Here is a 50,134-nt window from a genome sequence, read left to right as displayed (position 1 = left end):
ATTGAGGTCAGCCACGGTCTGATGATGAACGAGGCCGAGGCGCTGAACAAAGGCTTCCTGAAGCGCATGCGCACCGGTTTCCCCTACATTCAACTCAAGCTTGGCGCATCACTGGATGGTCGCACTGCGATGGCCAGTGGCGAGAGCCAGTGGATAACCTCCCCGGCGGCCCGCCGTGACGTACAGCGTCTGCGTGCGCAAAGCCATGCCATTCTGACCACCAGCGCGACGGTGCTGGCGGACGACCCGGCGCTTACCGTACGCTGGGACGAATTAGACAGCCAGTCTCAGACGATTTACCCGCGCGAAAATCTGCGCCAGCCGCTGCGAATTGTGCTCGATCGTACCGGACTGGTGACGCCGGAACACCGTATCACCCAGCAGGTGGGAGAAACCTGGCTGGTGCGTGCGCAGGAAGATGTCCGTCACTGGCCGGAAAACGTTCGTTCGTTGCAGATATCTGAGCATAATGGTCATCTCGACCTGGTATTATTGATGATGCAACTGGGCAAAGCGCAAATTAACAGTCTGTGGGTGGAAGCCGGAGCGACTTTTGCCGGGGCGTTACTGCAGGCGGGCCTGGTCGATGAGCTGATTGTCTATCTTGCGCCTACACTGTTAGGCAGTGATGCCCGCGGATTATGCGCACTACCGGGGCTTGAGAAACTGGCTGATGCCCCGCATTTGAAATTCAACGAGATACGGCAGGTCGGCCCTGATCTGTGTCTGCATTTAACGCCTGCGACATAAAGTAAGCAGTGCACAAAAGATTATGATAAAATCCGCCCCCCTGCGGGGCCATAATGAACCCGTAAAGGAAAAGTATGAACATTATCGAAGCACCCGTTGCTACTCCAGATGCCCGCGTTGCCATCACCATTGCGCGTTTCAATAACTTCATCAATGACAACCTGCTGGACGGTGCGATTGACGCCCTGAAACGTATTGGTCAGGTCAAAGATGAAAATATTACCGTGGCGTGGGTGCCTGGGGCGTATGAACTGCCGCTGGCCGCGAGCGTAATGGCGAAGACCGGTAAATTTGATGCGGTTATCGCGCTGGGTACGGTGATCCGTGGCGGTACCGCGCACTTCGAATATGTGGCCGGTGGTGCGAGCAATGGCCTGGCGCATGTCGCTCAGGATTGCGATATCCCGGTTGCTTTTGGTGTTCTGACCACTGAAAGCATTGAACAAGCCATCGAACGTGCTGGCACTAAAGCCGGTAACAAAGGTGCAGAAGCTGCACTGACCGCGCTTGAAATGATTAATGTATTGAAAGCCATCAAGGCCTGATTTTTTTGTAAGGGGAATTCCGTGAAACCTGCTGCTCGTCGCCGCGCCCGTGAGTGTGCTGTCCAGGCGCTTTACTCCTGGCAGTTGTCCAAAAACGACATCGCTGATGTTGAATACCAGTTCCTGGCGGAACAGGACGTGAAAGACGTCGATGTCCTGTACTTCCGTGAACTGCTGACCGGAGTGGCGACTAACAGCGCATATCTCGACGGCCTGATGAAGCCGTACCTGTCCCGTCTGCTTGACGAGCTGGGCCAGGTCGAGAAAGCGGTGCTGCGTATTGCGCTTTTCGAACTTTCTAAACGTGATGATGTGCCGTACAAAGTGGCCATCAACGAAGCCATCGAGCTGGCGAAAACCTTCGGTGCGGAAGACAGCCACAAGTTCGTCAATGGCGTGCTGGACAAAGCAGCTCCGGTAATTCGCCCCCACAAAAAGTAATCGACAGGCCGGGGAAGAAGAGTCAACTCTTCATCTCCGGCTTTTTTATTTCTTCTGCTGAGGCATAACGTATGGCATGCGGTGAATTTTCCCTGATTGCCCGTTATTTTGATCGCGTGAGAAGCTCTCGTCTCGACGTCGATACAGGCATCGGCGACGATTGTGCTCTCCTCAATATTCCGGACAAACAAACGCTGGCGATCAGCACAGATACGCTGGTTTCTGGCATCCACTTTCTACCCGATATCGATCCTGCTGACCTGGCGTATAAAGCGCTGGCGGTCAATCTGAGCGATCTGGCGGCGATGGGGGCTGACCCGGCGTGGCTGACGCTGGCGCTGACCCTGCCGACAGTGGATGAACCCTGGCTGCAGGCTTTCAGCGACAGCCTGTTTGACCAGCTCAATTATTACGATATGCAACTCATCGGCGGCGATACCACGCGTGGCCCGTTGTCAATGACACTTGGCATCCATGGTTTTGTGCCGGTGGGGCGCGCCCTGAAACGCTCAGGGGCGAAACCGGGCGACTGGATTTGTGTCACCGGAACGCCGGGTGACAGCGCGGCGGGACTGGCGATTTTGCAGGATCGCCTGAAAGTAAAATCGGCAGACGACGCTCGCTATCTGACGCAGCGGCATTTACGGCCAACGCCACGCATTCTGCACGGTCAGGCGCTACGCGATCTTGCCAGCTCGGCTATCGATCTGTCTGATGGCCTGATTTCCGACCTCGGTCATATCCTGAAGGCCAGTCGCTGCGGTGCGCGACTCGATCTCAATGCGATGCCGTACTCCGACGCGATGCAGCGTCATGTTGACCCCGAACAGGCGCTGCGCTGGGCATTGTCGGGCGGAGAAGATTACGAGCTTTGTTTCACGGTGCCGGAACTGAACCGTGGCGCGATGGATGTCGCTGTCGGGCATTTAGGTATTCCGGTCACCTGCATCGGCCAGATCAGCGCGGAGGTGGAAGGGCTGCATTTCCAGCGCGATGGCAAAAATATTACGCTGGACTGGAAAGGGTACGATCATTTTGACTCGCTCTAAAGATGTTGCCAAAAGCCGCCTGAACTTGCTCAATCCGTGGCATTTACTGGCGACGGGATTCGGCAGTGGCTTAAGCCCGGTTGTCCCGGGCACGATGGGGTCGCTGGCGGCTATCCCGTTCTGGTATCTGATGACCTTACTGCCGTGGCAGCTCTATTCACTGGTGGTGATGCTGGGGATCTGCATCGGCGTCTATCTCTGTCACCAGACGGCGAAAGATATGGGCGTTCATGATCACGGCAGCATTGTCTGGGATGAGTTCATCGGCATGTGGATCACGCTGATGGCATTGCCGACCAATGACTGGCAATGGGTTGCGGCGGGGTTTGTGATTTTCCGTATTCTTGATATGTGGAAACCGTGGCCGATCCGCTGGTTCGATCGCAACGTCCATGGTGGCATGGGGATCATGGTGGATGATATCGTCGCCGGGATTATCTCCGCCGGGATTTTGTATCTGATTGGCCACCACTGGCCGATTGGGTTATTTTAAATGAGTGCCGGGTGGCGGCTCCGCCTTACCCGGCCTACGGTTTCACCGGCCCGATAAGCGAAGCGCCATCGGGCAAAAAAACTATTTAAACCCCACCACCGGGTGCGGCTGGTATGGCGTTTCCAGTTCGGCGATCTGCTCCGGTTTCAGCGTGATATCAACCGCATTTAACAACTCATCAAGCTGTTCTTTCCGGGACGTACCAATAATGGGTGCCGCGATGCCTGGTTTGCTCAGCAACCACGCCAGCGCGACCTGTGCGCGGGTAGCGCCCAGATCCCCGGCAATCACGGCCAGTCGTTCCGCAATTTGTGCGTCGTTATCTTCCGTGGTGCTGTAGAGCGTTTTGCCGAACTCGTCAGAGACCAGTCGAGCCGTGGTTTCTCCCCATGGGCGGGTTAAGCGCCCGCGTGCCAGTGGACTCCAGGGGATCACCGCCACGCCTGCTTTGTAGCACAGCGGCAGCATCTCCCGCTCTTCTTCGCGGTAAATCAGGTTGTAGTGATCCTGCATGGTGACGAACGGCGCCCAGCCGTTTTGCGCCTGCAAGTCGAGCGCCTGAGCAAACTGCGACGGGTGCATGGAAGAGGCGCCGATGTAGCGCGCTTTACCCGCTTTGACCACGTCGTTCAGTGCTTCAAGGGTTTCTTCGATGGGGGTGTTGTAATCCCAGCGGTGGATTTGCAGCAGATCAACATACTCCATACCGAGACGCTTCAGGCTGTCGTCAATGGAACGCAGGATCTGGGCGCGGGAAAGACCTTCCGCTAAATCACCGACCTGGTGGAACACTTTGGTAGCGACCACCACCTCGTCGCGGCGGGCGAAATCACGCAGCGCGCGGCCGACAATCTCTTCACTGCTGCCGTCGGAGTAGCTGTTTGCGGTGTCAAAGAAGTTGATGCCGCCTTCCAGCGCCCGCCTGATGATCGGGCGGCTGCTCTCTTCCGGCAGCGTCCAGGCGTGTCTGCCACGATCGGGCTCACCGAACGTCATGCAGCCGAGGCAAAGACGGGAAACCTTAAGATCTGTTTTACCTAACGTATTGTATTTCATGGTTCCACTCCTGCTGGTGGCTCAAAATTGTACCGTTAAGCATAGCAGGAGCGGAAAGGGGAGGGATTATGCCAGCCAGGAGGTGATTTTCGTTTCAATCCCTGCGGCATCGAGGCCGATTTCCGTGCGCGCTTCTTCTTGCGTGCCTTGCGGAATAAAGAAATCCGGCAGACCCAGATTCAGCACCGGAACGGGCTTACGATGGGCCATCAGAACTTCGTTAACGCCACTACCTGCACCACCCATAATAGCGTTTTCTTCCAGCGTGACCAGCACTTCATGTTGCTCCGCCATCGCCAGAATCAGCTGTTCATCCAGTGGCTTAACGAAGCGCATGTCGACCAGCGTCGCGTTCAGTTTTTCAGCCACCGCCGCCGCCTCCGGCAACAGCGTGCCGAAACTGAGGATGGCGAGCTTTTCGCCTTCACGCTTGATAACGCCTTTACCCAGAGGCAGTTTCGCCAGTGGCTGGAGTTCAGCACCGGTGCCGTTACCACGCGGATAACGCACAGCACACGGACCGTCGCTGTAGTGATAACCGGTATAGAGCATCTGGCGACATTCGTTTTCGTCGCTCGGCGCCATGATCACCATGTCAGGAATGCAGCGCAGGAAAGAGAGATCAAACGCGCCCTGGTGCGTCTGGCCGTCTGCGCCGACAATACCCGCGCGATCAATAGCAAACATCACCGGCAACTTCTGGATAGCCACATCGTGGATCACCTGGTCGTAAGCGCGTTGCAGGAAGGTGGAGTAAATCGCCACTACCGGCTTGTAACCACCAATCGCCAGACCCGCCGCGAAGGTGACCGCGTGTTGCTCGGCAATCGCCACGTCAAAATACTGATCCGGGTATTTCTTCGAAAATTCGACCATCCCGGAGCCTTCACGCATGGCGGGCGTGATAGCCATTAATTTGTCGTCTTTGGCGGCGGTTTCGCACAACCAGTCGCCGAAAATTTTCGAATAACTCGGCAGGCCGCCGCTGCTTTTCGGTAATTTACCGCTGGTATGGTCAAATTTCGGCACTGCATGGAAGGTGATCGGGTCTTTTTCGGCAGGCTCATAGCCGCGCCCTTTTTTGGTCATGATGTGCAAAAACTGCGGGCCTTTCAGGTCGCGCATGTTTTTGAGGGTACTGACCAGTCCCAGCACGTCATGTCCGTCAACCGGGCCGATGTAATTAAAACCCAGTTCTTCAAACAGTGTGCCCGGCACCACCATTCCTTTAATGTGTTCTTCGGTGCGTTTGAGCAGCTCTTTAATCGGCGGTACGCCAGAGAAGACTTTTTTGCCGCCTTCGCGCAGGGTGGAATAGAGTTTGCCGGAGAGCAGTTGCGCCAGGTGGTTGTTCAGCGCGCCGACGTTTTCGGAAATCGACATCTCATTGTCGTTTAGGATCACCAGCATATCCGGTTTGATATCGCCGGCGTGGTTCATTGCCTCGAATGCCATACCCGCGGTGATGGCGCCATCGCCGATCACGCAGACCGTCCGGCGCTGTTTGCCTTCTTTCGCGGCCGCAATCGCGATGCCGCTGCCGGCAGAAATGGAGGTTGAAGAGTGACCGACGCTCAATACGTCGTACTCGCTCTCACCCCGCCACGGGAACGGGTGCAAACCGCCTTTCTGACGAATAGTGCCGATGCGATCGCGGCGACCGGTCAGGATTTTGTGCGGGTATGCCTGATGCCCGACATCCCACACCAGCTGATCAAACGGGGTGTTATAGACATAATGCAACGCCACGGTGAGTTCCACCGTGCCAAGCCCGGAGGCAAAATGCCCGCTGGAACGGCTTACACTGTCGAGCAGGTAACGACGCAGTTCGTCGCACAGTTTCGGCAGGCTCTCTTTCGGCAGCAGGCGCAGCTCTTGAGTCGAGTCCACCAGCGCCAGCGTCGGGTATTTGGCAATATCAAAGCTCATCAGAAACTCATCGTGGTTCTAGTGTTTATTTATCACGCTGGATTATATAGTCCGCTAGCGCTTCCAGTGCCGTGGTATCCAGTGATTGGGCGGCCAGCTGATTCAGCGACTGGCGGGCATCTTCAATCAAATCACGGGCTTTCGTACGGGCCGGCTCAAGGCCCAGCAGTGCGGGATAGGTGCTCTTACCGAGCTGCTGGTCAGCGCCCTGGCGCTTCCCAAGCGTGGCAGTATCCCCCACCACATCAAGAATGTCATCCTGAACCTGGAACGCCAGGCCGATGCTTTGCGCGTATCGATCCAGTATCGGCAGGGCGGTACGACCCGGTTCTCCAGCGCTCAGCGCCCCGAGGCGAACCGCCGCGCGGATCAATGCGCCGGTCTTATGACGGTGAATGCGTTCCAGAGCGGCGAGATCCACATGCTGACCTTCAGCGGCGAGATCGAGTGCCTGACCACCGCACATACCTGCCACACCACTGGCCTGCGCCAGTTCGGAAATCATCGCCAGACGATCGCGATCAGCAACGTCGGTCATTGGTGCATCGCTGAGTATAGAAAACGCCAGCGTCTGCAGCGCGTCACCCGCCAGAATGGCGTTCGCTTCGCCGAATTTAATATGACAGGTAGGTTGCCCGCGGCGTAAGTCATCGTCATCCATCGCCGGGAGATCGTCATGCATCAGCGAATAGGCGTGAATACATTCTACCGCGGCTGCCGGGGCATCAAGGGTTTCCAGGCTAACGCCGAACATATTGCCGGTCGCGTACACCAGGAATGGACGCAACCTCTTTCCTCCCAATAATGCACCGTAGTGCATGGCTTCAACCAGCGGAGTGTTCTGAAACGGCTGCGGATCGATGAAACGATGCAGGGCGTCATTCGCCCGAACCACGCACGCCTGAAGTTGTTGCGAAAAATCCATTACTCAGCATCCGGAGTGAAAGGGGACAGCGGGGCATCTTCGCTTTCCGCCAGCAGGATTTGTACACGCTGCTCAGCCTGTTGCAGTTTACTTTGCCCCTGACGCGCCAGCTGGACGCCGCGCTCAAATTCATTCAGCGCCTCTTCCAGCGGAAGCTCACCGCTTTCCAGGCGAGTGACGATTTTCTCAAGCTCATTCAGCGCAGTTTCAAAGCTGGCCGGGGCTTCATTTTTCTTTGGCATAGTGAATGTTTGACTCTGTTTTAGGGCGACCACGCTATGGTAACGAAGTCAGGTCGCTAAGCAAATAACGCATAATGGTAACGCGCAGGTTGGTGACGAAGGTGATATACTCCCGCGCCTGGATGCAGCTTCAGGTATGGGCTGCAATATTTTTTGTCATGCAAACCCAGAGTTTGCCAACGAACCATTACCGCCATGAAGTTTATCATTAAATTGTTCCCGGAAATCACTATCAAAAGCCAATCTGTGCGTTTGCGCTTTATTAAAATGTTAACCGGGAATATTCGTAACGTTCTGAAGCACTATGACGAGACACTTGCTGTCGTCCGCCACTGGGATCACATTGAAGTCCGTGCGAAAGACGAAAACCAGCGTCCCGCCATCCGTGACGCCCTGACCCGCATTCCAGGTATTCACCATATTCTTGAAGTCGAAGATGTGCCGTTCACCTCAATGCACGATATCTTCGAGAAAACGCTGGACGCCTGGCGTGGGAAGCTGGAAAACAAAACCTTTTGCGTGCGAGTAAAACGTCGCGGTAAGCATGAGTTTAGCTCTATTGAAGTGGAACGTTATGTCGGCGGCGGTCTGAATCAGCATGTTGAGTCCGCGCGCGTGAAGCTGACGAACCCGGACGTGACGGTCAATCTCGAAATCGAAGATGACCGTCTGCTGCTGGTGAAAGGGCGTTATGAAGGCATTGGTGGTTTCCCTATCGGCACTCAGGAAGATGTCCTGTCCCTGATTTCCGGCGGCTTCGACTCTGGCGTTTCCAGTTATATGCTGATGCGTCGCGGTTGCCGCGTGCATTATTGCTTCTTTAATCTCGGCGGCGCGGCACATGAAATTGGTGTTCGTCAGGTGGCGCACTATCTGTGGAACCGCTTCGGCAGCTCGCACCGTGTGCGTTTCGTGGCGATCAATTTTGAGCCGGTGGTTGGCGAGATCCTCGAAAAAATCGACGATGGCCAGATGGGCGTCGTGCTGAAACGTATGATGGTCCGCGCGGCGTCAAAAGTGGCTGAGCGTTATGGCGTGCAGGCGCTGGTGACCGGTGAAGCGCTGGGACAGGTCTCCAGCCAGACGCTGACCAACCTGCGACTTATCGATAACGTCTCCGACACGCTGATCCTGCGACCGCTGATTTCCTACGATAAAGAGCACATCATCAACCTGGCACGTGAAATCGGCACTGAAGACTTTGCCCGCACGATGCCGGAATACTGCGGGGTGATTTCAAAAAGCCCGACAGTGAAAGCAATAAAAGCGAAGATCGAAGCGGAAGAAGCCAATTTTGACTTCAGCATCCTTGATACTGTGGTTGCCGAAGCCAGCAACCTCGATATCCGCGAGATCGCACAGCAGACCAGCCAGGATGTGGTCGAAGTCGAAACGGTGAACGACTTTGGCGCGAACGACGTGATCCTTGATATTCGTTCTGTCGACGAGCAGGATGACAAGCCGCTGAAAGTGGAAGGCATTGATGTGGTATCGCTGCCGTTCTATAAGCTGAGCACCCAGTTCGGCAATCTCGATCAGAGCAAAACCTGGCTGTTGTGGTGTGAGCGTGGCGTGATGAGTCGCCTGCAGGCGCTGTACCTGCGTGAACAGGGTTTTACCAACGTGAAAGTATATCGTCCGTAGTTCGTTGTGCCGGGTGGCGGCTGCGCCTTACCCGGCCAACGGATGTTGCAGGCCCGGCAAGCATAGCGCCGCCGGGTAAAACCTACTCGTAATAGTTATAGATCCCCGCCGCCATCACCAGTTGTGACGCCACCTCGTGAGCCTTCTCGCGACCGACCAACAGATCAATCATCTTCAGCGCAAAATCAATCGCTGTCCCAGGCCCCTGGCTGGTGAGCAGATTCACCCGTGGATCCCAGACCACACGTTTGTCCTGCCACTGATCTTCAGGAATGGTCTCTTTAAGCCCGGGATAGCCCGTCATATTGCCGACGGGGAAGAGATCGTGCGGTACCAGCACGGTACCCGCAGCGGCGCAGATTGCCGCGACGATACGCCCGGAGAGATGAAACTGCCTGACGGTTTCCACCAGCAGCGGACTGTCGCGGAACGCTTCCGCCCCTTTCAGACCGCCTGGCAGGACAATCACGTCATAATCGCCGTCAGCGACCTGAACCAACGGCGCATCGGCCAGCAGCTTCACGCCACGTGAGCAGGTTACCGTCAGGTTGCCATCGCTGGCGACGCTGGCGGTGGTGACGGCAATCCCACCGCGCACCAGCAGATCGATGGTGGTAACCGCTTCGGTTTCTTCACTCCCAGGGGCGAGACATACCAGTGCTGACGCGCTCATATTCATTCTCCTTACGTTTAATCAGTTCGTAGAGTCTGGCGTTTTCCGGCACGCTGATGCCATGGGCGCGCGCGCGTTTGAGCAGATAGCCATTGATATAGTCTATTTCAGTATGGCGCAGGGCACGAACGTCCTGCAGCATTGAGGAGATATTTCCTGCTGTGCTCTCTACCACCTGCCAGACGTAAAACAGCAAGTCGTCCGGACTGGCGTGATGGCCTTCGCGCTGCATGACTGCCGCCACTTCGCGGCAAATGGCGGCCACTTCCTGCGGATAGTTCACCAGCGATCCGTTAGGGCAGTCGTAGATCACGGTCAAGGGATTAATCACGCAGTTAACCGCCAGTTTTTTCCAGCTGGAGGCACCCATGTCATTATGCCAGGCGACATCCGGTAACGCGGCCTGAAGCATATCAGCCAGAAAGCTGTAATCACGTGCTGCTGCGTTGGCCGGACCAATATGGGTAATGCCGTTGGCAACATGCACAATCACATTGCCGTCACGGCGTGCCGCGTGCGTGGTCATGCCTGTCAGCAGTGGCTGTTGAACCGTTCCCAGTTCATCCAGCGTTCCCATCCCGTTGTGCAGCAGCAGAATGGGGCAACGGGCGGGCAACTGGCCAGCGAGGTTTTTCACCGCCGTTGAGACCTGCCAGGCCTTGAGCGTGACCAGTAACAGGTCGCTGTTTCCCAGAAACTCGGGGTCGTTGGCCGTCAGCAATTCATTGAAGACGCTACCGTCGACTTCCTGCAGGTTTACGCTGCACCACGGTTGTGGAACGCGTAGCCATCCCTGCACTTCATGCCCCTGGCGATGCAACGCATTCAGCCAGAGCTGCCCGAGGGTACCGCATCCCAGCACGGTAATCTTCATTTTTCCTCCTCACCTGCAGCGATCACAGGCGTTATTCCTGTCAGTATAGCGCTATCAGCTATCCTTCAGACACAGACATAACAGGTTGTGTTATCTCAGGTTGCAGGTATTATGCATCGCATCAAAAAGAGAGGGAGAGTAAAACATGCCATCTTTCGATATTGTTTCTGAGGTTGATATTCAGGAAGCACGTAATGGCGTTGAAAACGCCGTGCGTGAGGTGGAGACCCGCTTCGATTTCCGTAACGTGGAAGCGACCATTGAACTGAATGAAAAGAATCAGACCATCAAGGTACTGAGCGAGTCAGATTTCCAGGTCAACCAGTTGCTTGATATCCTGCGCGCAAAACTGCTCAAGCGCGGCATTGAAGGCAGTTCCATTGAGGTGCCGGAAGAGTTTTTGCACAGCGGCAAAACCTGGTCCGTGGAAGCAAAACTGAAAACTGGCATTGACAGCGCCGTGGCGAAGAAAATCGTTAAGCTGATTAAAGACAGTAAGCTGAAAGTGCAGACGCAAATTCAGGGCGAAGAGATTCGTGTGACGGGCAAATCCCGCGACGATCTGCAGTCCGTGATGGCGCTGGTGCGCGGCGGTAATCTCGGTCAGCCGTTCCAGTTTAAAAACTTTCGTGATTAATAAAAAAAGCGGGTTTCCCCGCTTTTTTTATGCCGGTTTTATCGCCTGCTCGACCTCGAAGCGATTTGTCACTTTGTTATCGATTTTCACGTATACCGTACGTTCTTTCGCCACAACCAGCGCTTCGCTGACTCCCCGGGTCGCCAGTAAACGTGCCTGAAGCGACTCATCGGCATCTACGTCGTCAGGAATTTCCACCCGCAAACTGCTGACGTACGGCGGTTCACTCATTGTCATAGCCACCAGCAGCCAGAGCGTGGCGAGCAGGGCGCCGACTAAAAACACCGTTTGTGAATCAAAGAATCCATCAAGCCAGCCGCCCAGCGAACCGCCGATGGCCACACCAAGGAACTGGCTGGTGGAGTAGACGCCCATCGCGGTGCCTTTATAGCCGGCAGGAGACTCTTTGCTGATGAGCGACGGCAGCATCGCTTCCATCAGATTAAAGGCGAGGAAAAAGATCTGCACGCCCGCCACCAGTTCCCAGAAATAATCGCCCGCGCCCCACAGCACGATTTCAGCGATCAGCAGGATCGCCACGCAGATCAGAAAGACGCGTTTCATGCGGCGTTTCACTTCCGCATAAATGATAAACGGCACGACGGAGACAAAGGAAATCAGCATCGTCACCAGATAGAGTTTCCAGTGTTCTGCAGCGGGAAAACCGGCAGCTTCCAGTTGGCCAGGCAGGGCAACGAACGTCGACATCAGCAGAATATGCAGACACATAATGCCGAAGTTGAGCTTCAGCAGTTTGGGTTCGGCGAGTACCTTGCGGAAGCTACCTTTTACCATCCCTGATTCACGGTTCAGAACATGGGTGCTGCTGTTTGGCACGACCCACAGTGTGAGGGCAATGCCGACGAATGCCAGCACCACAATCATCCAGAATAAGGCGTGAAGGCCCAGCGCGTTGGTAATAATCGGGCCGAGCACCATGGCGATGGCGAAGGTAATGCCAAAACTGACGCCGATAAAAGCCATCGCTTTGGTGCGGTTCTGCTCGCGCGTCAGGTCAGATAACAACGCCATCACTGCGGCGGCAATGGCGCCGGAACCCTGCAGGGCTCGCCCGAGAATCACGCCCCAGATGGAATGAGACAACGCGGCGATGACACTGCCGAAGGCAAAGACCAGCAACCCACTAACAATCAGCGGCTTGCGACCAATACGATCAGAAAGCAGGCCAAAGGGGATCTGGAAAATCGCCTGCATCAGTCCATAGATGCCTATCGCGATACCAATCAGCGCCTGACTTGCCCCCTGGAGCGCCATGCCGTAGGTGGTCAGAACAGGCAGAACCATGAACATGCCAAGCATGCGCATTGAGAAAACTGTCCCTAAACCCCAGGTCGCGCGCAATTCGACCGGCGTCATTTTAAAATCGTTCATTCCAACCTCAGCGTTTCAATTGCGCATAGTGTAAAGCGGGGAGAGGGCGGGGTAAACAAAGCCTTAGTGAACAAATATTAACCCCATCAATATTTCAGAGTGTCGCTCGGGGAAATTTGATAACGCGCATGAAAAAGGGTGCCGCAGCACCCTTTTTAAACTGTCTTGCCGCTTACCAGACGTAAGTCAGCAGATTGTGAGAATCCGGAACCATAAAGTCGACGGACATCATCACCGACAGCGAAGTGATCGCTACGATAGAAAAGACGAACAATTTTCGTGCCCAGACCCGGTCATCGGCCACCTTGTAGCCACGCAGCGCCATACCAAGCCACCAGACGCTCACTGCCGCCGCCACAACCAGATATTTATATCCGGCGTAGCCGCCCAGAGAGAGCATCAGCGTCGCCACAGCAAAGGCGATGATATAGACCGTGATGTGGTTTTTCGCCACAGAGATACCTTTCACGACCGGCAGTACCGGGATGTTCGCCGCCTGATAATCCTTGAAACGGAAAATCGCGATGGCGTAGGAATGAGGCATCTGCCACAGGCTGAAAATCGCCAGCAGGATCAGTGCGCCGCTGTCGAATTCACCGGTAACCGCGCAGTAGCCAATCACCGGCGGCGCTGCGCCGGAGAGAGAGCCAATCAGCGTGCCGTAGACGGAGTGGCGTTTCATGTACAGGCTGTAAACGCCGACATAAACCACGAACCCCATCACCCCCAGCCAGCAGGCCAGAGGATTGGCGCCAAACCACAGCAGCATGAAGCCAGCAATACCCAACAAGGTGGCGTACACCAGCGAGACCTTCGGAGAAATCAGGCCTTTTACCAGCACCCGATTCTTGGTCCTTTCCATCTTCCTGTCGATATCGCGGTCGATGTAGTTGTTGAACACGCAACCTGAAGCCACCACCAGAGAGACCCCGACCAGCGTCCAGACGAACAACGGGTAATCAATGCTGCCTTTGGAGGCCAGCAGGAAACCGCCGATCACCGAGATCAGGTTGCCAAAGATGATGCCAGGTTTTGTTACTTGCAGGTATTGCTTAAACATACGCGCCGCTCTTATCGAACCATCATGTTGTAGTTGAGGTTCCACATAATCCAGATTGAACCTATCACCACAATCGCAATGATCAGTATAGTGAAGACGAAAGCGGTCAGGTTCCAGCCCTCATCAGACTTGCTGTTCATATGCAGGAAGCAAACCAGGTGCACCAGGATCTGTACCACTGCGGTCACCAGAATGGTGCCCAGAATGACGCCGTGGGACGCCGTACCGTTCATCACCATCCAGAACGGAATGACCGTCAGGATGATCGACAGGATGAATCCTGTCATGTAGGTTTTTACGCTACCGTGGGAAGCGCCGTGATCGGTTGCATGACTCATTACATCGCCCCCATCAGATAAACTACAGAGAACACACAGATCCACACCACATCCAGGAAGTGCCAGAACAGGCTCAGGCACATGATGCGGGTGCGGTTAGTGCTGGTCAGGCCGCGACGGGCGATCTGGATCATCAGAACAGCCATCCAGATAAGACCAGACGTCACGTGCAGACCGTGGGTGCCGACCAGCGCGAAGAACGCTGACAGGAAGCCGCTGCGATCCGGGCCCATGCCTTCAACGATCAGGTGATGGAATTCATAGAGTTCCATCCCGATAAATCCGGCGCCGAACAGCCAGGTCAACATCAGCCAGGAAATAACCTGGCTCTTGTTGTTCTTGTACATGGCGATTGCCGCCATGCCATAGGTGATGGAGCTGAACAGCAGCAGGGCGGTTTCAACCAGCACGAACGGCAGTTCGAAAATGTCTTTACCTGTCGGGCCACCCGCAGTGCCGTTCACCAGAACGGCATAGGTCGCAAACAGGATGGAGAACAAAATACAGTCGCTCATCAGGTAGATCCAGAAGCCGAAGACTTTCGTCGACCCTGAATCATGGTGCCCATGTTCGTGCGCGTGGGCGTGCGCGTTGGTCAGAGTATCAGTTGCCATTTTTCAGCCCTGCTTTAGTGATTTCATCGAAATGCTGATTTTCCAGTTTTTCGATTTCCGCAACCGGTACGTAGTAATCCACGTCCTCGTCGAAGCTCTTCACAATCCAGGAGATGATGATGCCTGCAAAGCTTGCGATCGCCATCCACCAGATATGCCAGATCATGGCAAAACCGAAGATGGTAGAGAAAGCGGCGATGATAATGCCCGCACCACTGTTTTTCGGCATGTGAATTTCTTCGTAGCCCGCAGGTTGCTTGTACGCTTCGCCTTTCTCTTTCATTTCCCAGAAAGCATCACGCTCATGAATATGCGGGACGTGGGCAAAGTTGTAGAACGGCGCAGGAGAAGACGTTGACCACTCCAGCGTACGACCGCCCCATGGGTCACCGGTCAGGTCACGGTTCTGGTCGCGGTCGCGGACAGAAACGAAGATCTGAATCAGCTGGCACAGGATGCCGCAGGCAATCAGCGCGGCGCCGCAAGCGGCAACCATTAGCATTGGGTGGAACTGCGGATCAATCTGCTGGCTCAGGCGACGGGTCATACCCATGAAGCCCAGCACATACAGCGGCATAAATGCTACGAAGAAGCCGATGATCCAGAACCAGAATGCGCGTTTACCCCAGGTTTCGTTGAGCGTAAAACCAAAGGCTTTCGGCCACCAGTAGGTCATACCAGCGAAGCACCCGAACACCACGCCGCCGATGATGACGTTGTGGAAGTGCGCGATCAGGAACAGGCTGTTATGCAGGACGAAGTCCGCGCCCGGTACTGCCAGCAGTACACCGGTCATGCCGCCTACAGAGAAGGTGACGATGAAGCCAATGGTCCACAGCATCGCGGAGTGGAACACGATACGACCCTGATACATGGTGAACAGCCAGTTGAAGATCTTCACCCCGGTCGGGATGGCGATAATCATGGTGGCAATACCGAAGAAGGCGTTTACGTTAGCGCCGGCACCCATAGTAAAGAAGTGGTGCAGCCAGACGATGAACGACAGAACGGTAATACAGATGGTTGCCCACACCAGCGAGGTGTAACCAAACAGACGCTTACGGGAGAAGGTCGCCGCCACTTCAGAGAAGACCCCGAAGACCGGCAGAACCAGGATGTACACTTCCGGATGGCCCCAGGCCCAGATCAGGTTGATGTACATCATCATGTTGCCGCCCATATCATTAGTAAAGAAATGGGTGCCCAGATAGCGGTCCAGGGTCAGCAACGCGATGGTCACCGTCAGGATCGGGAAGGAAGCGATGATCAAAACGTTGGCGCACAGAGATGCCCAGGTAAATACCGGCATTTTGAACATGCCCATACCCGGCGCGCGCATCTTGATGATCGTCACGAAGAAGTTAATACCTGTCAGCGTCGTACCAATACCGGAGAGCTGCAACGCCCATATCCAGTAATCGACCCCTACGCTCGGACTGTACTCAATCCCCGATAGCGGCGGATAGGCCAGCCAGCCGGTCTGCGCGAATTCACCCACGCCGAGAGACAGGTTAACCAGAATGACGCCGACAACCGTGAACCAGAAGCTCAGGTTGTTGAGGAACGGGAACGCCACGTCGCGTGCGCCGATCTGCAGCGGAACCACGAGGTTCATCAGACCGATAACAAACGGCATCGCCACAAAGAAGATCATGATCACGCCGTGGGCGGTGAAGACCTGATCGTAGTGGTGAGGCGGCAGGAAACCGGCTTCACCGGCTGAGGCCAGTGCCTGCTGGCTACGCATCATGATCGCATCGGCAAAGCCGCGCAGCAGCATGACGATAGCGACGATGACATACATAATGCCAAGTCTTTTGTGGTCGACCGAGGTCAGCCACTCATTCCAGAGGTAAGACCACTTACCGAAGTAAGTGATCGCGGCGAGAAGCGCCAGACCCCCGATGATAATCGCAGCCACCGTAACCATGATAATGGGTTCATGGTAGGGCACTGCATCCAGTGTCAATTTTCCGAACATCGTTATCTTCCTCAACCCCTTGAGTTGGCGGTTTCCGCGTGGCTCATGTCCATGCCTTCCATTCCGTCGTGTGACGCGTGTTCACCTTCGGTCTGGCCCATGTGCATGTCGCCGTGAGCCATGAATTTGTTGATAACATCAACAAACAGGTTTGGCTTCACGCTGGAGAAGTATTCCACCTTGTTGTACTCGCTTGGCGCAGCCAGTTTCTCGTACGCCGCCATATCGCTGACGGTGTTCTGAGACTGCTTCACTTTTGCGACCCACTGATCGAAAGCGGCGCGATCCGGAGTAGCGATGGCTTTGAACTTCATACCTGAGAAGCCCGGACCACTATAGCTGGCAGAAATACCGTCGTAGGTGCCTGTTTCGTTCGCGATCAGGTGCAGGTTGGTCTGCATACCGGCCATCGCGTAAATCTGACTACCCAGACGAGGAATGAAGAACGAGTTCATCACGGAGTTGGAGGTCACTTTGAACTGAACCGGAACGTTCGCCGGGAAGGCAATTTCATTCACCGTTGCAATACCCTGCTCCGGATAGATGAAGAACCATTTCCAGTCCATGGACACCACTTCGATGGTGATCGGTTGTTCGTCGTGCGCCAGCGGTTTGCTGGGTTCAAGCGAGTGAGTGGTTTTCCAGGTGAGGACGGCGAGGAACAGGATGATAAGAATCGGCACCGTCCAGACCACAGCTTCCACTTTATTGGAGTGTGACCAGTTAGGGCTGTACTTCGCATCTTTATTGCTTGCACGATACTTCCAGGCGAAACCAACTGCCATCAAGATGGCGGGAATAACGACAATTAACATCAGGCCGAATGCCGTCAGTATCAGTGAGCGTTGCTCCAGTCCAATCTGTCCTTTGGGGTCAAGCAGTGCAGAATCGCAGCCACTGAGTAAAACAGTGCCTGCGATTAATGACAACCATCCCAAACTTTTATTGTATTTCCTGAGTCTCATGTAACGACCTCAATTCCACAGGATCTGGTGGCGTTTAAAGTGTGTGGGCATTTTACGGGAAGGTTACATTACTGTAAACATGATTGGGGTTGTGTCTGTTATGTGTTACCGGGTTCTGCCGCTCATGTCACATATGTTACCTAATATGTCTACTTTTCAACCAGAAGCCGCGTGCCGCCAGCGTTATAACGAAAGGGGATGCAATAAAATCTTAACGTGGTCAATTGGTATAACTATTGCCTGAAATACACAAATAATTAACAATAAATTAGCAAATAAAAGACATCGTTAATGCGGGAAAATAAATGTCTGATAGCTGAATCGTTAAGAAAATAGAGGGTGGTCAGAAATTACCAATAATTTCCAAATTCTAAAGCGCACAAATTAACAAGTCATAATTATGCCTGTCATTCACCGTTATAATTTCTTACTGTAATTACAACGGCGAATAACAACACGGAATTTTTATGCGTATCTCGTCCTGCGCAATGCCAGGAAATCCAGCACCCCACCGAACACGATGCCGCCGACAGCGATCAATGCGGCCATTTCCAGCAGGACAGGCAGGAAGGCGAAGGCAGTGAAGTCAAGGGCGTTCAACGTCAGCATGATTAACCACAGCGCCAGCAGCAGGCAGCCCAGCATCAGCATATACAGCGCGAACTGATAACCGCGATTGAACTGACTGCGCGGCAGAAAGTGCTCCGTCTGCTGGGTGTATTCCAGCGTACGGCGGCACACCAGTAGCAGGATAAGCCCCGGAACCGCCGCCACAACAGAGAAGAGATAGAAGGTTGGCCAGCCGTGCGCTTCCACAAACCATCCGGCGATGGGACCAACGTACACGCGACCGACGGCAGAAATCGCGGACAACAGCGCAAACTGCGTTGCTGAGAAGGATTTATTGCACAGCGTCATCAGCAGGGCGACAAAAGCGGAAGTCCCCATACCGCCGCACAGATTTTCAAAAAAGACCGCCGCCGCCATGGAAATCAGATGCTTATCGGTCACTGACAGCAGCCAGTAACCGGCGTTAGAGACACCCTGCAAAAGGCCAAAAATAAGTAGCGCGCGGAACAGCGTCAGCCGCTGCATCAGCACACCGCCATACAACGCGCCGATAATCGTGGCAAACAGACCCAGCGTTTTATTGACCATCCCCACTTCGCCTGCATCAAACCCGACACCACGAATAAGAAAGGTGGTGGTCAGACTCATGGCAAACGCATCACCGAGCTTGTACATCACAATCAGCAGCAGGATGATCCACGCGTTATTGCGGCCAAAGAAATCGCGCAGGGGAGCGACGACCGCCTGTTCGAGCGTCCTGGGAACCGGGATCACATCGCTGGGTTCTGGCGCCAGAATCGTAGCGATGATGCAGGGAATGAGCAGCGCCGCCATCAGCCAGTACATTCCCTGCCAGCCGAGCCACTTGTCCGCCAGCCAGAGTGCCAGACCGCCGGAGACCAGCATGCCAAGGCGGTAACCCAGCACGCTTATCGCCGCGCCAGCGCCACGTTCTTCGGGCGGCAGCACGTCGGTTTTCCAGGCGTCAAAGACGATATCCTGTGACGCAGAGCAGAAGGCAATCACTACCGCCAGTGCCGCCATCCAGCGCAACTGCGACGTCGGTTCGAGGAAGCCCATACCCGCAATGGACACCAGCAGTAAAACCTGAGTGGTCAACAACCAGCCACGACGACGACCGAGAAATGATGGCGTATAGCGATCCATCACCGGTGACCACAGGAATTTAAAGACGTAGGCCTGCCCGACGAGGGAAAAGAAGCCGATGGTTTTCAGATCGATATTTTCGACGGTCATCCAGGCCTGCAGAGTGCCGGATGTCAGCGCCAGCGGTAGCCCGGAAGCAAAGCCGAGAATCAGCAGAATAGCCGATTTAGGTTGCTGAAAGATGCGTAAGTATTGACTGGTCATGGGTCCTGACTGCTGACCCGGCAGGGCGCCGGGTCAGCCAACGGCGGTTAACGGGCGTTTTGTTTGATGAAGTCGTGGATGCTGGTGTCCTGAGCCATATCGGCGATGGTGTCAGTCAGCACGCTATTCACTGCATTAGCGATATTCTGGTTGTTTGCCGTAAAGGCGCCTTCAACGGTGTAGCTGGCGCGGTAGTTTTTCGTCATTTTGTTGCCGTTTTTCGCGGTTGCGATAATCGCGACGTCGGCTTTGGTGGCGATGTTGTAACGCACATTACCCTGAGACACATCGGCGTACAGCTGGTTCACGATGATCTGCAGGTCAACGGCCCCGCTTGGGCCAACCATATAACCGCGTGCGGTCATTTGTTTCTCCAGCACTTCCTGCAGCAGGAAACGCAGGTCGCGGGACGCGGTCAGGGTAACCAGCTGGTTGTCACGGGTGACTTTCGCCAGCGCCTGATCCTGACGTTGATCGGCACCGTTAATGCTCACGGTGACGCCCATCAGGCTTGGATCCTGCTGCGGCAGGGCGATTTTCGGCGATACGTCGATGGTGGACGGTGGCGTGGCGCAACCCGCCAGCATGAACAGGGCCACCAACGGGAAAAGGATTTTTTTCAACATGATGTCAGGCTCTCAACGCTTTGGTTAAGTAAAAGAAAAATTCTCGCCATCATAACATCGCCAACGGTAAGAGGAAGTAGCTGCGCAGGTAAATTCATCGTGATGTGCGTTTTCTGACCGCTTCTTTACCGTTTTGCCGGCAGTCTGGCAGCGAAACGTTTGCATATATGAGTAAAGCGCATCCGTTTCGCTGAGGAAATCGGACGAAAGCTAAATATTTGTTGTCTTCATGTAATGGAAACGGTAAAAGCGGCTAATATTTAAAGAGATGGGCGGCATCTCAGCGTCGTCGAAGGAGTAATGTCATGATGATACGCGAACAAATCGAAGCAAAATTAAGTGCAGCGTTTAAACCCGTAGTACTGGAAGTGGTTGATGAAAGCTATCGTCACAATGTTCCCGCCGGATCGGAAAGCCACTTCAAAGTGGTGCTGGTCAGCGACTGTTTTGCAGGCGAACGTTTCCTCAATCGTCACCGCATGATCTACAGCACGCTGGCGGATGAACTCGCTTCCACGGTTCATGCACTGGCGTTACATACTTACACGATTAAAGAGTGGGAAGGGTTACAGGATACGGTATTTGCCTCTCCGGCTTGCCGCGGCGCGGGAAGCATCGCCTGATAAAACGCATTGCAACGGGCGGAAGATTTCCAGTATGTTGCGTAAAGATTGCGTAAAGATAATGACAAAACGGCCACCAGGCCGTTTTATTTTGCCTGGAAAACGCACAGTACCGACCATTTTCAGACAAAAAAACACCGGGAATTGTGAAAAAAGCCGCATCAACATGCCACCACCGTTCTCGACTCACTCTTGTGATGCCGCTATAATGCTGCGTCTTATTTTATTGAACGTCTTCGGGATGATTCTGGCGACAGGGACGGTGATTCACCTTCATCCCGGTACTGCGCAGGCGAATTCAGAGTTGACCGAGCACTGTGATTTTTTTGAGGTAACAAGATGCAAGTTTCAGTTGAAACCACTCAGGGCCTTGGCCGCCGTGTAACGATTACTATCGCTGCTGACAGCATCGAAAACGCTGTAAAAAGCGAGCTCGTCAATGTTGCGAAAAAAGTACGCATCGACGGCTTCCGTAAGGGTAAAGTACCGATGAATATCGTTGCTCAGCGTTATGGCGCTTCTGTTCGCCAGGACGTGCTGGGCGACCTGATGAGCCGCAATTTTGTTGATGCGATCATCAAAGAAAAAATCAATCCGGCTGGCGCGCCGAACTATGTTCCGGGCGAATACAAACTGGGCGAAGACTTCACTTATTCTGTTGAGTTCGAAGTGTACCCGGAAGTTGAGCTGAAAGGTCTGGAAACCATCGAAGTTGAAAAACCGTTGGTAGAAGTGACTGACGCTGACGTTGACACCATGCTGGACACCCTGCGCAAACAGCAGGCGACCTGGAAAGACAAAGAAGGCGCGGTTGACGCTGAAGATCGCGTGACCATCGATTTCACCGGTTCTGTTGACGGCGAAGAGTTCGAAGGCGGCAAAGCAACTGATTTCGTTCTGGCCATGGGCCAGGGTCGTATGATCCCAGGCTTTGAAGACGGCATCAAAGGTCACAAAGCGGGCGACGAGTTCACTATCGACGTGACCTTCCCTGAAGAGTACCACGCGGAAAACCTGAAAGGTAAAGCGGCGAAATTCGTTATCACTCTGAAGAAAGTCGAAGAGCGTGAACTGCCGGAACTGACCGCGGAATTCATCAAACGTTTCGGTGTGGAAGACGGTTCTGTTGAAGGCCTGCGTGCTGAAGTGCGTAAAAACATGGAACGCGAGCTGAAAGGCGCTGTGCGTAACCGTGTGAAGTCTCAGGCAATTGAAGGCCTGGTGAACGCGAACAACATCGACGTACCGGCTGCGCTGATCGACAGTGAAATCGACGTTCTGCGTCGTCAGGCTGCTCAGCGTTTCGGTGGCAACGAGAAACAAGCTCTGGAACTGCCGCGTGAACTATTCGAAGAGCAGGCAAAACGCCGCGTCGTTGTTGGCCTGCTGCTGGGCGAAGTGATTCGCACCAACGAGCTGAAAGCCGATGAAGAACGCGTTAAAGGTCTGATCGAAGAGATGGCATCTGCATACGAAGATCCGACTGAAGTCATCGAGTTCTACAGCAAAAACAAAGAACTGATGGACAACATGCGCAACGTGGCTCTGGAAGAACAGGCTGTTGAGACTGTTCTGAATAAAGCGAAAGTGACTGAAAAAGCCACTTCCTTTAACGAACTGATGAACCAGCAAGCGTAATTTCGCTATACCGGGACACAGTTTGAGCAAAAACCCGTTGCCCTCTGGTGACGGGTTTTTTTTGTCATCGCAATTTGTTGTACATGAGTGCCAAATCCACGTTTCGGTGTTAGCGTAACAACAAAAGATTGTTATGCTTGAAATAGCGTATTGCCGTACCCATAACCAACAATACGGCAATAAGTGACTGGCTGATGTTCCGTCGACAAGGTTACAATCAGTACAGCAGGTATTCTTCAAAATTTATCCAGGAGACGGAAATGTCATACAGTGGCGAACGAGATAACTTTGCACCCCATATGGCCCTGGTGCCGATGGTCATTGAACAGACCTCTCGCGGAGAGCGTTCATTTGATATCTATTCCCGTCTGCTCAAGGAGCGCGTCATTTTTCTGACCGGCCAGGTGGAAGATCACATGGCAAACCTGATTGTGGCGCAGATGCTGTTTCTGGAAGCGGAAAACCCGGAAAAAGACATTTATCTGTATATTAACTCACCGGGCGGCGTGATCACCGCAGGGATGTCCATTTATGACACCATGCAGTTCATCAAGCCGGACGTCAGCACGATTTGTATGGGCCAGGCAGCGTCTATGGGCGCTTTCCTGCTGACGGCAGGTGCGAAAGGTAAACGCTTCTGCTTGCCGAATTCCCGGGTGATGATTCACCAGCCGCTGGGCGGCTACCAGGGTCAGGCGACGGATATCGAAATCCACGCTAAAGAGATCCTGAAAGTTAAAGCGCGCATGAATGAACTCATGGCGCACCATACGGGTCAATCTCTTGAGCAGATCGAGCGCGACACTGAGCGTGATCGCTTCCTGACCTCAGGAGAAGCGGTCGAGTACGGTTTAGTCGACTCCATTTTGACCCATCGTAACTAATGCCAGGCGCGCGCGTGCCGCTATACTATGTATGGGCGGCACACTGCTTGCGAAGCGGCTTGCGCTTGTTAATGGCATTTGCGTCGTCATGTGCGGCACAAAGAACTTAAAAAGAGGTTTGGACTCATGACAGATAAACGCAAAGATGGATCGGGCAAATTGTTGTACTGCTCTTTTTGCGGCAAAAGCCAGCATGAAGTGCGTAAACTGATTGCCGGGCCGTCCGTGTATATCTGCGACGAATGTGTTGATTTATGTAACGACATTATTCGCGAAGAGATTAAAGAGGTAGCGCCGCACCGTGAGCGAAGTGCACTGCCGACGCCACACGAAATTCGCCACCACCTTGATGACTATGTCATCGGTCAGGAACAGGCGAAAAAAGTGTTGGCTGTGGCGGTGTACAACCATTACAAGCGTCTGCGTAACGGCGATTCCAGTAACGGCGTTGAACTCGGCAAAAGTAACATTCTGCTGATTGGCCCAACCGGCTCCGGTAAAACCCTGCTGGCCGAAACGCTGGCCCGTCTTCTGGACGTACCGTTCACCATGGCGGATGCGACCACGCTGACCGAAGCAGGTTATGTCGGTGAAGACGTTGAAAATATCATCCAGAAACTGCTGCAGAAATGCGATTATGACGTACAGAAAGCGCAGCGCGGCATCGTTTACATCGATGAAATCGACAAAATCTCCCGTAAATCGGATAACCCGTCGATCACCCGTGACGTCTCCGGTGAAGGCGTACAGCAGGCACTGCTGAAACTTATCGAAGGTACTGTCGCGGCAGTACCGCCGCAGGGCGGGCGTAAACATCCGCAGCAGGAGTTTTTGCAGGTTGATACCTCAAAAATTCTGTTTATCTGTGGTGGCGCGTTTGCAGGCCTCGACAAAGTCATCGCTAACCGCGTAGAAACCGGAACCGGTATTGGTTTTGGCGCCACTGTGAAAGCGAAGTCAGAAAAAGCCAACGAAGGCGAACTGTTGACGCAGGTTGAACCGGAAGATTTGATTAAATTCGGTCTGATCCCTGAGTTCATTGGTCGTCTGCCAGTGGTGGCGACGCTGAAAGAGCTGAGTGAAGAAGCGTTGATTCAGATCCTGAAAGAGCCGAAAAACGCCCTGACCAAACAGTATCAGGCGCTGTTTAATCTGGAAGGCGTTGATCTGGAGTTCCGTGACGAAGCACTGGATGCGATTGCCCGCAAAGCAATGGCACGTAAAACCGGTGCGCGTGGATTGCGTTCCATCGTCGAAGCGGCACTGCTCGACACGATGTACGACCTGCCTTCAATGGAAGATGTCGAAAAAGTGGTCATCGACGAGTCGGTTATCGAAGGGCAGAGCAAACCGCTGCTGATCTACGGCACCTCGGAAACCCAACAGGCATCTGGCGAATAATTCGCCAAATTTGTCAATCAGTTAAGCGAAAAGGGGGGATTTTATCTCCCCTTTTATTTTTCCTGTATTCCCGGCGTTGAATGTGTGGGAAACATCCCCATATACTGGAATACATGTTAAACGATGGCATGGGGTTTGATCATGTCATCGGCTACCTGGCGGACACTAAACTAAGAGAGAGCTCTATGAATCCTGAGCGTTCTGAACGCATTGAAATCCCCGTATTGCCGTTGCGCGATGTGGTGGTTTATCCGCACATGGTCATTCCCTTATTTGTAGGGCGGGAAAAATCTATCCGTTGTCTGGAAGCTGCCATGGATCATGATAAAAAAATCATGCTGGTGGCTCAGAAAGAAGCCTCAACGGATGAGCCGGGTGTAAACGATCTTTTCACCGTCGGGACCGTGGCCTCTATTCTGCAGATGCTGAAGCTACCTGACGGTACCGTCAAAGTGCTGGTCGAAGGTCTGCAGCGTGCGCGTATTACTACGCTTTCTGATGATGGCGAACATTTTTCCTCCAAAGCGGAATACCTTGAATCTCCGGCAATTGATGAGCGCGAACAGGAAGTGCTGGTTCGTACCGCCATCAGTCAGTTCGAAGGCTACATCAAGCTGAACAAGAAGATCCCACCGGAAGTGCTGACGTCGCTGAACAGCATCGACGATCCGGCGCGTCTGGCGGACACCATCGCGGCACACATGCCGCTGAAGCTTGCTGACAAGCAATCTGTACTTGAGATGTCTGACATCAACGAACGTCTGGAATACCTGATGGCGATGATGGAATCGGAAATCGATCTGCTGCAGGTTGAGAAACGTATTCGCAATCGCGTCAAAAAGCAGATGGAGAAATCCCAGCGCGAGTACTATCTGAACGAGCAAATGAAAGCTATTCAGAAAGAACTTGGCGAAATGGACGATGCGCCGGACGAAAACGAAGCGCTGAAGCGTAAAATCGACGCGGCGAAAATGCCGAAAGAGGCCAAAGAGAAGGCCGAAGCCGAGCTGCAAAAACTGAAAATGATGTCGCCGATGTCCGCAGAAGCAACGGTGGTGCGTGGTTACATCGACTGGATGGTTCAGGTGCCGTGGAATGCCCGCAGCAAGGTCAAAAAAGACCTTCGCCAGGCGCAGGAAATCCTCGATACCGACCATTACGGCCTGGAGCGCGTTAAAGACCGCATCCTTGAATATCTCGCGGTGCAGAGCCGTGTGAATAAAATCAAGGGACCGATTCTGTGTCTGGTAGGGCCGCCGGGGGTGGGTAAAACCTCGCTGGGGCAGTCCATCGCCAAAGCGACCGGCCGTAAATACATCCGTATGGCGCTGGGCGGGGTACGTGATGAAGCGGAAATCCGCGGTCACCGTCGTACTTACATCGGTTCAATGCCGGGCAAACTGATCCAGAAAATGGCGAAAGTGGGCGTTAAAAACCCGCTGTTCCTGCTCGATGAGATCGACAAGATGTCGTCTGACATGCGCGGCGATCCGGCTTCAGCGCTGCTGGAGGTACTGGATCCTGAGCAGAACGTGGCATTCAGCGATCACTACCTGGAAGTGGATTATGACCTCAGTGATGTCATGTTTGTCGCGACGTCTAACTCCATGAATATTCCGGCGCCGCTGCTGGACCGTATGGAAGTGATCCGCCTTTCCGGTTACACGGAAGACGAAAAACTGAATATCGCCAGACGCCACCTGCTGCCGAAGCAGATTGAGCGTAACGCGCTGAAATCAGGCGAACTGACTGTCGACGATAGCGCCATTGTGGGCATTATTCGTTACTACACCCGTGAAGCGGGCGTGCGTAGTCTGGAGCGTGAAATCTCGAAACTGTGCCGTAAAGCGGTTAAACAGCTGCTGCTGGATAAAACTCTCAAGCATATCGAGATCAACGGCGACAATTTGCACGAGTACCTGGGCGTACAGCGCTTTGACTACGGTCGCGCGGACAGCGAAAACCGTGTCGGTCAGGTGACCGGGCTGGCGTGGACGGAAGTGGGCGGCGATCTGCTGACCATCGAAACCGCCTGCGTGCCGGGCAAAGGTAAACTGACTTATACCGGTTCGCTGGGCGAAGTAATGCAGGAATCCATCCAGGCTGCACTGACTGTGGTACGTGCGCGGGCGGAAAAACTGGGCATCAACGGTGATTTCTACGAAAAACGCGATATTCACGTTCACGTTCCGGAAGGGGCGACGCCGAAAGACGGTCCGAGCGCAGGTATTGCGATGTGTACCGCACTGGTTTCCTGCCTGACGGGCAACCCGGTACGCGCGGATGTCGCAATGACCGGCGAGATCACCCTCCGTGGTCAGGTTCTGCCGATCGGCGGGCTGAAGGAAAAACTGCTTGCGGCACATCGCGGCGGGATTAAGACAGTTCTGATTCCTGACGAGAACAAACGCGATCTGGAAGAGATTCCGGATAACGTTATCGCTGATCTGGACATCCATCCGGTGAAACGTATTGAGGAAGTTCTGGCTCTCGCATTGCAGAATGAACCCTTTGGAATGCAGGTTGTGACCGCAAAATAGTGACCGCGCGCAAAGAGCGCTAAGAAAATAGAGGCTGGTAAGTCATTTCGTACTTGCCAGCCTTTTTTTGTATAGCTAATTTAGATTGCTGGTTGGGTATGTCATCATTTACGGGTGTTGTAAGGTTATGACACACCTGATATAACTGCTGCGCGGTCGTACTATGAAGGATTCAGGTGCGATATAAATTATAAAGAGAGGAAGAAAACAGTGAATAAATCTCAACTGATTGACAAAATTGCTGCGGGTGCGGACATTTCTAAAGCTGCAGCTGGACGTGCATTAGATGCGCTGATCGCTTCTGTTACTGAATCTCTGAAATCTGGGGATGACGTTGCACTGGTTGGCTTTGGTACTTTTGCTGTTAAAGAGCGTGCTGCCCGTACTGGTCGCAACCCGCAAACAGGTAAAGAAATCACCATTGCTGCCGCTAAAGTGCCTGGTTTCCGTGCAGGTAAAGCACTGAAAGACGCAGTAAACTGATCGATTCCCGCTAAGGGAAGTGACTAAGTACAAGGGCGCATCGCTGGATGTGCCTTTTTTTATCCCCTTTCTGTGAGAATTACGCGTTGTGGGCTGACAACAGGCCCGTTTTCTTGTCAAAATACGGCCTCACGCGCAGCGGTCATGACGTGCTATGCTGCGCGAGGTCTACAGTCACCTACAGCGGAGCGTTGTTACACCATGATGGACAACTTACGCACGGCAGCTAACAGCATCGTGCTCAAGATTATTTTCGGTATCATTATTGTGTCGTTCATTTTGACCGGCGTCAGTAGCTACCTGATTGGCGGTAACAATACCTATGCCGCGAAAGTGAATGGTCAGGAAATTGGCCGTCCGCAGTTTGAAAATGCCGTTGCCAGCGAACGTAATCGTATGCAGCAGCAGCTGGGTGACAGATTCTCTGAACTGGCCAGCAACGAAAACTACATGAAGACGATGCGTCAGCAGGTGTTGAATCGCCTGATTGACGAGTCGTTGCTCGATCAGTACGCCAAAGAGCTCGGTCTGAACATCAGCGATGAGCAGGTGAAGAAGGCCATTTTCAGTACGCAGGCGTTTCAGTCTGACGGTAAATTCGACAACGCGCGTTTCAACGGCATTGTGAACCAGATGGGCATGACCGCCGATCAATACGCGCAGGCATTGCGTAACCAACTGGTCACACAGCAACTGATTAACGCCGTTGCCGGCACCGATTTCATGCTTCCCGGTGAAACTGATGAACTGGCGGCGCTGGTCTCTCAACAGCGCGTCGTGCGTGAAGCCACCATTAATGTTAACGCCCTGGCGGCAAAACAACAGGTGAGCGATCAGGAAATCAACGCCTTCTACGAGCAAAACAAAGGCAACTTCATGTCGCCGGAGCAGTTCCGCGTCAGCTACATCAAAATGGATGCCGCTGAAATGCAAGAGAACGCCTCTGACGCTGAAATCGAGTCTTACTACGATCAGCACAAAGATCAGTTCACGCAGCCGCAGCGTAGCCGCTACAGCGTGATCCAGACCAAAACTGAAGCCGACGCGAAAGCCGCACTGGATGAACTGAACAAAGGCGCAGATTTCGTCACCGTCGCGAAAGCAAAATCAACGGACATTATCTCGGCCCGTAATGGCGGCGATATGGGCTGGCTGGAAGAGTCCACCACGCCGGACGAACTGAAAAACGCCGGTCTGAAAGAGAAAGGCCAATTATCAGGCGTTATCACCTCTTCTGTGGGTTTCCTTATCGCGCGTCTTGATGACGTCCAGCCAGCTCAGGTAAAACCGCTGAACGATGTGCGCGATGACATCGCGGCAAAAGTGAAACAGGAAAAAGCGCTGGATGCTTACTATGCGCTGCAGCAGAAGGTGAGCGACGCGGCCAGCAACGATAATGAATCCCTGGCAGGTGCCGCGCAGGTTTCAGGCCAGAAAGTAGTGGAAACCGACTGGTTTACGCAAAACACGCTGCCGGAAGCGCTGAATTTCAAACCGGTAGCTGATGCTATTTTTAACGGCGGTCTGGTGGGCGAAAACGGCACGCCGGGCAGCAACTCCGACATCATTACGGTGGATGGCGATCGCGCGTTCGTGCTGCGCATCAGTGAGCATAAAGCGGAAGCTGTTAAGCCGCTGAGCGACGTCAAAGAGCAGGTCGCTGACATTGTGAAACACACCAAAGCGGAACAGCAGGCGAAGCTGGATGCAGAAAAACTGCTGGCGAGTCTGAAAACCGATAAAGGCGCTGAAGCAATGAAAGCGGCGGGTCTGAGCTTTGGTGAAGCGAAAACCCTGAGCCGCACGGGGCAGGATCCCGTAAGCCAGACGGCGTTCACGCTGCCGCTGCCGCAGAAAGACAAACCGAGCTATGGCATGGGTACTGACCTTCAGGGGAACGTCGTGCTGCTGGCGCTGGATGAAGTGAAAGCGGGTTCGATGCCGGAAGAGCAGAAGAAAGCGATGGTTCAGGGCATCACGCAGAATAATGCACAGATCGCCTTTGAAGCGTTGATGAGCAATCTGCGCAAACAAGCCAAAATTAAGCTCGGCGACGTCGTCGAACAGCAGCAGTAAGCGGAATCCGCTTCGCAGAATTAAGTAACAGCATGTAATACCCAAAGGCCGCGCTCGCGGCCTTTTCCATTTCTGATATTTGCCTTTTGTTCTGTTTTTTCCTTCCCGCTATCGTGGCCTCGCTGTCAACAAACAAGGAGAAAACAGCATGAAACGTGGAATGAGAACCCTCATCATCACCGCCAGCCTTATCTTTGCTGGTATGAGTCATAGTGCGCTGGCTGCCAGTTCAACGGCGAAATCGCAGGCCGCACAAACGCAGACTGAAGCGCAAACGGCACAGGTGAAAAAAGCCGATGCCGCAAAACCTGCCGATGATGAAGGTACCAAAGTCAGCATCAATACCGCCCCGGCGGAGGAACTGGCGCGGGTGATGAATGGCGTCGGGCTGAAAAAAGCGCAGGCCATCGTCAGCTTTCGAGAGGAATATGGCCCTTTTAAAACGCTTGATGATCTTCGTCAGGTACCGGGAATGGGGAGTTCGCTGGTTGAACGCAACCTGGCCCATCTGATGCTCTGATCCTGACGCAAGTTTGCAGAGTGGCCGTTTTTTGCCAGACTAGAGAGGTCATACCAGTGGTGTGACCTCTGATTCTATTAAACATAAAAAATAAGGCAGTTGCGCTATGCAGACTCAAATCAAGGTTCGTGGATACCATCTCGATGTTTATCAGCACGTGAATAATGCCCGCTATCTGGAATTTCTCGAAGAGGCGCGCTGGGACGGGCTGGAAAACAGCGCTGGTTTCCAGTGGATGACCGCCCATAACATCGCGTTCGTGGTGGTCAACATCAATATCAACTACCGCCGTCCGGCGGTGCTGAGTGACCTGTTGACGGTGACCAGCGCCGTCAAACAACTCAATGGCAAAAGCGGCGTGCTGAGCCAGGTCGTCACGCGGGAGCCTGATGGAGACGTGGTGGCGGATGCCCTGATTACGTTTGTCTGTATCGACCTTAAAACGCAAAAGGCGCTCGTGCTGGAAGGCGAACTACGTGAGCACCTGGAGCAGATGGTGGCGTAAATCCCTCCGCTGGGAGTTATTCAAAAAATCCAGGATATCATGGATGAACAGTAAGACATTGATCGCTGTATCGCACGACATCCTGAGTTTAAGAGTCGCTCCGGATTTCTTGCCCAGGCAGCACTTGAACGAATCACAAAGCCATTTTCATAACCCCGGCAAATCCTATTGTCAGGGTTATGAATTACTTCAGCCCGGTCTTCGCTTTCATCGCCGCCATAACGCCCGGTTTATCGCTCAGATAATGGTTCAGGCCGTTGGCGCGCAGGTTACATGCCGCGCAGTGTCCGCAACCGTCGCCTTTAATGCCGTTATAACAGGTGAGCGTTTCGCTGCGCACCAGATCCAGTTTTCCCCAGTAGTCTGCCAGCGCCCAGGTTTCAGCCTTGTCTATCCACATTAATGGCGTTTCGAAGCGGATCTCTTTCGCCATGCCCAGGTTCACCGCATGGTTTAGCGCTTTGACGAATTCGTCGCGGCAGTCCGGGTAGCCGGAAAAATCGGTTTCACAGACGCCGGTGATCACTGCTTCGGCTTTGACCTGATAAGCATAAATCGCCGCCAGCGTGAGAAACAGAATGTTGCGGCCTGGCACAAAGGTATTGGGGATGCCGTCGGCGTCCGGTTCGTAATCCGGTACCGGAATACTGTCGCGAGTCAGGCTGCTGACGGCCAGTTCATTAAGCAGCGTCGTATCCAGCACTTTATGCGCTCTTGCGCCAAGCTTCAGCGCTAAGTCGCGTGCAACGTCAATTTCGGCACGATGACGCTGGCCATAATCGAACGTGACGCAATGAACTTCATCATACTGGTGCAAAGCCTGCACCAGGCAGGTGGTGGAATCTTGTCCTCCGCTAAAGACGACAACGGCGCGTTTCATAGCAATTCCTGACAGTCAAAAAATGAGGGTGCTATGGTAGCGCCAGAATGTCTCAGCGACCAGCTTCTTCACCGGAAGAGGCCGGAAGCCAGGCTTCGGTAAAATCAAACCAGCCGCGCGGCGTGAGTCGAATACCGTTCACCCCCGGCGGCGCGCTGACCCGATAGTGATAGTTGAACAGAGGCGTTAATATCGCACTTTCCATCAAATTGCTGACAACGCCCAGTAATGCCGTGGCGCGGGAGGCGTCATCGCGCTGACGCTGGACCGCATCCAGTGTGGCCTGCAAATGAGCGTATTGCGGGTGCGTCAGCACATTCAGCCACAGCGGATCGCAGCGTATCCATTGCTCCAGGGTATATTCCGGCGTTTCGCCAATCAGCCTGTCGCCCATCATCAGATCAGCACAGGCCATCGCCGGGCAACCATCCCAGGTTTTGGCGTCATGAAAAATTACTGTTAACTGGCAACCCCTTGCGGCCAGCGCCTGGCGGAGTTGTTCTGCCATCGTGTGAAGCTCCACCGGCAGATGGTAAATCAGCGTTAACGATGTTGGCAGCGCCACCTGTTCGTCTTCTGCCCATTGTGGGATCGGCCACCCGGGCAGCAGTTCATCGCAGGGAGTGATCAGGTTTTCATCAAGTGGCAGCGTTTGTAAAAGCGTCGTGCGGTGGATCAGCGCAATAACCCGCTGTGCCTGTGCTGGCGTGAGGCGTTCGCTTTGGCGGAGCGCCAGATAGCAAAATCCGAGGCTGATGCTGTTGCTGACCAGTCGCAGTTGATCCTGCTCTTCGGGTTTACCAATAGCGATTTCGATCGGATGACGGCAACTGGACCCCATATCTTTGATGAACAGTTGTGGGGTGATCCAGTACTCGATCGCCTGTAACAGCGGGTGGCTTAAATGATAGCGGGCGTGGCTCTCCAGCCTGACCAGTTCCGGTTCAAAAATTTTCAGCTTAAACGGTCCGGTGCCGAGTTCCGGGTTATCCGGGTGCGCCAGCAGACTGCAGTAACTGGCAAGCCGCCACGGTAACCAGTAATCGGGGTGATGCAGTGTAAAGGTCAGACATTGCGCATGGGTGATTTCAATCACTTTGACGCTGGCGAACAGTTCTCGCATTCGCGGCAGCGTCAGCAGCATCAACAGACGTTGCTGAAGTTGCGCGGTTTCAACCGCATCGCCGTTATGCCAGTGCAGCGTGGAGCGAATATAAAAGTGCCAGTGCAGCCCGTCATCACTGGCTTCCCAGTGATGAGCCAGATCGCCAACGGGCCGGGCTGAATCCAGTGAGAAGCGTGTTAAACCGGAAAAAATCTGCCCGACCAGGTGTTGCTCCGCACGGCCAGGCAGAAAACCCGGATGCAACGGATCGAGCGAGCGATAATAGGGGATACGCAGCGTCGGCGTATTATTCTGCCACTGACCGCCGAGAAATGGATGCAGCAGCGCTCGAAGCTCTACCGGCGCCAGTTGCGCCAGCTCCAGCGCGTTATGCTGTTGTCCTTCGCGGAGCGCCTGTTCCATCATCTGATTTCGCAGGGTATCAGGCGTTGTCAAAAAACGTAGCGTCCCGCGCTTACCGCGCCCGGATTGCGCCTGCCACTCCAGCCAGCCGGCGTCCTGCGCCTGACGCAGCAGCGTCCGGACGTGACGCTCACTGCAAAAACAGCGTTCAGCGAGCTCCGCCACCGTCACCTGTTGCGGCGCCCCCTGTCCGGGTTGCCACAGGCGCTGGAACTGATTCAGTCGGTTTAGCACTCTCATCGTGTGTCAGCCTCTCCGGTGGAACACAAACCCGGAACAATAAATATGAACTATTCACTATTACTTCCGTATATCCCGGATAATACTACCTCGCAATAGCTCATTTTTCACTCCGGGAAACGATCATGGCGAAACTGGCTGCATTTGATATGGACGGTACGTTGTTGATGCCGAACCACCTGTTGGGTGATGAGACGCTGTCAACGCTGAAACGTCTGCGTGAGCGTGATATCACGCTGGCGTTTGCCACCGGTCGACATGTACTGGAAATGCGTCATCTGATTGGGCACTTTGCGTTGGACGCGTTTCTGATAACCGGCAACGGCACGCGCATCCATTCTCTCGAAGGTGACGTCCTTCATCGTAGCGACCTGGAGCCTGACGTCGCCCATCGCGTACTGCATACCGTCTGGGATACCAAAGCCAGTATTCACGCCTTTAATGACAGCGGCTGGCTGACGGACAGAGACATCCCAGACTTGCTTCAGGCGCACGTATACAGCGGTTTTCATTACCAGATTTGCGATCTCAAAGCGCTGCCTGCCGGTGATGTCACCAAGATCTGTTTCTGTGGCGATCATGACGATCTGGTCCGCTTGCAGATGCAACTGAGCGAAGCGCTGGGCGAGCGCGCTAACCTCTGCTTCTCCGCGGTTGATTGCCTGGAAGTGCTCCCTGTGGGCTGTAACAAAGGCGCGGCGCTTTCGGTGCTGAGCGGGCATCTCGGCGTGGAGATGCAGGATTGCATGGCCTTTGGCGATGCAATGAATGATAGAGAAATGCTGGGGCTGGTCGGTCGCGGCGTCATCATGGGTAACGCCATGCCGCAACTCAAAGCGGAACTGCCCCATTTAACGGTTATCGGACACTGCCAGAATCAGGCGGTTTCCCACTTTTTGACGCATTGGCTGGACACACCACATCTTCCTTATTCCCCCGAATGACGAGATCCCTTCCAGCGAGCCGGATATCCTGTGATACCCGGCTTTTTTTATGCCACCAGCAGGTGTTCAGAGAACTTATCATTTTGTGCCCGATGCCGGGAAATCATTGTCGCTATTTAGCCTTTGAAATAGAATGAAAGGAGAAAAAAATTCTCCTGAGGTGGGTCGTGTTAGATAAAATTGACCGTAAGCTGCTTTCCCTGCTGCAGGCTGACTGCACCCTCTCTTTGCAGGAACTGGCCGATGCCGTTAATCTGACCACCACACCCTGCTGGAAACGACTGAAACGCCTCGAAGACGACGGTATTTTGCTCGCACGGGTCGCTTTGCTGGATGCTGAAAAACTGGGGCTGGGTCTGACCGCCTTTGTGCTCATTAAAACGCAGCATCACAGCAGCGACTGGTACTGCCGTTTTGTCACTGAAGTCTCGCAAATGCCGGAAGTCCTGGGGTTCTGGCGCATGGCAGGTGAATACGATTACCTGATGCGCGTACAGGTCGCGGATATGAAGCGCTATGACGACTTTTATAAACGACTGGTGAACAATGTGCCTGGCTTGTCGGATGTGACATCCAGTTTTGCCATGGAACAGATAAAATTCACCACAGCGTTACCGATAGAATAATTCTCCCGGCCTCAACCGGACAATCACGTTCAGGATCAAACTGTTTGCGTTTATTTGCTCAATTAAGCTGGTATTTCCGTCGGGAGTGGCGACGCTACTTCGGCGCAGTATCACTGCTTATCATCATCGCCTTTTTACAGCTCATCCCGCCGAAAGTGGTGGGAATTATTGTAGATGGCGTCACCGAACAACATTACACCAGCGAACGCGTGTTGATGTGGATCGGCACGATGCTGCTGATCGCCGTGGTGGTTTATCTGTTGCGCTATGTCTGGCGTGTGCTGTTGTTCGGTGCCTCGTATCAACTGGCTGTGGAGTTACGGGAGGATTTTTACCGTCAGCTCAGCCGTCAGCATCCGGAATTTTATCTCCGTCATCGTACCGGTGACTTAATGGCCCGTGCGACCAACGACGTTGACCGCGTAGTGTTCGCCGCCGGGGAAGGCGTGCTGACGCTGGTGGATTCCATGGTCACGGGCCTGGCGGTATTGATCGTAATGTCGACGCAAATCAGCTGGCAATTAACGCTGCTGGCGCTGGTGCCGATGCCGATCATGGCATTGGTGATCAAGCGTTACGGCGACATGCTGCACGAACGCTTCAAACTGGCGCAGGCGGCGTTCTCCACGCTCAATGATCGCACTCAGGAGAGCATGACCAGCATTCGCATGATCAAAGCCTTTGGGCTTGAGGATCGCCAGTCGGCGTTGTTTGCTGCCGATGCCGCGGATACCGGCGCAAAAAATATGCGCGTGGCCCGCGTCGACGCCCGTTTTGATCCGACGATTTATATCGCCATCGGAATGGCAAACCTGCTGGCGATTGGCGGCGGGAGCTGGATGGTCACCCAGGGCACGATAACGCTCGGTCAGCTCACCAGCTTCATGATGTACCTCGGGCTGATGATTTGGCCGATGCTGGCGCTGGCATGGATGTTTAACATCGTTGAACGCGGCAGCGCCGCCTACAGCCGCATTCGCGCGATGCTGGCGGAAGCGCCGGTAGTGAACGATGGCGAAGAATCCATTCCTGCCGGGCGTGGCGCGCTGGCGGTGGCTATCCGTGAGTTTCACTACCCGCATACCGAAGCCGCAACGCTGGAGAAAATCAACTTTACGCTGCAACCCGGGCAGATGCTCGGGATCTGCGGCCCGACCGGCGCGGGTAAATCGACCGTGTTATCGCTGATCCAGCGCCATTTCGACGTTGAGCAGGGCGATATCCGCTATCACGATGTTCCTTTGCCACGTCTGAAGCTGGATGACTGGCGCAGTCGTCTCGCGGTGGTGAGTCAGACTCCGTTCCTGTTTTCCGATACCGTGGCGAGCAATATCGCTCTCGGCAAACCCGGTGCGACGCAACAGGAGATTGAACACGCGGCGCGGCTGGCGAGCGTCCATGACGACATCCTGCGTTTGCCGCAGGGGTATGACACCGAAGTCGGCGAGCGTGGCGTGATGCTCTCCGGCGGGCAAAAGCAGCGTATCGCGATTGCCCGCGCGCTGCTGCTGGAAGCGGAGATCCTGATCCTCGACGACGCGCTGTCGGCGGTGGATGGCCGTACGGAGCACCAGATCCTGCGTAATCTGCGTCAGTGGGGAGAAGGGCGAACAGTGATTATCAGCGCGCACCGGCTGTCGGCATTGACCGACGCCAGCGAAATCATCGTCATGCAGCATGGCCATATCGCCCAGCGCGGAAGGCATGAACAGCTGGCGGCACAGTCGGGGTGGTATCGCGATATGTATCGTTATCAGCAACTGGAAGCGGCGCTGAACGATGCAACGGCAGAGGAGGCGACCCATGAAGAATCGTAACCGGGCGCAGCTCTGGCCGACGCTGAAACGGTTGCTGGCGTACGGTTCGCCATGGCGTAAACCGCTGACCATCGCCGTGGTGATGATGTGGATCGCCGCTGCCGCAGAGGTGAGCGGCCCGATGCTCATCAGCTATTTTATTGACAACATGGTCGCGAAGGATTATCTGCCGCCAGGAATCATTACTGGTCTGGCGGCTGCCTACGTTGGGCTGCAACTGCTGGCTGCCAGCCTTCACTATGCGCAATCGCTGCTGTTCAACCGCGCAGCGGTGGGCGTTGTTCAGCAATTGCGTATTGATGTGATGGATGCCGCGCTGCGCCAGCCGCTGAGCGCGTTCGATACTCAACCGGTAGGCGAGATTATCTCCCGCGTCACCAACGACACCGAAGTGATCCGCGATCTCTACGTCATGGTCGTCGCGACGGTGCTGCGTAGCGCCGCATTAATAGGCGCGATGCTGGTCGCAATGTTCAGCCTCGACTGGCGCATGGCACTGGTGGCGATCGGCATCTTCCCGGCGGTGATTGTGGTGATGCTCATTTATCAGCGCTACAGTACGCCGATTGTGCGCCGCGTACGTGCTTATCTGGCGGACATCAACGATGGCTTTAATGAAGTCATCAACGGTATGAGCGTCATTCAGCAGTTCCGTCAGCAGGCACGTTTTGGCGAGCGGATGAACGAGGCGAGCCACTCGCACTACCTCGCGCGGATGCAGACGTTGCGGCTCGATGGCTTTTTACTGCGTCCGCTACTGAGTCTGTTTTCCGCTATGGTGCTGTGCGGTTTGCTGCTGCTGTTCGGCTTTACGTCGGTTGGCACGATCGAGGTCGGTGTCCTGTATGCGTTCATCAGTTATCTCGGGCGTCTGAACGAGCCGCTGATTGAACTCACCACACAACAATCCATCATGCAGCAGGCCGTGGTGGCGGGCGAACGTGTTTTTGAGATGATGGACAGACCGCGCCAGACTTACGGCAACGACAACACGCCATTGCAGAGCGGGGCTGTGGTATTTGATAACGTCTCTTTTGCCTACCGCGATGACCGTCTGGTGTTGCGGGATATCAATCTGACCATTCCATCGCGCAGCTTTGTGGCGCTGGTGGGGCATACCGGCAGCGGTAAAAGCACGCTGGCCAGCCTGTTGATGGGGTATTACCCGCTGACTCAGGGAGAGATTCGCCTCGACGGGCGTCCGCTTTCTACGCTGAGCCATTCCGCGCTGCGGCAGGGCGTCGCGATGGTGCAACAGGATCCGGTCGTCATGGCCGAGTCGTTTTTTGCCAATGTTACCCTGGGGCGTGACATCAGCGAAGCGAGTGTCTGGAAGGCGCTGGAAACGGTCCAGCTGGCACCGCTGGCGCGCAGTCTGCCGGAAGGCATTTATACGCGCCTCGGCGAGCAGGGAAACACGCTGTCGGTCGGGCAAAAGCAACTGCTGGCGTTGGCACGTGTGCTGGTGGAAACCCCGCAGGTGCTGATCCTCGACGAAGCGACAGCGAACATTGATTCCGGTACCGAACGGGCGATCCAGCAGGCACTGCACGCCGTGCGCCAGCATACCACGCTGGTGGTCATCGCCCACCGACTCTCGACGATTGTCGATGCGGATACCATCATGGTGTTGCATCGTGGTGAGGCGGTAGAGCAGGGGACGCACCAGCAACTTCTGGAAGCGAAAGGCCGTTACTGGCAGATGTATCAACTGCAACTGGCGGGCGAAGAGCTGGCCGCCAGCGCTCACGACGAGTCACTTATCGCCTGATGCACCAGTATCAGGCAATCTCTTAAACATTAAACGCACCTGCACTGTCATGGTGCGTTTTCTTTACCATTCCCGCCTGGTTATCACGCGCGACGCCCGTTTTCCTGCCCATTTCATTTCTGGCATGCCCCTTGCTTTACTCTTCACGCCATTACCGAATTCTGACTGGAGAGGAACTATGAAGCTGGTTACCGTGGTAATCAAACCATTCAAACTCGAAGACGTTCGCGAAGCGCTGTCTTCTATTGGTATTCAGGGACTGACCGTTACAGAAGTAAAAGGCTTCGGACGCCAGAAAGGTCACGCTGAGCTTTATCGCGGTGCAGAGTACAGCGTCAATTTCCTGCCTAAAGTAAAAATTGATGTGGCGATTGCTGACGATCAACTTGATGAAGTGATCGATGTGGTCAGCAAAGCGGCCTACACCGGAAAAATTGGCGACGGCAAAATCTTCGTCGCCGAACTGCAACGTGTGATTCGCATTCGTACCGGCGAAGCCGACGAAGCGGCGCTCTAATTCCTGGTACACAGCGATAGGGATCGAAAAATGAAAATAGCTACGATGAAAACAGGCCTGGGGGCACTGGCATTAATGCCGGGCCTGGCGATGGCCGCTCCGGCAGTCGCAGACAAAGCCGACAACGCCTTTATGATGATTTGTACCGCGCTGGTGCTGTTTATGACGATTCCCGGCATTGCGCTGTTTTACGGCGGCCTGATTCGCGGCAAAAACGTGCTGTCGATGTTGACGCAGGTCGCGGTTACCTTCGCACTGGTCTGCATTTTGTGGGTGGTTTACGGCTATACGCTGGCGTTCGGTACTGGTGGCAGCTTCTTCGGTAACTTCGACTGGGTGATGCTGAAAAATATTCAGCTCACCGCGTTGATGGGCACGTTTTATCAGTATATTCACGTCGCGTTCCAGGGCTCGTTTGCCTGCATCACTGTCGGCCTGATTGTTGGTGCGCTGGCTGAACGTATCCGCTTCTCTGCGGTGCTGATCTTTGTGGTGGTGTGGCTGACGCTCTCTTATGTGCCAATTGCCCATATGGTCTGGGGTGGCGGTCTGCTGGCTTCCCACGGAGCACTGGATTTCGCTGGTGGTACGGTAGTACATATCAACGCCGCCATTGCGGGTCTGGTAGGCGCATACCTGATCGGCAAACGCGTGGGCTTTGGCAAAGAAGCGTTTAAACCGCACAACCTGCCGATGGTGTTTACCGGTACGGCGATTCTCTATGTCGGCTGGTTCGGCTTCAACGCGGGGTCCGCAAGCTCAGCGAATGAAATCTCCGCCCTGGCGTTCGTGAACACTGTTGTGGCGACTGCTGCGGCGATCCTCGGCTGGGTCTTTGGCGAATGGGCGCTGCGTGGTAAACCATCACTGCTGGGTGCATGTTCCGGCGCGATTGCCGGTCTGGTTGCTGTCACACCGGCCTGTGGTTACATCGGTGTCGGTGGTGCGCTGATCCTCGGCATCGTGGCAGGTCTTGCCGGGCTGTGGGGGGTTACAGCGCTGAAACGCTGGCTGCGTGTGGATGACCCTTGCGACGTGTTCGGCGTCCACGGTGTTTGCGGCATCATCGGATGTCTGCTGACTGGCGTCTTCGCTTCAACCGCGCTCGGTGGTGTCGGGTACGCAGAAGGCGTCACGATGGGGCATCAGGTGCTGGTGCAGCTTGAAAGTGTGGCGGTGACGATCATCTGGTCCGGTGTCGTCTCTTATATCGGCTACAAGCTGGCGGATTTGACCGTTGGTCTGCGTGTACCGGAAGAACAGGAGCGCGAAGGGCTGGATGTCAACAGCCATGGCGAAAACGCCTACAACGCCTAAAACAGAAAAGCCTCCCGACGGGAGGCTTTTTTCTTACCCTTAACTCCGGTTTCGCATTACCCCTTCCTGCACTGCCGAGGCGACCAGCACGCCATCCTGAGTGAAGAACTCACCCCGCACGAAACCGCGCGCACTGGAGGCGGATGTGCTTTCCACGCTATAAAGCAGCCATTCGTTCATATTGAACGGACGATGGAACCACATGGAGTGATCGATGGTTGCGACCTGCATGCCTTTCTCGAGAAAACCCACGCCGTGAGGCTGGAGGGCGACGGGGAGGAAGTTGAAGTCCGAGGCATAGCTCAGCAGATACTGATGAATGCGGAAATCTTCCGGCAGAGTGCCGTTGGCGCGGATCCACACCTGGCGTTTGGGCTCGGCGACATGGCCTTTCAGCGGGTTATGAAACTCCACCGGGCGGATTTCCAGCGGTTTATCGCTCAAAAACTTTTCCTGCACGGCGGGTGGCAGCAAATGCGCCAGGGACCGGGCGATGTCCGTTTCCGATTTCAGGGAGTCCGGTGACGGAGCGGGCGGCATCGGCATCTGATGTTCGTAGCCGGGCTCCGGTGCCTGAAACGAAGCGGTCATATAGAAGATCGGCTTGCCATTCTGGATCGCCGCCACGCGGCGGGCGCTGAAGCTGTTGCCATCACGCAGCACTTCAACGTCGTAAATAATGGGCTTAGCGCTGTCGCCGGGGCGCAGGAAATAGCTGTGGAAAGAGTGTACAAGACGATCGACGGGTACCGTTTCTTTGGCTGCATACAGCGCCTGCCCCACGACCTGGCCGCCGAACACCTGACGTAAGCCAAGATCCTCGCTTTGGCCGCGAAACAGTCCTTCTTCAATTTTTTCCAGATTCAACAACGTCAGCAGGTTCGTTAATGCCAGACTCATAGATAACCTCAGTAATAGAAACGCGGCGGCATGAGAATAACCAGATTATAACGCAGAATCAAAAGTGGCCTGTCGGGTGCAATAGTCTGAATCACGGGTCCTTTCCAGGCACAAATGTGAGATCTGTGCCACAATTATGCTCGTAAAGATTGTTCAGACCACTCAGTCCATAGAATTAACGTCTGTGGATGCATGGATGATAAGGAGAACATAATGAAACTCGTGCATATGTTAAGTGGTTTAGCGGTTGCGGTCGCGCTGAGTGCCTGCGCAGATAAAAGCGCAGATATCCAGACCCCGGCGCCGAACCCCAATACGTCTGGTGTGGCTACACAACCCGCTATTCAGCAACCTAATGTGTCAGGTACTGTCTGGATCCGTCAGAAAGTGGCGTTGCCGCCGGATGCTGTGCTGACCGTGACCCTGTCGGATGCTTCTCTGGCGGATGCGCCATCTAAAGTGTTATCGCAGAAAGCCGTTCGTACCGAGGGTAAACAGGCGCCGTTCAGCTTCGTGCTGCCGTATAACCCTGCCGACGTCCAACCGAATGCGCGCATTCTGTTGAGTGCAGCCATCACCGTGAATGACAAACTGGTGTTTATCACCGATACCGTCCAGCCGGTGATCAACAATGGCGGAACCAAAGCGGATCTGACGTTGGTACCAGTTCAGCAAACGGCAATCCCCATGCAGGCGAGCGGTGGTGCCGCCACCACAGTACCATCAACATCGCCCACGCAGGTAAGCCCGTCCAGCGCAACGCCTGCGCCGACGCAAATCCCATAACCTGTCTTCCGGCCCTCTCTGTGTGAGAGGGCCGTCAGTACACCCAGCGATACTTCTCCATATCAATCTTCCCACCCCCGGAGACTTGCACGCCTTCCGAGAGTAACGCCTGCCGTTGCCGTTGTAGATCCGGGCCGGTGAGCGAAATGGTGCCATGGCGATTGACGACCCGGTGCCATGGGAGCGTCGATCCTTCTGGTAAGCGTTTGAGTACGCCGCCCACCTGACGTGCAGCGCGCGGTGATCCTGCCAGCCGTGCGACATCGCCATAGGTTGTGACACAACCTTCAGGAATAGAGGCGACGATTTGCCAGACCCGTTGCGGAAAGGTGTCGATGGGTTCCATAGCACGTCCGGTAACAGAGAAAAATACAGGATAAGCTACGGTTACGCCCTTGTGAAGGTCACCTGCTGCCTGAGTTTTTATTCTGTTGCACAATAATCCAGCATCCGCACCGCCCTGGCTTGCAATTGCCGGACTGCACAGGGATAATGCGCCAGCGCGTTGGTTATCAACGCTCTCAATGGGGGCTCTGTTGGTTCTCCCGCAACGCTACTCTGTTTACCAGGTCAGGTCCGGAAGGAAGCAGCCAGAGCAGACGACGTGTGTGCCGGGATGTAGCTGGCAGGGCCCCCACCCATTTCAGCGATGTGCATAACCTCCGCCTTTTCTTTCCCTCTGTCTTTTTTAATGGCCTGGAATTCGGGCAATGACCTTAATTTCAAAATCGAATCCTGCAAGCCATGTCACCCCAACGGCTGTCCAGTTAGGATAGGGAGGTTGCGGGAAAATAGCCTGTTTTACTTGCATAATTGCTGGAAACTGGTTTTCAGGATCAGTATGAAAGGTGGTGACATCGATCAGATCGTCGAAGGTACAGCCTGCGGCAGCAAGGGTTGCTCTCAGATTATCAAACGCAAGCTGTACCTGAGCGGAAAAATCTGGCTCTGGCGTGCCATCAGCGCGGCTACCAACCTGGCCGGAAACAAACAGTAAATCGCCTGAACGGATGGCTGCAGAATAACCATGCGCTTCATACAGCGCATGTCGGTTAGCAGGAAAAACAGGTTCGCGCGGGATCATAACGTATCCTTTTTTCAATGAGTGGAAAATGCGGGAAGCACGGCACGTACAATTGGTTTAATATACGAGTCGTATGTGAAACGTATCTCACATACGCCGTGTATGTCAAATGAAATACAATATTCGTCAGAGGAGAACATATGGCTGCCAGACGCCGTGCAGAAACGATGGAAGAGAACCGCGCCAAATTGATTAAGGCAGCACGAAAAGCCTTTGCTGAGAAGGGCTTTGCCGCGGCATCAATGGATGAACTCACCGCCAGCGTTGGCCTGACGCGGGGGGCGCTGTACCACAACTTTGGTGATAAAAAAGGGCTGCTCGCGGCTGTTGTCAACCAGATTGATGGTGAAATGGCACAACGCGCTAAATCTGCCGCCGCGACCGCAGGTGATGACTGGGAAAGGCTACTGGCTGAAGGGGTCGCTTACATTAAAATGGCGCTGGATCCGGAAGTCCGGCGTATTGTTTTGCTTGATGGGCCGGCTTTTCTCGGCGATCCCTCGCAATGGCCCGGTCAGAATAGCTGCTTTGAATCTACCCGGCAGACGCTTACTACATTGATTGAGCGCGGCGAACTTAAACCGATGGATGCAGCAGCAGCGGCACACCTGTTGAATAGCGCTGCGCTGAATGCAGCGCTTTGGGTAGCGGCCAGTGACGATCCACAACAGGCGCTGCCAAAGATTATTGACGTTTTTACACGACTGGCGAGCGGCTTATATGCTCATGCTTTCTTATCCGACACGTCTGCCGGGGAATAGTGCAGATATCCCGCAACGCCGCCTCCGCCATCGGAAGGATGATGGATCCCTTCGGAGACGACCACTTCGCGGAAATCGAAGGGTGAGACGCCTTCGATACAGGCGACATTAACGCCATACTGATCAGGGTTCGAGCGTCGCTGGTGAAAGGTGTAAATGCCGCATACCGAGCAAAAATAGTGCACTGCCTGGCGAGTATTGAAGCGGTACTCCGTCAGCTTGTTTTTGCCTTTGAGAACCTCAATACCCGACAGCGGTGCCGAGACGGTCACTGCACCGCGCATCCGGCAAAACGAACAATTACAGCGGCGAATAGTGTGATAGCCGTCAGATAACTGAACAGAAAACTCTACTGCGCCACAATGACATTTCGCTAATAACTTTTCTGGCATCGTCTGTTGCTCCTAATGAAAGGTTGAAGGCGTTAACGCTGTTAATTATAGGATCTTAACCGAGTTTATTGCGCCGTATTGAAGTCTGGAGACTGATAAGCTATAGCACGAATAAAATAGACTGTCATATGGCTGAAATAATAATGTCATAATAACGTCATTATTTCGTCATAAATAAGAGGCAGAGTAATAGCAGGCGTATTCTTTTCAGGGATAAGTAAAAAATATATCACTGGAACAACGTGTTAACTTAGTGTATTAAATACATGGTATTTTAATCCGGGGACACGTTAACATGGCCACTGTAGTTTTGAATGTTAAAATCGACGAAGCCTTAAAAGAAAGACTCCGCCATTATGCAGAAGTCAATAACGAGAATTTGAGTACCGCAACAGAGAAACTGCTGCTGCTCGCCTTTGAAGCGGCAGAAGAGGCGGGAGTATCAGAAGATGACGTTGACAGTCAGCATACCGAAGAAGATGTAACTCCTTTTACTCCTAAAGAAATCAAAGCGTTACGTAAACTTCTGAAGAAGAAAAAATGAAACAGCAACTCTCAACAGCCAGCAATTATAACGAAGCCTGTGAGCTGCTACGCTCGGGTTACGTTAAACATGTTCGACTGAACTGGAATGTCGGTAGCGATGAGTTTTTCCGCATTGCTTCCGACTGGTGCGATACCGGTGCGAAAATCAAAAAAGATGGCGATAGTTTTATTATCTCGCTGAAAGGTTTTCCTGTCCCCCGGCAACACTAATTCTGTCATATTTATTTCACAATATGCTGAGATGATAAATTGCAATTACGACACTCTACTCATCTCATGTCATCACGGACGGTGATTCAGACGAACTCTTCGGGGTTCGTCAATTTCTTTTTTGCCCGGCGTCAATAGTAAATCATGATTATATTATTTTCCGTATTCGCGTTACCGGAAGCTGACCCGCCAGCGAATCCCACAATGGCTGTAAGGTATTAAACGCTGCCCGTAAGGCATCATCTTCCAGCGTGAAGGGAATGCGCAAATAACGATCAAACGCACCTGCCAGGCCAAACCGTGTGCCCGTACCCAGATGTATTCCGGCGCTTTCTGCCCGGGCGGCAAATAAGGTCGCCAGCATATCCGGCAGCTCAACCCAGAACGAAAGACCACCGTCCGGTAGGACAAAACGCCACTGCGGGAAAAACTCCGCCATTAGTTGACGACACATATCCCGACGGGTTGCGAGCATCTGTCGGCGCGCAGGCAGCAGCGTTGACGCGTTTTCCACCAGCCAGCAGGACGCGAGTTGCTCCAGCAACGGTGAACCAAGATCCAGCGTGTCGCGCGTCTGGATAAGCGATGCAATAGTGCGCGATGATGCGCGGATCCAGCCGAGCCGTAGCCCGCCCCAGAAACTTTTTCCCGCCGAACCGAGCGTGATCACCGGCGCGTTGGTATTGAACGCCGCCAGCGGTGGCGGCGGTGGTGTGTTGTACCACAGATCCACCATTGTCTCGTCGATCACCAGCGTAGTGCGCGAGCGGGCAGCGAGATCTGCCACGCGCTGCCGTGTGGCTCTGTCCATACAACGGCCGGTGGGGTTATGGAAATCGGGCATCAGGTAGGCCAGACGCGGAGCGGTTTGCGCGAACGTCGCGGTCAACCCGTCCACATCCCAGCCCTGTTCCGGCAACGACACGCCGACCGGGCGGCAGGAGGCGCCCTGAATCGCGGCGATCGCCAGCGGATAGGTCGGGTTATCGACCACCACGCGATCCCCCGGCCCGGTCAGATGGCGCAGGATCAGCGCCAGACCGCTGACGGCGCCGTTGACAATCATTACCTCGTCGGGACGCGTCTCCAGCCCTCGCTCGCAATAGCGTCTTGCGATGGCTTCCCGCAGGGCCAGCAGACCCTGCTGATCGTAGCCGGTACTGGTGAGGTGTTGCGGTAATACCGTTAGCGCATGGCTGAATGCCTGATGAATTTCCGGCCCGGCAGCCAGTGCGGCGGTGGAGAGATCCAGCGCCTGCGTCGCCGACATGCGGGTCGGTACCGACGGGCTGCGCTCCGGCAGGATCACCCGCGAACCGCTGCCATGACGGCTGACGATATAGCCTTCGTCGCGCAATTGCCCGAGTGCGGTGGCGATAGTGGTGCGACTGACCGCCAGCGCGCTCGCCAGTTCACGTTCGCCAGGCAAACGGCTGTCCAGCGCCAGTCGGCCGTCTAAGATCAACAGGCGCAGCGCGTCAGTCAGTTGCCGCCACAGCGGTGTACGTGAGGTGGTTTCCTGCCAGTGGCCGAGCAGGCGCACCAGCGATTGGGTTCCGGAACGACGAGGTGACATGGCAGTCCACTTTCTAAAAACTGGTCATTAATCATAATGCCATTTTTACGCATGATGAAAGCATCATGAGGTTATTTGAGGTGAAAAATGGGGCGTCGTTTGATTCAACTTTATACTGGCCTGATATTGTATGGCGTCTCGATTGCACTGTTTGTGCGTGCCGATCTGGGGCTGGATCCCTGGGATGTGTTTCACCAGGGCGTGTCATTCCTGCTATCGATGAAAATCGGCCAGGTGGTGATCCTCACCGGCGTGCTGGTGCTGCTGCTGTGGATCCCGCTGCGACAGCGCCCAGGGCTCGGTACCATCAGTAACGTTATCGTCCTCGGGTTGGTGGCGGACGCGACGCTGGCTATCGTCTCGCCGGTAACCTCGCTGTCACTCCGCATTACGCTGCTGGTCTCCGCCGTGATGATGAACGCTCTGGCGACAGCGCTCTATATCGGTGCCGGGTTTGGCGCGGGCCCGCGCGACGGGCTCATGACCGGGCTTCACGCGCGTACCGGTTGGTCGGTGCGGGCGATCCGGACTTGTATTGAGCTTTCTGTTCTGCTCATTGGCTGGTTGCTGGGCGGTTCAGTCGGGGTGGGGACAGTATTTTATGCGCTGGCGATTGGCCCACTGATCCAGCTCTGCCTGCCGTGGTTCGTTCGCCTGCCCGTAAGGCCGACACCGGCGTGATCTGACTCTCCTCCTGTGCGTGCGCCGCTTTACCCGCAACGTCGAAAACGGCAATGTGGCAGAAGCTTTTTTACGCATCACGATGAGGACAACATGACACAACTTCTGACGCTGCTGGCGCGCCGGGACTGGGAAAATCCGCAGGTGACTCACTGGCATCGACTTCCCGCTCACGCGCCGTTTCACAGCTGGCGCGATCTGCATTCAGCCCGTCGCGATGCGCCCTCGGGCTCACGACACTCACTGAATGGCGAATGGCAATTCTCATTCTTTGCCGCGCCGGAAGCGGTGCCGGAGCACTGGCTTAAGCAGGACTGTGACGATGCGGTAGCGATGCCGGTTCCCTCAAACTGGCAGATGCAGGGATTTGATACGCCGGTTTACACCAACGTCACCTATCCGATTCCCGTGACGCCACCACGGGTACCTGCACATAATCCCACCGGTTGTTACTCACGTACGATAGATATTGATCCAGCCTGGCTGGCTGGCGGTCAGACGCGCATTATTTTCGACGGCGTGAATTCCGCGTTTCATCTGTGGTGTAACGGACGCTGGGTCGGCTATTCCCAGGACAGCCGATTGCCCGCCGAGTTTGATCTGAGCGACGTGCTCACGCCAGGCGTCAACCGGCTGGCGGTGATGGTGTTGCGTTGGTGCGATGGCAGCTATCTGGAAGATCAGGATATGTGGCGGATGAGCGGTATTTTCCGTGACGTGACGCTGCTGCATAAACCTCATACCCACATTGCTGACTATCATGTCGACACGCAGCTGAGCGCCGGTTTTCATCATGCCACACTGGCAGCACACATGACGCTGCAGGGCGACGCGATGGCTGATGTCGAGGCTGAAGCCACGCTGTGGTGGGGCGATACGCCTGTGGCGCAACTGCGCCAGCGCCCTGGCAGCGAGATTGTCGATGAGCGCGGCGGCTGGGCGGAGCGCCTGACGCTCTCACTGCCTGTGGAAACGCCTCACTTATGGAGTGCCGAGCAGCCGAACCTCTACAGGCTGGTGGTGGCGCTGTATGACGCAGAAGGCCAGCTTCTGGAAAGCGAAGCCTGTGACGTCGGCTTTCGTCATGTGGCCATCGACAACGGCCTGTTAACGCTTAATGGCAAACCGTTGTTGATCCGTGGCGTAAACCGCCATGAGCATCACCCGGAAAACGGACAGGTGGTGGATGAAGCCACTATGCGCCGCGATATTGAACTCATGAAGCAGCACAATTTCAATGCCGTACGCTGCTCGCATTATCCCAATCATCCCCTCTGGTACAAACTTTGCGATCACTACGGGCTGTACGTGGTGGATGAAGCGAATATCGAAACTCACGGTATGGTGCCGATGAGCCGTCTGGCGGACGATCCGCAGTGGCTGCCCGCAATGAGCGAGCGTGTGACCCGCATGGTGATACGCGATCGCAACCATCCGTCGATCATTATCTGGTCATTAGGCAATGAGTCAGGGCATGGTGCCAACCACGATGCGCTGTACCGCTGGCTGAAGACCACCGATCCCACGCGTCCGGTGCAGTACGAGGGTGGCGGCGCCAACACGGCTGCCACCGACATTGTCTGCCCGATGTACGCCCGGGTCGATCAGGATCAGCCGTTCCCGGCGGTGCCAAAATGGTCGATCAAGAAGTGGCTGACCTTACCCGGTGAAACGCGACCGCTCATCCTCTGCGAATATGCCCATGCGATGGGCAACAGCTTTGGCGGTTTTGCCAAATACTGGCAAGCCTTTCGCGCTTACCCGCGTCTGCAGGGTGGGTTCGTATGGGACTGGGTGGATCAGGCGCTGAGCAAAACCGATGCTGACGGTAACACGTTCTGGGCCTACGGCGGCGATTTTGGCGATATGCCGAACGATCGCCAGTTCTGCATGAACGGGCTGGTATTTCCTGATCGAACACCACACCCGGCGTTGTATGAAGCGCAGCGTGCACAGCAGTTTTTCCAGTTCCGCCTGCTGAGTGCAGCGCCGCTGGTGGTGGAGGTTGAAAGCGAATTCCTGTTCCGTGCCAGCGATAACGAACAGCTGCGCTGGTGGATTGAGCGTGACGGCGAGCGGCTGGCGGATGGTGAGTGCACACTTACACTGGCACCGCAGGAAACGCAGCGGCTGACTCTGCCGCAGCCTGCGCTGTCGGCGACGTCAGGCGAGGTCTGGCTTAATGTAGAAGTGTACCAGCGCGCCGCTACCGCCTGGTCTCCAGCGGAGCATCTCTGCGCCTGGGATCAGTGGCTGCTTCCGGCATCGCTGGCATTGCCTGACAGACTTCCTGCCGGTGAGGCACCCGGCCTGCGAACAGAAGAAGAATTTTACGACATCGTTCACCGGCAACAGCGCTGGCGGTTCTGTCGTAAAAGTGGCGACCTCATCCAGTGGTGGCGTGATAAGCAAGCGACGCTGTTAAGCCCACTGCGTGATAACTTTACCCGTGCGCCCCTGGACAACGACATCGGCGTGAGTGAGGCCGCCCGTATCGATCCCAACGCCTGGGTTGAGCGCTGGAAAGCCGCCGGGTTGTATCAAATGACGTGCCAGTTGCTCGACTGTCAGGCGTATGTCTGTGGCGCGGCGGTGGTGATCGAGACACAGCAGGCGTGGTCTTATCAGGACAGGCCGCTGTTTATCAGTCACAAGCGCTGGCGCATTGACGGGCAGGGGATTTTGCATGGCGATGTTGACGTGCAGGTTGCCG

The 50,134-nt window shown here is 54.6% G+C and carries 50 protein-coding genes, 1 other RNA gene and 1 pseudogene; 31 read left to right on the top strand and 21 right to left on the bottom strand.

The genetic code is table 11. The features are described 5' to 3' along the window. The 5 genes from ribD to pgpA all read left to right on the top strand — a co-directional run. Nucleotides 1-750, top strand: a 750-nt coding sequence (gene ribD, locus GTGU_RS06660; protein ID WP_038155134.1) for a bifunctional diaminohydroxyphosphoribosylaminopyrimidine deaminase/5-amino-6-(5-phosphoribosylamino)uracil reductase RibD, incomplete at its 5' end; no start/stop codon positions are given. A 74-nt stretch (nt 751-824) separates the two neighbouring features. Next, nucleotides 825-1,295: a 6,7-dimethyl-8-ribityllumazine synthase gene (gene ribH / locus GTGU_RS06655; protein ID WP_038155132.1), complete on the top strand. Its 471-nt coding sequence runs from the start codon at nt 825-827 to the stop codon at nt 1,293-1,295. Between the two features lie 21 nt (nt 1,296-1,316). Then, nucleotides 1,317-1,736 (top strand): transcription antitermination factor NusB, encoded by a 420-nt coding sequence (gene nusB, locus GTGU_RS06650; RefSeq protein ID WP_038155131.1) that lies wholly within the window; start codon nt 1,317-1,319, stop codon nt 1,734-1,736. A 71-nt stretch (nt 1,737-1,807) separates the two neighbouring features. Further along, nucleotides 1,808-2,785, top strand: a complete 978-nt coding sequence (thiL, locus tag GTGU_RS06645; RefSeq protein WP_038155129.1) for a thiamine-phosphate kinase — start codon at nt 1,808-1,810, stop codon at nt 2,783-2,785. Continuing rightward, nucleotides 2,730-3,278, top strand: coding sequence for a phosphatidylglycerophosphatase A (gene pgpA / locus GTGU_RS06640; RefSeq protein WP_072011921.1), 549 nt, complete (start codon nt 2,730-2,732; stop codon nt 3,276-3,278). The genes thiL and pgpA overlap by 56 nt, the downstream gene beginning before the upstream one ends. Nucleotides 3,279-3,359: 81 nt before the next feature. Here the strand turns inward: pgpA and GTGU_RS06635 are convergent, their stop codons facing one another. The 4 genes from GTGU_RS06635 to xseB all read right to left on the bottom strand — a co-directional run bounded on the left by GTGU_RS06635 (nt 3,360) and on the right by xseB (nt 7,430). Beyond that, nucleotides 3,360-4,334: an aldo/keto reductase gene (locus GTGU_RS06635; protein ID WP_038155126.1), complete on the bottom strand. Its 975-nt coding sequence runs from the start codon at nt 4,332-4,334 to the stop codon at nt 3,360-3,362. Nucleotides 4,335-4,400: 66 nt separating this feature from the next. Next, on the bottom strand, nt 4,401-6,263 hold the full coding sequence (gene dxs / locus GTGU_RS06630) for a 1-deoxy-D-xylulose-5-phosphate synthase (RefSeq protein WP_038155125.1): 1,863 nt from the start codon (nt 6,261-6,263) through the stop codon (nt 4,401-4,403). A 25-nt stretch (nt 6,264-6,288) separates the two neighbouring features. Continuing rightward, nucleotides 6,289-7,188, bottom strand: a complete 900-nt coding sequence (gene ispA, locus GTGU_RS06625; protein WP_038155124.1) for a (2E,6E)-farnesyl diphosphate synthase — start codon at nt 7,186-7,188, stop codon at nt 6,289-6,291. Beyond that, nucleotides 7,188-7,430, bottom strand: coding sequence for an exodeoxyribonuclease VII small subunit (gene xseB / locus GTGU_RS06620; protein ID WP_038155123.1), 243 nt, complete (start codon nt 7,428-7,430; stop codon nt 7,188-7,190). The genes ispA and xseB overlap by 1 nt, the downstream gene beginning before the upstream one ends. A 195-nt stretch (nt 7,431-7,625) precedes the next feature. Here xseB and thiI point away from each other — a divergent pair, with 195 nt between their 5' ends. Further along, a complete protein-coding gene (thiI, locus tag GTGU_RS06615) occupies nt 7,626-9,074 on the top strand; it encodes a tRNA uracil 4-sulfurtransferase ThiI (protein ID WP_038155121.1) in 1,449 nt (482 codons plus the stop codon). A gap of 82 nt (nt 9,075-9,156) precedes the next feature. On the opposite strand, the gene yajL is transcribed toward thiI, so the two are convergent. Together yajL and panE are read right to left on the bottom strand one after the other, a co-directional pair. Beyond that, the gene (gene yajL / locus GTGU_RS06610; protein ID WP_038155119.1) at nt 9,157-9,747 is read right to left on the bottom strand and encodes a protein deglycase YajL; all 591 of its coding nucleotides are present in this window, start codon (nt 9,745-9,747) and stop codon (nt 9,157-9,159) included. Further along, on the bottom strand, nt 9,707-10,621 hold the full coding sequence (panE, locus tag GTGU_RS06605) for a 2-dehydropantoate 2-reductase (RefSeq protein WP_038155117.1): 915 nt from the start codon (nt 10,619-10,621) through the stop codon (nt 9,707-9,709). The genes yajL and panE overlap by 41 nt, the downstream gene beginning before the upstream one ends. Nucleotides 10,622-10,766: 145 nt before the next feature. Here panE and GTGU_RS06600 point away from each other — a divergent pair, with 145 nt between their 5' ends. Further along, nucleotides 10,767-11,258, top strand: a complete 492-nt coding sequence (locus GTGU_RS06600; RefSeq protein ID WP_038155115.1) for a YajQ family cyclic di-GMP-binding protein — start codon at nt 10,767-10,769, stop codon at nt 11,256-11,258. Between the two features lie 27 nt (nt 11,259-11,285). On the opposite strand, the gene GTGU_RS06595 is transcribed toward GTGU_RS06600, so the two are convergent. From GTGU_RS06595 to GTGU_RS06560, 8 genes are all read right to left on the bottom strand, one after another. Further along, nucleotides 11,286-12,650 carry an MFS transporter gene (locus GTGU_RS06595; protein WP_038155113.1) on the bottom strand — a complete coding sequence of 455 codons (1,365 nt, stop codon included), beginning with the start codon at nt 12,648-12,650 and terminating at the stop codon, nt 11,286-11,288. 172 nt (nt 12,651-12,822) lie between these two features. Continuing rightward, nucleotides 12,823-13,710 (bottom strand): heme o synthase, encoded by an 888-nt coding sequence (cyoE, locus tag GTGU_RS06590; RefSeq protein ID WP_038155112.1) that lies wholly within the window; start codon nt 13,708-13,710, stop codon nt 12,823-12,825. Nucleotides 13,711-13,721: 11 nt separating this feature from the next. Beyond that, the gene (locus GTGU_RS06585) at nt 13,722-14,048 is read right to left on the bottom strand and encodes a cytochrome o ubiquinol oxidase subunit IV (RefSeq protein ID WP_038155109.1); all 327 of its coding nucleotides are present in this window, start codon (nt 14,046-14,048) and stop codon (nt 13,722-13,724) included. After that, on the bottom strand, nt 14,048-14,662 hold the full coding sequence (locus GTGU_RS06580) for a cytochrome o ubiquinol oxidase subunit III (RefSeq protein ID WP_038155107.1): 615 nt from the start codon (nt 14,660-14,662) through the stop codon (nt 14,048-14,050). The genes GTGU_RS06585 and GTGU_RS06580 overlap by 1 nt, the downstream gene beginning before the upstream one ends. Continuing rightward, on the bottom strand, nt 14,652-16,643 hold the full coding sequence (gene cyoB, locus GTGU_RS06575) for a cytochrome o ubiquinol oxidase subunit I (RefSeq protein ID WP_038155105.1): 1,992 nt from the start codon (nt 16,641-16,643) through the stop codon (nt 14,652-14,654). The genes GTGU_RS06580 and cyoB overlap by 11 nt, the downstream gene beginning before the upstream one ends. An 11-nt stretch (nt 16,644-16,654) precedes the next feature. Next, nucleotides 16,655-17,608: a cytochrome o ubiquinol oxidase subunit II gene (gene cyoA / locus GTGU_RS06570; RefSeq protein WP_038155103.1), complete on the bottom strand. Its 954-nt coding sequence runs from the start codon at nt 17,606-17,608 to the stop codon at nt 16,655-16,657. A gap of 465 nt (nt 17,609-18,073) precedes the next feature. Beyond that, nucleotides 18,074-19,549 (bottom strand): muropeptide MFS transporter AmpG, encoded by a 1,476-nt coding sequence (gene ampG / locus GTGU_RS06565; RefSeq protein ID WP_038155101.1) that lies wholly within the window; start codon nt 19,547-19,549, stop codon nt 18,074-18,076. Between the two features lie 47 nt (nt 19,550-19,596). Continuing rightward, nucleotides 19,597-20,175: a lipoprotein gene (locus GTGU_RS06560; RefSeq protein WP_038155100.1), complete on the bottom strand. Its 579-nt coding sequence runs from the start codon at nt 20,173-20,175 to the stop codon at nt 19,597-19,599. A 305-nt stretch (nt 20,176-20,480) separates the two neighbouring features. Between GTGU_RS06560 and bolA the strand changes: the two genes are divergently transcribed. From bolA to GTGU_RS26525, 11 genes and pseudogenes are all read left to right on the top strand, one after another. Continuing rightward, nucleotides 20,481-20,798: a transcriptional regulator BolA gene (gene bolA / locus GTGU_RS06555; RefSeq protein ID WP_038155098.1), complete on the top strand. Its 318-nt coding sequence runs from the start codon at nt 20,481-20,483 to the stop codon at nt 20,796-20,798. Between the two features lie 34 nt (nt 20,799-20,832). Further along, nucleotides 20,833-21,183, top strand: a complete 351-nt coding sequence (locus GTGU_RS25655) for a hypothetical protein (protein ID WP_156964080.1) — start codon at nt 20,833-20,835, stop codon at nt 21,181-21,183. Continuing rightward, on the top strand, nt 21,138-22,436 hold the full coding sequence (tig, locus tag GTGU_RS06550; RefSeq protein WP_038155096.1) for a trigger factor: 1,299 nt from the start codon (nt 21,138-21,140) through the stop codon (nt 22,434-22,436). The genes GTGU_RS25655 and tig overlap by 46 nt, the downstream gene beginning before the upstream one ends. 260 nt (nt 22,437-22,696) lie before the next feature. After that, nucleotides 22,697-23,320, top strand: coding sequence for an ATP-dependent Clp endopeptidase proteolytic subunit ClpP (gene clpP, locus GTGU_RS06545; RefSeq protein WP_038155095.1), 624 nt, complete (start codon nt 22,697-22,699; stop codon nt 23,318-23,320). 126 nt (nt 23,321-23,446) lie between these two features. Next, entirely contained in the window at nt 23,447-24,721 is a 1,275-nt protein-coding gene (gene clpX, locus GTGU_RS06540; protein WP_038155093.1) for an ATP-dependent protease ATP-binding subunit ClpX, read from the top strand. A gap of 185 nt (nt 24,722-24,906) precedes the next feature. Continuing rightward, nucleotides 24,907-27,261 (top strand): endopeptidase La, encoded by a 2,355-nt coding sequence (lon, locus tag GTGU_RS06535; RefSeq protein ID WP_038155136.1) that lies wholly within the window; start codon nt 24,907-24,909, stop codon nt 27,259-27,261. 210 nt (nt 27,262-27,471) lie between these two features. Beyond that, nucleotides 27,472-27,744, top strand: a complete 273-nt coding sequence (hupB, locus tag GTGU_RS06530) for a nucleoid-associated protein HU-beta (protein ID WP_007373541.1) — start codon at nt 27,472-27,474, stop codon at nt 27,742-27,744. A gap of 201 nt (nt 27,745-27,945) precedes the next feature. Further along, a complete protein-coding gene (gene ppiD / locus GTGU_RS06525) occupies nt 27,946-29,820 on the top strand; it encodes a peptidylprolyl isomerase (protein ID WP_038155092.1) in 1,875 nt (624 codons plus the stop codon). A 148-nt stretch (nt 29,821-29,968) separates the two neighbouring features. Next, nucleotides 29,969-30,340, top strand: a complete 372-nt coding sequence (locus GTGU_RS06520; RefSeq protein WP_038155090.1) for a helix-hairpin-helix domain-containing protein — start codon at nt 29,969-29,971, stop codon at nt 30,338-30,340. Between the two features lie 106 nt (nt 30,341-30,446). Continuing rightward, nucleotides 30,447-30,845 carry a YbgC/FadM family acyl-CoA thioesterase gene (locus GTGU_RS06515; RefSeq protein ID WP_038155088.1) on the top strand — a complete coding sequence of 133 codons (399 nt, stop codon included), beginning with the start codon at nt 30,447-30,449 and terminating at the stop codon, nt 30,843-30,845. 57 nt (nt 30,846-30,902) lie between these two features. Next, nucleotides 30,903-30,998: pseudogene (locus tag GTGU_RS26525) on the top strand (type II toxin-antitoxin system HicB family antitoxin); the annotation flags it as partial. Between the two features lie 31 nt (nt 30,999-31,029). On the opposite strand, the gene queC reads toward GTGU_RS26525, so the two are convergent. Together queC and GTGU_RS06505 are read right to left on the bottom strand one after the other, a co-directional pair. Beyond that, nucleotides 31,030-31,725 carry a 7-cyano-7-deazaguanine synthase QueC gene (gene queC, locus GTGU_RS06510; protein ID WP_038155086.1) on the bottom strand — a complete coding sequence of 232 codons (696 nt, stop codon included), beginning with the start codon at nt 31,723-31,725 and terminating at the stop codon, nt 31,030-31,032. A 52-nt stretch (nt 31,726-31,777) separates the two neighbouring features. After that, nucleotides 31,778-33,493 (bottom strand): SgrR family transcriptional regulator, encoded by a 1,716-nt coding sequence (locus GTGU_RS06505; RefSeq protein WP_038155084.1) that lies wholly within the window; start codon nt 33,491-33,493, stop codon nt 31,778-31,780. Between the two features lie 125 nt (nt 33,494-33,618). On the opposite strand from GTGU_RS06505, the gene cof reads away from it, so the two are divergent. From cof to amtB, 6 genes are all read left to right on the top strand, one after another. Continuing rightward, nucleotides 33,619-34,437 (top strand): HMP-PP phosphatase, encoded by an 819-nt coding sequence (gene cof, locus GTGU_RS06500; RefSeq protein WP_038155082.1) that lies wholly within the window; start codon nt 33,619-33,621, stop codon nt 34,435-34,437. 167 nt (nt 34,438-34,604) lie between these two features. Beyond that, nucleotides 34,605-35,063 carry an Lrp/AsnC family transcriptional regulator gene (locus GTGU_RS06495; protein WP_038155081.1) on the top strand — a complete coding sequence of 153 codons (459 nt, stop codon included), beginning with the start codon at nt 34,605-34,607 and terminating at the stop codon, nt 35,061-35,063. 44 nt (nt 35,064-35,107) lie between these two features. Continuing rightward, on the top strand, nt 35,108-36,880 hold the full coding sequence (locus GTGU_RS06490) for a SmdA family multidrug ABC transporter permease/ATP-binding protein (protein WP_038155079.1): 1,773 nt from the start codon (nt 35,108-35,110) through the stop codon (nt 36,878-36,880). Then, complete coding sequence (locus tag GTGU_RS06485; protein ID WP_038155078.1) at nt 36,867-38,651, top strand: SmdB family multidrug efflux ABC transporter permease/ATP-binding protein; 1,785 nt, start codon at nt 36,867-36,869, stop codon at nt 38,649-38,651. Before GTGU_RS06490 ends, GTGU_RS06485 begins: the two co-directional genes overlap by 14 nt. A gap of 178 nt (nt 38,652-38,829) precedes the next feature. Continuing rightward, nucleotides 38,830-39,168, top strand: coding sequence for a P-II family nitrogen regulator (gene glnK / locus GTGU_RS06480; protein ID WP_038155077.1), 339 nt, complete (start codon nt 38,830-38,832; stop codon nt 39,166-39,168). A gap of 30 nt (nt 39,169-39,198) precedes the next feature. Beyond that, the gene (amtB, locus tag GTGU_RS06475) at nt 39,199-40,485 is read left to right on the top strand and encodes an ammonium transporter AmtB (RefSeq protein WP_038155075.1); all 1,287 of its coding nucleotides are present in this window, start codon (nt 39,199-39,201) and stop codon (nt 40,483-40,485) included. Between the two features lie 39 nt (nt 40,486-40,524). Here amtB and tesB read toward each other — a convergent pair whose 3' ends face one another. Then, nucleotides 40,525-41,385 (bottom strand): acyl-CoA thioesterase II, encoded by an 861-nt coding sequence (tesB, locus tag GTGU_RS06470; protein WP_038155074.1) that lies wholly within the window; start codon nt 41,383-41,385, stop codon nt 40,525-40,527. A gap of 213 nt (nt 41,386-41,598) precedes the next feature. Here tesB and GTGU_RS06465 point away from each other — a divergent pair, with 213 nt between their 5' ends. Then, nucleotides 41,599-42,171 (top strand): YbaY family lipoprotein, encoded by a 573-nt coding sequence (locus GTGU_RS06465; RefSeq protein ID WP_038155073.1) that lies wholly within the window; start codon nt 41,599-41,601, stop codon nt 42,169-42,171. A 34-nt stretch (nt 42,172-42,205) separates the two neighbouring features. Here GTGU_RS06465 and GTGU_RS06460 read toward each other — a convergent pair whose 3' ends face one another. Then, nucleotides 42,206-42,517 (bottom strand): MGMT family protein, encoded by a 312-nt coding sequence (locus GTGU_RS06460; protein WP_038155072.1) that lies wholly within the window; start codon nt 42,515-42,517, stop codon nt 42,206-42,208. 188 nt (nt 42,518-42,705) lie between these two features. Here GTGU_RS06460 and ffs point away from each other — a divergent pair. After that, an RNA gene (ffs, locus tag GTGU_RS24385) (signal recognition particle sRNA small type) lies at nt 42,706-42,802 on the top strand. A 57-nt stretch (nt 42,803-42,859) separates the two neighbouring features. Here ffs and GTGU_RS06455 read toward each other — a convergent pair. Continuing rightward, complete coding sequence (locus GTGU_RS06455; RefSeq protein WP_038155071.1) at nt 42,860-43,255, bottom strand: RidA family protein; 396 nt, start codon at nt 43,253-43,255, stop codon at nt 42,860-42,862. A gap of 140 nt (nt 43,256-43,395) precedes the next feature. On the opposite strand from GTGU_RS06455, the gene GTGU_RS06450 reads away from it, so the two are divergent. Continuing rightward, nucleotides 43,396-44,016, top strand: coding sequence for a TetR/AcrR family transcriptional regulator (locus GTGU_RS06450; RefSeq protein ID WP_051857306.1), 621 nt, complete (start codon nt 43,396-43,398; stop codon nt 44,014-44,016). Here the strand turns inward: GTGU_RS06450 and GTGU_RS06445 are convergent. Beyond that, entirely contained in the window at nt 43,980-44,408 is a 429-nt protein-coding gene (locus tag GTGU_RS06445) for a GFA family protein (RefSeq protein WP_072011920.1), read from the bottom strand. The two genes, GTGU_RS06450 and GTGU_RS06445, sit on opposite strands and share 37 nt — an antisense overlap. A gap of 295 nt (nt 44,409-44,703) precedes the next feature. Between GTGU_RS06445 and GTGU_RS06440 the strand changes: the two genes are divergently transcribed. Continuing rightward, the gene (locus GTGU_RS06440; RefSeq protein ID WP_038155067.1) at nt 44,704-44,952 is read left to right on the top strand and encodes a hypothetical protein; all 249 of its coding nucleotides are present in this window, start codon (nt 44,704-44,706) and stop codon (nt 44,950-44,952) included. After that, nucleotides 44,949-45,164 carry a hypothetical protein gene (locus GTGU_RS06435; protein WP_038155065.1) on the top strand — a complete coding sequence of 72 codons (216 nt, stop codon included), beginning with the start codon at nt 44,949-44,951 and terminating at the stop codon, nt 45,162-45,164. Before GTGU_RS06440 ends, GTGU_RS06435 begins: the two co-directional genes overlap by 4 nt. 148 nt (nt 45,165-45,312) lie before the next feature. Here GTGU_RS06435 and yczR read toward each other — a convergent pair whose 3' ends face one another. Then, nucleotides 45,313-46,740: a MocR-like transcription factor YczR gene (gene yczR / locus GTGU_RS06430; RefSeq protein ID WP_038155063.1), complete on the bottom strand. Its 1,428-nt coding sequence runs from the start codon at nt 46,738-46,740 to the stop codon at nt 45,313-45,315. An 87-nt stretch (nt 46,741-46,827) separates the two neighbouring features. Here yczR and yczE point away from each other — a divergent pair, with 87 nt between their 5' ends. Further along, the gene (yczE, locus tag GTGU_RS25315; RefSeq protein WP_038155060.1) at nt 46,828-47,421 is read left to right on the top strand and encodes a membrane protein YczE; all 594 of its coding nucleotides are present in this window, start codon (nt 46,828-46,830) and stop codon (nt 47,419-47,421) included. 93 nt (nt 47,422-47,514) lie between these two features. After that, the coding region (locus GTGU_RS06420) for a beta-galactosidase (protein WP_038155058.1) at nt 47,515-50,134 on the top strand (2,620 nt) is incomplete at its 3' end.

The sequence above is a fragment of the Trabulsiella guamensis ATCC 49490 genome, assembly GCF_000734965.1.
Lineage (GTDB): Bacteria > Pseudomonadota > Gammaproteobacteria > Enterobacterales > Enterobacteriaceae > Trabulsiella > Trabulsiella guamensis.
The sequence above is the reverse complement of the archived record's forward strand: the minus strand, read 5'-3'. Positions and strand labels throughout refer to the sequence as shown.

Coding starts and splice junctions, on each gene's coding strand:
- thiI (WP_038155121.1), top strand. CDS start 7,626: ATGAAGTTTATCATTAAATTGTTCCCGGAAATCACTATCAAAAGCCAA.
- GTGU_RS06505 (WP_038155084.1), bottom strand. CDS start 33,493: ATGAGAGTGCTAAACCGACTGAATCAGTTCCAGCGCCTGTGGCAACCC.
- GTGU_RS06585 (WP_038155109.1), bottom strand. CDS start 14,048: ATGAGTCATGCAACCGATCACGGCGCTTCCCACGGTAGCGTAAAAACC.
- GTGU_RS06595 (WP_038155113.1), bottom strand. CDS start 12,650: ATGAACGATTTTAAAATGACGCCGGTCGAATTGCGCGCGACCTGGGGT.
- bolA (WP_038155098.1), top strand. CDS start 20,481: ATGATGATACGCGAACAAATCGAAGCAAAATTAAGTGCAGCGTTTAAA.
- GTGU_RS06520 (WP_038155090.1), top strand. CDS start 29,969: ATGAAACGTGGAATGAGAACCCTCATCATCACCGCCAGCCTTATCTTT.
- yczE (WP_038155060.1), top strand. CDS start 46,828: ATGGGGCGTCGTTTGATTCAACTTTATACTGGCCTGATATTGTATGGC.
- lon (WP_038155136.1), top strand. CDS start 24,907: ATGAATCCTGAGCGTTCTGAACGCATTGAAATCCCCGTATTGCCGTTG.
- yajL (WP_038155119.1), bottom strand. CDS start 9,747: ATGAGCGCGTCAGCACTGGTATGTCTCGCCCCTGGGAGTGAAGAAACC.
- GTGU_RS06460 (WP_038155072.1), bottom strand. CDS start 42,517: ATGGAACCCATCGACACCTTTCCGCAACGGGTCTGGCAAATCGTCGCC.
- queC (WP_038155086.1), bottom strand. CDS start 31,725: ATGAAACGCGCCGTTGTCGTCTTTAGCGGAGGACAAGATTCCACCACC.
- GTGU_RS06635 (WP_038155126.1), bottom strand. CDS start 4,334: ATGAAATACAATACGTTAGGTAAAACAGATCTTAAGGTTTCCCGTCTT.
- panE (WP_038155117.1), bottom strand. CDS start 10,621: ATGAAGATTACCGTGCTGGGATGCGGTACCCTCGGGCAGCTCTGGCTG.
- GTGU_RS06515 (WP_038155088.1), top strand. CDS start 30,447: ATGCAGACTCAAATCAAGGTTCGTGGATACCATCTCGATGTTTATCAG.
- ampG (WP_038155101.1), bottom strand. CDS start 19,549: ATGACCAGTCAATACTTACGCATCTTTCAGCAACCTAAATCGGCTATT.
- GTGU_RS06450 (WP_051857306.1), top strand. CDS start 43,396: ATGGCTGCCAGACGCCGTGCAGAAACGATGGAAGAGAACCGCGCCAAA.
- GTGU_RS06440 (WP_038155067.1), top strand. CDS start 44,704: ATGGCCACTGTAGTTTTGAATGTTAAAATCGACGAAGCCTTAAAAGAA.
- xseB (WP_038155123.1), bottom strand. CDS start 7,430: ATGCCAAAGAAAAATGAAGCCCCGGCCAGCTTTGAAACTGCGCTGAAT.
- thiL (WP_038155129.1), top strand. CDS start 1,808: ATGGCATGCGGTGAATTTTCCCTGATTGCCCGTTATTTTGATCGCGTG.
- cof (WP_038155082.1), top strand. CDS start 33,619: ATGGCGAAACTGGCTGCATTTGATATGGACGGTACGTTGTTGATGCCG.
- amtB (WP_038155075.1), top strand. CDS start 39,199: ATGAAAATAGCTACGATGAAAACAGGCCTGGGGGCACTGGCATTAATG.
- ispA (WP_038155124.1), bottom strand. CDS start 7,188: ATGGATTTTTCGCAACAACTTCAGGCGTGCGTGGTTCGGGCGAATGAC.
- dxs (WP_038155125.1), bottom strand. CDS start 6,263: ATGAGCTTTGATATTGCCAAATACCCGACGCTGGCGCTGGTGGACTCG.
- ribH (WP_038155132.1), top strand. CDS start 825: ATGAACATTATCGAAGCACCCGTTGCTACTCCAGATGCCCGCGTTGCC.
- GTGU_RS06435 (WP_038155065.1), top strand. CDS start 44,949: ATGAAACAGCAACTCTCAACAGCCAGCAATTATAACGAAGCCTGTGAG.
- yczR (WP_038155063.1), bottom strand. CDS start 46,740: ATGTCACCTCGTCGTTCCGGAACCCAATCGCTGGTGCGCCTGCTCGGC.
- cyoB (WP_038155105.1), bottom strand. CDS start 16,643: ATGTTCGGAAAATTGACACTGGATGCAGTGCCCTACCATGAACCCATT.
- GTGU_RS06580 (WP_038155107.1), bottom strand. CDS start 14,662: ATGGCAACTGATACTCTGACCAACGCGCACGCCCACGCGCACGAACAT.
- cyoA (WP_038155103.1), bottom strand. CDS start 17,608: ATGAGACTCAGGAAATACAATAAAAGTTTGGGATGGTTGTCATTAATC.
- cyoE (WP_038155112.1), bottom strand. CDS start 13,710: ATGTTTAAGCAATACCTGCAAGTAACAAAACCTGGCATCATCTTTGGC.
- clpX (WP_038155093.1), top strand. CDS start 23,447: ATGACAGATAAACGCAAAGATGGATCGGGCAAATTGTTGTACTGCTCT.
- GTGU_RS06455 (WP_038155071.1), bottom strand. CDS start 43,255: ATGATCCCGCGCGAACCTGTTTTTCCTGCTAACCGACATGCGCTGTAT.
- pgpA (WP_072011921.1), top strand. CDS start 2,730: ATGGCAAAAATATTACGCTGGACTGGAAAGGGTACGATCATTTTGACT.
- tig (WP_038155096.1), top strand. CDS start 21,138: ATGCAAGTTTCAGTTGAAACCACTCAGGGCCTTGGCCGCCGTGTAACG.
- GTGU_RS06600 (WP_038155115.1), top strand. CDS start 10,767: ATGCCATCTTTCGATATTGTTTCTGAGGTTGATATTCAGGAAGCACGT.
- GTGU_RS06465 (WP_038155073.1), top strand. CDS start 41,599: ATGAAACTCGTGCATATGTTAAGTGGTTTAGCGGTTGCGGTCGCGCTG.
- GTGU_RS06560 (WP_038155100.1), bottom strand. CDS start 20,175: ATGTTGAAAAAAATCCTTTTCCCGTTGGTGGCCCTGTTCATGCTGGCG.
- ppiD (WP_038155092.1), top strand. CDS start 27,946: ATGATGGACAACTTACGCACGGCAGCTAACAGCATCGTGCTCAAGATT.
- tesB (WP_038155074.1), bottom strand. CDS start 41,385: ATGAGTCTGGCATTAACGAACCTGCTGACGTTGTTGAATCTGGAAAAA.
- clpP (WP_038155095.1), top strand. CDS start 22,697: ATGTCATACAGTGGCGAACGAGATAACTTTGCACCCCATATGGCCCTG.
- glnK (WP_038155077.1), top strand. CDS start 38,830: ATGAAGCTGGTTACCGTGGTAATCAAACCATTCAAACTCGAAGACGTT.
- GTGU_RS06485 (WP_038155078.1), top strand. CDS start 36,867: ATGAAGAATCGTAACCGGGCGCAGCTCTGGCCGACGCTGAAACGGTTG.
- GTGU_RS25655 (WP_156964080.1), top strand. CDS start 20,833: ATGTTGCGTAAAGATTGCGTAAAGATAATGACAAAACGGCCACCAGGC.
- GTGU_RS06445 (WP_072011920.1), bottom strand. CDS start 44,408: ATGCCAGAAAAGTTATTAGCGAAATGTCATTGTGGCGCAGTAGAGTTT.